At 67.6% G+C, this 56,927-nt stretch carries 53 protein-coding genes, 1 tRNA gene and 1 pseudogene (1 of these 55 cut by a window edge); 33 read left to right on the forward strand and 22 right to left on the reverse strand.

The genetic code is table 11. The annotated features are described in order from the left end of the window. Positions 1–77 precede the first annotated feature (77 nt). From HBK84_RS03695 to HBK84_RS12625, 5 genes are all read left to right on the forward strand, one after another. Complete coding sequence (locus tag HBK84_RS03695; protein ID WP_167318208.1) at positions 78–1,055, forward strand: SURF1 family protein; 978 nt, start codon at positions 78–80, stop codon at positions 1,053–1,055. Beyond that, positions 1,048–1,641: a DUF3817 domain-containing protein gene (locus HBK84_RS03700; RefSeq protein WP_035965872.1), complete on the forward strand. Its 594-nt coding sequence runs from the start codon at positions 1,048–1,050 to the stop codon at positions 1,639–1,641. Before HBK84_RS03695 ends, HBK84_RS03700 begins: the two co-directional genes overlap by 8 nt. A 42-nt stretch (positions 1,642–1,683) precedes the next feature. Next, on the forward strand, positions 1,684–3,282 hold the full coding sequence (guaA, locus tag HBK84_RS03705; protein WP_085106437.1) for a glutamine-hydrolyzing GMP synthase: 1,599 nt from the start codon (positions 1,684–1,686) through the stop codon (positions 3,280–3,282). Positions 3,283–3,377: 95 nt separating this feature from the next. Then, the gene (locus HBK84_RS03710; protein ID WP_167318209.1) at positions 3,378–7,199 is read left to right on the forward strand and encodes a hypothetical protein; all 3,822 of its coding nucleotides are present in this window, start codon (positions 3,378–3,380) and stop codon (positions 7,197–7,199) included. Next, complete coding sequence (locus tag HBK84_RS12625) at positions 7,189–7,590, forward strand: hypothetical protein (protein ID WP_206069189.1); 402 nt, start codon at positions 7,189–7,191, stop codon at positions 7,588–7,590. The genes HBK84_RS03710 and HBK84_RS12625 overlap by 11 nt, the downstream gene beginning before the upstream one ends. Positions 7,591–7,678: 88 nt before the next feature. Here the strand turns inward: HBK84_RS12625 and cpaB are convergent, their stop codons facing one another. The 3 genes from cpaB to HBK84_RS03730 all read right to left on the reverse strand — a co-directional run bounded on the left by cpaB (position 7,679) and on the right by HBK84_RS03730 (position 9,636). Then, a complete protein-coding gene (gene cpaB, locus HBK84_RS03720; RefSeq protein WP_167318210.1) occupies positions 7,679–8,353 on the reverse strand; it encodes a Flp pilus assembly protein CpaB in 675 nt (224 codons plus the stop codon). Positions 8,354–8,575: 222 nt separating this feature from the next. Beyond that, entirely contained in the window at positions 8,576–8,929 is a 354-nt protein-coding gene (locus HBK84_RS03725; RefSeq protein ID WP_167318211.1) for an FmdB family zinc ribbon protein, read from the reverse strand. Positions 8,930–8,997: 68 nt separating this feature from the next. Then, positions 8,998–9,636, reverse strand: coding sequence for a 5-formyltetrahydrofolate cyclo-ligase (locus tag HBK84_RS03730; protein WP_167318212.1), 639 nt, complete (start codon positions 9,634–9,636; stop codon positions 8,998–9,000). 122 nt (positions 9,637–9,758) lie between these two features. Here HBK84_RS03730 and galU point away from each other — a divergent pair, with 122 nt between their 5' ends. From galU to HBK84_RS03750, 4 genes are all read left to right on the forward strand, one after another. Then, positions 9,759–10,667 carry a UTP--glucose-1-phosphate uridylyltransferase GalU gene (gene galU / locus HBK84_RS03735; protein ID WP_167318213.1) on the forward strand — a complete coding sequence of 303 codons (909 nt, stop codon included), beginning with the start codon at positions 9,759–9,761 and terminating at the stop codon, positions 10,665–10,667. 13 nt (positions 10,668–10,680) lie between these two features. Beyond that, entirely contained in the window at positions 10,681–11,325 is a 645-nt protein-coding gene (locus tag HBK84_RS03740; protein WP_144931422.1) for a GNAT family N-acetyltransferase, read from the forward strand. Positions 11,326–11,671: 346 nt separating this feature from the next. Continuing rightward, complete coding sequence (locus HBK84_RS03745; RefSeq protein WP_167318214.1) at positions 11,672–12,370, forward strand: hypothetical protein; 699 nt, start codon at positions 11,672–11,674, stop codon at positions 12,368–12,370. An 80-nt stretch (positions 12,371–12,450) separates the two neighbouring features. Continuing rightward, positions 12,451–14,391, forward strand: a complete 1,941-nt coding sequence (locus HBK84_RS03750) for a CYTH and CHAD domain-containing protein (protein WP_167318215.1) — start codon at positions 12,451–12,453, stop codon at positions 14,389–14,391. Positions 14,392–14,577: 186 nt separating this feature from the next. Here HBK84_RS03750 and HBK84_RS03755 read toward each other — a convergent pair whose 3' ends face one another. Next, entirely contained in the window at positions 14,578–16,356 is a 1,779-nt protein-coding gene (locus HBK84_RS03755; RefSeq protein ID WP_167318216.1) for an MDR family MFS transporter, read from the reverse strand. Beyond that, positions 16,353–16,973: a TetR/AcrR family transcriptional regulator gene (locus HBK84_RS03760; protein WP_240919089.1), complete on the reverse strand. Its 621-nt coding sequence runs from the start codon at positions 16,971–16,973 to the stop codon at positions 16,353–16,355. The genes HBK84_RS03755 and HBK84_RS03760 overlap by 4 nt, the downstream gene beginning before the upstream one ends. Before the next feature lie 309 nt (positions 16,974–17,282). Here HBK84_RS03760 and HBK84_RS03765 point away from each other — a divergent pair, with 309 nt between their 5' ends. The 5 genes and pseudogenes from HBK84_RS03765 to HBK84_RS12810 form a co-directional block, all read left to right on the forward strand. Then, on the forward strand, positions 17,283–18,308 hold the full coding sequence (locus HBK84_RS03765) for a hypothetical protein (protein WP_240919090.1): 1,026 nt from the start codon (positions 17,283–17,285) through the stop codon (positions 18,306–18,308). An 11-nt stretch (positions 18,309–18,319) separates the two neighbouring features. Beyond that, positions 18,320–19,528, forward strand: coding sequence for a glycosyltransferase (locus HBK84_RS03770; RefSeq protein ID WP_240919091.1), 1,209 nt, complete (start codon positions 18,320–18,322; stop codon positions 19,526–19,528). After that, entirely contained in the window at positions 19,518–20,483 is a 966-nt protein-coding gene (locus tag HBK84_RS03775; protein WP_167318219.1) for a WcbI family polysaccharide biosynthesis putative acetyltransferase, read from the forward strand. The genes HBK84_RS03770 and HBK84_RS03775 overlap by 11 nt, the downstream gene beginning before the upstream one ends. Further along, a complete protein-coding gene (locus tag HBK84_RS03780; RefSeq protein WP_167318220.1) occupies positions 20,480–21,022 on the forward strand; it encodes a DUF3253 domain-containing protein in 543 nt (180 codons plus the stop codon). The genes HBK84_RS03775 and HBK84_RS03780 overlap by 4 nt, the downstream gene beginning before the upstream one ends. Positions 21,023–21,070: 48 nt before the next feature. Then, positions 21,071–21,229, forward strand: a pseudogene (locus HBK84_RS12810) (M20/M25/M40 family metallo-hydrolase); the annotation flags it as partial. An 84-nt stretch (positions 21,230–21,313) separates the two neighbouring features. Here the strand turns inward: HBK84_RS12810 and HBK84_RS03790 are convergent. The 6 genes from HBK84_RS03790 to HBK84_RS03815 all read right to left on the reverse strand — a co-directional run bounded on the left by HBK84_RS03790 (position 21,314) and on the right by HBK84_RS03815 (position 25,478). Next, complete coding sequence (locus HBK84_RS03790) at positions 21,314–22,543, reverse strand: amidohydrolase family protein (RefSeq protein WP_167318222.1); 1,230 nt, start codon at positions 22,541–22,543, stop codon at positions 21,314–21,316. 34 nt (positions 22,544–22,577) lie between these two features. Then, positions 22,578–23,510, reverse strand: coding sequence for a cation diffusion facilitator family transporter (locus HBK84_RS03795; RefSeq protein WP_167318223.1), 933 nt, complete (start codon positions 23,508–23,510; stop codon positions 22,578–22,580). Beyond that, positions 23,510–23,935 (reverse strand): helix-turn-helix transcriptional regulator, encoded by a 426-nt coding sequence (locus HBK84_RS03800; RefSeq protein ID WP_167318224.1) that lies wholly within the window; start codon positions 23,933–23,935, stop codon positions 23,510–23,512. Before HBK84_RS03800 ends, HBK84_RS03795 begins: the two co-directional genes overlap by 1 nt. Positions 23,936–24,324: 389 nt before the next feature. Continuing rightward, the gene (locus HBK84_RS03805) at positions 24,325–24,966 is read right to left on the reverse strand and encodes a pyroglutamyl-peptidase I (RefSeq protein ID WP_167318225.1); all 642 of its coding nucleotides are present in this window, start codon (positions 24,964–24,966) and stop codon (positions 24,325–24,327) included. A 27-nt stretch (positions 24,967–24,993) separates the two neighbouring features. Then, complete coding sequence (locus tag HBK84_RS03810) at positions 24,994–25,215, reverse strand: DUF2200 family protein (RefSeq protein WP_167318226.1); 222 nt, start codon at positions 25,213–25,215, stop codon at positions 24,994–24,996. A 190-nt stretch (positions 25,216–25,405) separates the two neighbouring features. Beyond that, positions 25,406–25,478, reverse strand: a tRNA-Ala gene (locus tag HBK84_RS03815). Between the two features lie 146 nt (positions 25,479–25,624). Here HBK84_RS03815 and HBK84_RS03820 point away from each other — a divergent pair. Further along, complete coding sequence (locus HBK84_RS03820) at positions 25,625–26,392, forward strand: LysR substrate-binding domain-containing protein (RefSeq protein WP_240919092.1); 768 nt, start codon at positions 25,625–25,627, stop codon at positions 26,390–26,392. A 10-nt stretch (positions 26,393–26,402) separates the two neighbouring features. Here HBK84_RS03820 and HBK84_RS03825 read toward each other — a convergent pair whose 3' ends face one another. Then, positions 26,403–27,479 (reverse strand): mechanosensitive ion channel family protein, encoded by a 1,077-nt coding sequence (locus HBK84_RS03825; RefSeq protein WP_085106457.1) that lies wholly within the window; start codon positions 27,477–27,479, stop codon positions 26,403–26,405. A gap of 170 nt (positions 27,480–27,649) precedes the next feature. Next, the gene (gene corA, locus HBK84_RS03830; RefSeq protein ID WP_167318227.1) at positions 27,650–28,687 is read right to left on the reverse strand and encodes a magnesium/cobalt transporter CorA; all 1,038 of its coding nucleotides are present in this window, start codon (positions 28,685–28,687) and stop codon (positions 27,650–27,652) included. A gap of 120 nt (positions 28,688–28,807) precedes the next feature. On the opposite strand from corA, the gene HBK84_RS03835 reads away from it, so the two are divergent. The 3 genes from HBK84_RS03835 (at position 28,808) to HBK84_RS03845 (ending at position 31,720) form a co-directional block, all read left to right on the forward strand. Then, positions 28,808–29,326, forward strand: coding sequence for an NUDIX hydrolase (locus HBK84_RS03835; RefSeq protein ID WP_167318228.1), 519 nt, complete (start codon positions 28,808–28,810; stop codon positions 29,324–29,326). Continuing rightward, positions 29,323–30,381: a glycine betaine ABC transporter substrate-binding protein gene (locus tag HBK84_RS03840; RefSeq protein ID WP_167318229.1), complete on the forward strand. Its 1,059-nt coding sequence runs from the start codon at positions 29,323–29,325 to the stop codon at positions 30,379–30,381. Before HBK84_RS03835 ends, HBK84_RS03840 begins: the two co-directional genes overlap by 4 nt. A 121-nt stretch (positions 30,382–30,502) precedes the next feature. Then, positions 30,503–31,720 (forward strand): pyridoxal phosphate-dependent aminotransferase, encoded by a 1,218-nt coding sequence (locus HBK84_RS03845; RefSeq protein WP_167318230.1) that lies wholly within the window; start codon positions 30,503–30,505, stop codon positions 31,718–31,720. A 117-nt stretch (positions 31,721–31,837) separates the two neighbouring features. Here HBK84_RS03845 and HBK84_RS12815 read toward each other — a convergent pair whose 3' ends face one another. Together HBK84_RS12815 and xseA are read right to left on the reverse strand one after the other, a co-directional pair. Continuing rightward, positions 31,838–32,152 carry an exodeoxyribonuclease VII small subunit gene (locus tag HBK84_RS12815; RefSeq protein ID WP_064847298.1) on the reverse strand — a complete coding sequence of 105 codons (315 nt, stop codon included), beginning with the start codon at positions 32,150–32,152 and terminating at the stop codon, positions 31,838–31,840. 43 nt (positions 32,153–32,195) lie between these two features. Beyond that, positions 32,196–33,488 (reverse strand): exodeoxyribonuclease VII large subunit, encoded by a 1,293-nt coding sequence (gene xseA / locus HBK84_RS03855; RefSeq protein ID WP_167318231.1) that lies wholly within the window; start codon positions 33,486–33,488, stop codon positions 32,196–32,198. A gap of 58 nt (positions 33,489–33,546) precedes the next feature. Between xseA and HBK84_RS03860 the strand changes: the two genes are divergently transcribed. Then, positions 33,547–34,452 (forward strand): hypothetical protein, encoded by a 906-nt coding sequence (locus HBK84_RS03860; protein WP_167318232.1) that lies wholly within the window; start codon positions 33,547–33,549, stop codon positions 34,450–34,452. Between the two features lie 4 nt (positions 34,453–34,456). Continuing rightward, positions 34,457–35,539 carry a 4-hydroxy-3-methylbut-2-enyl diphosphate reductase gene (locus HBK84_RS03865; protein WP_064847295.1) on the forward strand — a complete coding sequence of 361 codons (1,083 nt, stop codon included), beginning with the start codon at positions 34,457–34,459 and terminating at the stop codon, positions 35,537–35,539. A gap of 149 nt (positions 35,540–35,688) precedes the next feature. On the opposite strand, the gene rmuC is transcribed toward HBK84_RS03865, so the two are convergent. From rmuC to HBK84_RS03890, 5 genes are all read right to left on the reverse strand, one after another. Beyond that, positions 35,689–36,891 carry a DNA recombination protein RmuC gene (gene rmuC, locus HBK84_RS03870; RefSeq protein WP_240919093.1) on the reverse strand — a complete coding sequence of 401 codons (1,203 nt, stop codon included), beginning with the start codon at positions 36,889–36,891 and terminating at the stop codon, positions 35,689–35,691. 70 nt (positions 36,892–36,961) lie between these two features. After that, entirely contained in the window at positions 36,962–37,573 is a 612-nt protein-coding gene (locus HBK84_RS03875) for a response regulator transcription factor (protein ID WP_167318233.1), read from the reverse strand. Continuing rightward, positions 37,570–38,808, reverse strand: a complete 1,239-nt coding sequence (locus HBK84_RS03880) for a sensor histidine kinase (protein WP_167318234.1) — start codon at positions 38,806–38,808, stop codon at positions 37,570–37,572. Before HBK84_RS03880 ends, HBK84_RS03875 begins: the two co-directional genes overlap by 4 nt. After that, positions 38,805–39,566 (reverse strand): ABC transporter permease, encoded by a 762-nt coding sequence (locus tag HBK84_RS03885; RefSeq protein WP_167318235.1) that lies wholly within the window; start codon positions 39,564–39,566, stop codon positions 38,805–38,807. The genes HBK84_RS03880 and HBK84_RS03885 overlap by 4 nt, the downstream gene beginning before the upstream one ends. A 104-nt stretch (positions 39,567–39,670) precedes the next feature. Further along, positions 39,671–40,597, reverse strand: a complete 927-nt coding sequence (locus tag HBK84_RS03890) for an ABC transporter ATP-binding protein (protein WP_167318236.1) — start codon at positions 40,595–40,597, stop codon at positions 39,671–39,673. Positions 40,598–40,733: 136 nt separating this feature from the next. On the opposite strand from HBK84_RS03890, the gene ychF reads away from it, so the two are divergent. From ychF to HBK84_RS03915, 5 genes are all read left to right on the forward strand, one after another. Further along, a complete protein-coding gene (ychF, locus tag HBK84_RS03895) occupies positions 40,734–41,819 on the forward strand; it encodes a redox-regulated ATPase YchF (protein WP_167318237.1) in 1,086 nt (361 codons plus the stop codon). Positions 41,820–42,286: 467 nt separating this feature from the next. Next, positions 42,287–44,734, forward strand: coding sequence for a type I restriction-modification system subunit M (locus HBK84_RS03900; RefSeq protein ID WP_167318238.1), 2,448 nt, complete (start codon positions 42,287–42,289; stop codon positions 44,732–44,734). 413 nt (positions 44,735–45,147) lie between these two features. Beyond that, positions 45,148–45,954: a restriction endonuclease subunit S gene (locus HBK84_RS03905; RefSeq protein WP_370520593.1), complete on the forward strand. Its 807-nt coding sequence runs from the start codon at positions 45,148–45,150 to the stop codon at positions 45,952–45,954. Further along, complete coding sequence (locus HBK84_RS03910) at positions 45,951–46,676, forward strand: TIGR02391 family protein (RefSeq protein WP_167318240.1); 726 nt, start codon at positions 45,951–45,953, stop codon at positions 46,674–46,676. Before HBK84_RS03905 ends, HBK84_RS03910 begins: the two co-directional genes overlap by 4 nt. After that, positions 46,673–48,859 (forward strand): type I restriction endonuclease subunit R, encoded by a 2,187-nt coding sequence (locus HBK84_RS03915; RefSeq protein WP_206069190.1) that lies wholly within the window; start codon positions 46,673–46,675, stop codon positions 48,857–48,859. Before HBK84_RS03910 ends, HBK84_RS03915 begins: the two co-directional genes overlap by 4 nt. 26 nt (positions 48,860–48,885) lie before the next feature. Here the strand turns inward: HBK84_RS03915 and HBK84_RS03920 are convergent. Further along, positions 48,886–50,051 (reverse strand): IS3 family transposase gene (locus HBK84_RS03920; protein WP_240918877.1). Its coding sequence is split into 2 segments (ribosomal slippage): positions 48,886–49,764 and positions 49,767–50,051, totalling 1,164 coding nucleotides; the frame shifts between segments, so codons are not numbered across the junction. A 56-nt stretch (positions 50,052–50,107) separates the two neighbouring features. Between HBK84_RS03920 and HBK84_RS03925 the strand changes: the two genes are divergently transcribed. Both HBK84_RS03925 and HBK84_RS03930 read left to right on the forward strand, forming a co-directional pair. After that, on the forward strand, positions 50,108–51,028 hold the full coding sequence (locus tag HBK84_RS03925) for a type I restriction enzyme endonuclease domain-containing protein (RefSeq protein WP_167318241.1): 921 nt from the start codon (positions 50,108–50,110) through the stop codon (positions 51,026–51,028). Further along, entirely contained in the window at positions 51,015–51,764 is a 750-nt protein-coding gene (locus HBK84_RS03930) for a M48 family metallopeptidase (RefSeq protein ID WP_167318242.1), read from the forward strand. Before HBK84_RS03925 ends, HBK84_RS03930 begins: the two co-directional genes overlap by 14 nt. Before the next feature lie 309 nt (positions 51,765–52,073). Here HBK84_RS03930 and HBK84_RS03935 read toward each other — a convergent pair whose 3' ends face one another. Continuing rightward, positions 52,074–52,709: a hypothetical protein gene (locus HBK84_RS03935; protein WP_167318243.1), complete on the reverse strand. Its 636-nt coding sequence runs from the start codon at positions 52,707–52,709 to the stop codon at positions 52,074–52,076. A 243-nt stretch (positions 52,710–52,952) separates the two neighbouring features. On the opposite strand from HBK84_RS03935, the gene HBK84_RS13115 reads away from it, so the two are divergent. The 6 genes from HBK84_RS13115 to HBK84_RS03960 all read left to right on the forward strand — a co-directional run. Next, complete coding sequence (locus tag HBK84_RS13115; protein WP_370520594.1) at positions 52,953–53,099, forward strand: hypothetical protein; 147 nt, start codon at positions 52,953–52,955, stop codon at positions 53,097–53,099. A gap of 180 nt (positions 53,100–53,279) precedes the next feature. Continuing rightward, positions 53,280–54,221 carry an ATP-binding protein gene (locus HBK84_RS03940; RefSeq protein WP_370520595.1) on the forward strand — a complete coding sequence of 314 codons (942 nt, stop codon included), beginning with the start codon at positions 53,280–53,282 and terminating at the stop codon, positions 54,219–54,221. 148 nt (positions 54,222–54,369) lie between these two features. Then, entirely contained in the window at positions 54,370–54,648 is a 279-nt protein-coding gene (locus HBK84_RS03945; protein WP_167318244.1) for a type II toxin-antitoxin system Phd/YefM family antitoxin, read from the forward strand. Next, the gene (locus tag HBK84_RS03950; protein WP_035965439.1) at positions 54,649–54,903 is read left to right on the forward strand and encodes a Txe/YoeB family addiction module toxin; all 255 of its coding nucleotides are present in this window, start codon (positions 54,649–54,651) and stop codon (positions 54,901–54,903) included. Between the two features lie 122 nt (positions 54,904–55,025). Beyond that, complete coding sequence (locus HBK84_RS03955; protein WP_167318245.1) at positions 55,026–55,562, forward strand: GNAT family N-acetyltransferase; 537 nt, start codon at positions 55,026–55,028, stop codon at positions 55,560–55,562. A gap of 164 nt (positions 55,563–55,726) precedes the next feature. Continuing rightward, a protein-coding gene (locus HBK84_RS03960; protein WP_167318246.1) for an anion permease crosses the window boundary here: on the forward strand, positions 55,727–56,927 show its 5' portion. Its footprint extends 230 nt past the window's final position; 1,201 of the gene's 1,431 nt are visible here — the first part of the coding sequence; its start codon is at positions 55,727–55,729; the stop codon falls past the right edge of the window.

Consider the following 56,927-nt stretch of genomic DNA (forward strand, 5'->3'; position numbering starts at 1 on the left):
TGGCCGTCCCGTGATCGGGGCTGCCCGTACCCCCGCTGATTTGGGAAACGTCCAGCCCGGAGCACTAGGGTTGAGGGGTGCTCAAGACCGCCCTGCGCCCCCGCTCCCTGGCTTTCCTGGCGGTCGCGCTGCTCGTGGCGGCACTGTTCGTGGTGTTGAGCATGTGGCAGTTGAACGCTTCCCTGCAGTCTTCCACGGTGGTGGATCCCGCCAAGGACCGGGTCTCGACCCTTGAAGACGTGGTCTCCCCGGGGGAGGCCACGACCGCTCAGCAAGCCGATCACATGGTATCCGCGGTCGGGCGCTACGTCCCCGATTCCACGGTGCTGGTCCCGGGGCGGTTGCAGGACGGCAACCCTGGGTACTGGGTGGTCACCCAGCTCGCGATCCCCGATTCGCAACAGCGCTGGGACGCCGCCGATAACGACGTCTCGATCGCGGTGGCCCGGGGCTGGGTCGCTTCCGCCGACCGGGTGCCGCGAGCGCCGTCGGACGAGATCCGGGTGATCGGCAGACTCCTGCCCACGGACTCCCCGCTACCGAGCGAGAACGTGCCGGCCGGGCAGGTCGCGTCCGTGGCGTCCGCGCAGCTGAGCAATCTGTGGGACGCGCCCCTGTACTCGGGGTACGTGGCCGCGTTCGCGGAGAACCCCGCGGCGGAACCGGCGCCCGTGACCCGGGAGGGTACGCTCGCGGTGTCGGCCGGGCTCATGGGGGAGGGGCTGGAACCCCTGCAGATCCAGCAGCAACCCGCGGACACCTCCGTGCACGCCCTGAACCTGTTCTACGCGATCGAGTGGGTCGTGTTCGCGGGCTTCGCGTTCTTCATGTGGTGGCGTTTCGTGCGGGACGACTACCTGCGCCGGCAGGACCCCGAGAAGTACTTCTACTTCGACGGCGACTACTTCTGGGACGAGGCCGAGCAGTCCTACTACTACTGGGACGCCCAGGACCAGTGCTACTACTACTTCGACGACCAACCCGCGGTGCGCACGGAATCGCGCACCCCGCCCACGAGTTCCACCCCGCGATCCCACGGAGCCAGTCATGAGTGATCACACGCCGCAGCCCGATTCCCAGCCCCGCCCGGTGCGCCGCACCGACGGCGTGCGGGTCACCGCGCCCGAGGACGCGAGCCCCGAGCGGGCGACCGTCCCGGACAGTGTGCGCGCCAAGGCCGCCGCGCTGAAACCACGACGGCGCTTCGGCGGGACCGAGGCGCAGATCCGCGGCGCGCTGACCTTCTACAAGGTGTGCGCGTGGATCTCGGGTACCTTCCTGCTGCTGCTCGTCGCGGAGATGATCACCCGCTACGGCTTCGGCTACGACCTGATCGCGGGCGGCACGGACAAGGCCACGGGGCAGAGCGTGGCCCTGGGCTGGCAGGACCTCGAGCTCGAGAACCTGGCCGGGGGCGTGAACATCTCCACGTGGATCCTGATCATCCACGGCTGGTTCTACGTGATCTACCTGCTCTCATGCCTGCGCGTGTGGTCGCTCATGCGCTGGCCGTTCGCGCAGCTGGTCGTGATGGCCCTGGGCGGTGTGGTGCCGTTCCTCTCGTTCATCGTGGAACGCAAGATCCACCGCTCCACGGAGGCCGAACTCGTGGCCAATCCGCGCGCCGCCCGGCGCTACTGAGACCGGGCGAGGGTGTCCGAGCGGTGTTCTAGACTTGTCCGCGTGAGTGAATCCCCTGACAACCTGAGCGAACTGGAGCAACGTCCGGTACTCGTGGTCGACTACGGCGCGCAGTACGCGCAGCTGATCGCCCGCCGGGTACGCGAGGCGAACGTCTACTCCGAGATCGTCCCGCACACCTGGTCCACCGAGAAGATCCTGCAGCGCAACCCCGCCGCACTGATCCTCTCCGGCGGCCCGGCGTCCGTGTACGCGCCCGGTGCGCCGCAACGGGACGCCGAACTGTTCGAAGCCGGCGTGCCCGTGCTGGGGATCTGCTACGGCTTTCAGATCATGGCCAACGCCCTGGGCGGGACCGTTGAGCGCACGGGTGTGCGCGAGTACGGGGCCACCGCCGCCTCGACCTCCGGGGACGGCGTGGGCACCATCCTGGACGGCACCCCGGACGTGCAGACCGTGTGGATGAGTCACGGTGACTCGGTCACCGCCGCACCCGAGGGTTTCACGACCCTGGCTACTACGGAGGGCGTCCCGGTGGCGGCCTTCGAGAACCGCGAGCGCAGGCTCTACGGCGTGCAGTGGCACCCCGAGGTCAAGCACTCCGCGTACGGGCAGAAGATCCTGGAGAACTTCCTCTTCGAGGGGGCCCAGCTCACGCCCACGTGGTCCACGGGCAACATCATCGAGGAGCAGGTAGCCGCGATCCGCGCCCAGGTGGGTGACGGCAAGGCCCTGTGCGGGCTCTCCGGCGGTGTGGACTCCGCGGTGGCTGCAGCCCTCGTGCAGCGCGCGATCGGGGACCGTCTCACGTGCGTGCTGGTGGATCACGGTCTGATGCGCCAGGACGAGGTCGCGCAGGTCGAGAAGGACTACGTGGCCGCCACGGGCATCAAGCTCCACGTGGCCCGCGAGCAGGACCGCTTCCTCGCCGCGCTCAAGGGTGTCACCGACCCCGAGACCAAGCGCAAGAACATCGGGCGGGAATTCATCCGCGCGTTCGAGGCCGCCGAGCAGAAGGTGCTCAGCGACGAGGCCCAGGACGGCCAGCCCGTCCGCTTCCTCGTACAGGGCACGCTGTACCCGGACGTCGTGGAATCCGGCGGCGGTGAGGGTGCGGCCAACATCAAGAGTCATCACAACGTGGGCGGGCTGCCCGAGGACCTGCAGTTCGAACTCGTGGAACCGCTGCGCGCCCTGTTCAAGGACGAGGTCCGCGCCGTGGGCCGCGAACTGGGACTGCCCGAGAACATCGTGGGCCGCCAGCCGTTCCCTGGTCCGGGTCTGGGGATCCGGATCATCGGTGAGGTCACCGAGGAGCGCCTGGACATCCTGCGCCGCGCGGACGCGATCGCCCGCGAGGAGCTCACGCGTGCCGGTCTCGACGACGACGTGTGGCAGATGCCCGTGGTGCTGCTCGCGGATGTGCACTCGGTGGGCGTCCAGGGGGACGGTCGCACGTACGGCCACCCCGTGGTGCTGCGCCCGGTCAGCTCCGAGGACGCCATGACCGCTGACTGGTCCCGCTTGCCCTCCGAGCTGCTCGCCCGGATGTCCAACCGCATCACCAACGAGGTCGAGGAGATCAACCGGGTGGTCCTGGACGTCACGTCCAAGCCGCCGGGAACCATCGAGTGGGAGTGAACTCCACCGCGTAGAGAGCCATCGTCAGTTGCGGTGCGCCGGTCCGCCCCATCCCCCGTGGTGAGCAGACCGGCGCACTCGTGAGTAGGAGCACCATGTCGACACCCGCCCCGGACCGTTCCCGAACAACCCCCCAGGACACGGGCGCCACGGGCGAGCGCGAACACCCCCGCGTGTCCCTGCGTTCTTGGACCCAACAGATGGACGCCTACACGGGCCCGGACACCCTGCTGGACTTCAACCAGGTGGACAACGTCTGCATCGATCTCACCGAGGCCAACTCCTCGGGGCAGGCACAGTTGCTCATGGGCCGTCCCACCCGGCTGTCCACGATGATCCACCAGGACAGCCCCGCGTACGAGCGCGCCGTGCGCTCGGCCCGGGCGCTGCGCACCAAGGTCCACGAGCTGTCGGTGATGCACGGTCTGGACGCCTCCTACCTGGCCGCGGGCACGGCGTCGTGGCTCGCCGATCCCGTGGCGGACGGGTTGCGCCGGTTCATCGCCCCGGTCCTGCTCGCCCCGGTCACGGTCAAGTTGCGCCCGGACCACAAGGACTTCGAATTGCACATCGTGGGTCCCGCCCACCTCAACCCGGCACTCGTGCGTCGGCTGCGCGAGGACCACGGCGTGGAACTGACCACGGCGGAGATGTCCCGGCTCGCGTACGGCACCCGCAAGTTGGACCCCGCGCCCGTGCTGGAGACCCTGCGCCAGCTCGCGGCCCACGTCCCGGGCATGCACGTGGAACACCAGTTGCTGGTCTCCACGTTCGCGGATCTGCACGAACGTCCCGCGGACGAGCACGTGGTCGCGCACACCCAGTTGATCGAGGACCTCGCCCGGCTCAAGAACCCCGAGGTGGGCAAACTACCAGTCGTGCGCCCCCTGACCGATCAGGCACCCGGTCTCGACGAGCGCGACCCCGCCCAGGAGCTGCTGCTCACGGACCTGGACGCCAATCAGCAGGAGATCGTGGACCTCGCCGAACAGGGTAAGAGCTTCGTGGTCGCTACACCCGTGGGCACCGCCGCGGTGGACACCGTGGTCTCCACGGTCGGCGCGCTCGTGCACCGCGGCCGCAGCGTCCTGGTGCTCGGCGAGTCCCGCACCACGCTCGCCGCGTTCAACCGCGCGTGGAACCGCACCGGCCTGGACTCCCTCGTCCTGCCGCTGGGCTCCCACCTGAGCCCGGACGACGTCGCCGAGCGGCTCGTGCGCGCCGTCGCCCGCAACGAACGCGCCGAGCAGCCGCAGCTGGAACAGCACCTGGACGCCCTGCAGCGCAGCCGCGAACAGCTGCGGGTGCACGAGGAATCCCTGCACGCACTGCGTCCCCGCTGGCAGGCCTCGCCCTACGAGGCCATGCAGGCGCTCGCGGAACTGACCGCGCGCACCCCCGGACCGCAGACCGCCGTGCGGTTCCGCCGTTCCGTGCTGGACGCCGTGTCCCATCGCAGCGAGGTGCAGCGTCAGCTCCAGCGCGCCGCGACCCTCGGCGCGTTCGACGCCGCGGCGCTCGCGAGCCCGTGGCACGGTGCGCGGCTCGTCAACGACGACGAGGCCCGTGAGGCCCACGACCTCGCCAAGTCCCTGCTGCTCGAACTGACCACCCTCAAGACGGCCATGCGCCACGTCCTGGGGGTCTCGGGGCTGCGCGTGGGCTCGACCATCGGCGAATGGGAGCAACAGCTCGAACTCGTGATCGAGGTCGGGGAGTCGCTCGAGTACCTCACACCGGACATCTACGACCGGCCCGTGACGGACCTGATCGCCGCGACGGCCTCCGCGTCCTGGCGGCGGGACCACGAGATCGAGCTGAGCGGGCTGCAGCGCTCCCGCCTGCGCAAGGCCGCCAAGGAATACCTCCGACCCGGCGTGCACCTCTCGGACCTGCACTCGGCGCTCGTGAAAGTGCAGTCCGAACGGGACAGGTGGCGCGAATGGGCCACCACGCTCGAACAGCCCGCCGTCTCGGACCGCGCCGGGGAGACCCTGCAGATCCATCGCCGGTTCCGCGAGGACCTCGAGGGGCTCGCGATCGCACTCGAGGGCTCGCGCACTGCCGCGCGCCTGGAGACGGCCGGGGTGGACGAACTCCAGGAAATCCTGGACGAACTGATCAACGACGAGGCCCACCTCGCGACCCTGCCCGAACGCACCGTGTTGCTCGACGACCTGCGGGCGCGCGGGCTGGGGGAGTTCCTGCAGGATCTCGAGACCCGCGCGGTACCCGCCGAGCGCGTGGGCGAGGAACTCGACCTCGCGTGGTGGCAGTCCGTGCTCGAGGCCATGATCAGCGGTGATGACTTCGTGGCCATGCCGGACGGTTCCGAGCTGCGCCGCACGGAATCCGTGTTCCGCCGCGCCGATTCCGCCCACATCGCGGCCGCACCGGCGCGACTCGAGTACGCGCTGGCCGAGCGTTGGGCGCGGGACACCAAGCGCAACCCCCGGGAGGCTCGCGCGCTGCGGGACATGCTGCGCAGCGGTCACGTGCGCACCGAGGAGCTGGACCGGGTCCAGCACCTCACGTCGTCGCTCGTGCCCGTGTGGACCGCGAGTCCGCTCGTGCTCACCGCCACGCTGGGGGAGGAGCAGTCCGTGGACACCGTGGTGGTCCTGGACGCCGAGTCCACCCCGCTCGCGGCCACGCTGCCCGCGCTCGTGCGGGCGGATCAGGTCATCGCGTTCGGTGACCGCAACGCCGCGGGTCCTCAGCCCTTCACGGTGGCCCCGCACGTCGCGGCCCGGGACACTCCGCAACCCGTCGCGGACATCGACTCGGCGTACGACGCACTGACCCGCGTGGTGGACTCCCGGTCCCTGACCTCGGTGCGCCGGCCCATGGACCCCCGCTTGTTCGACTACCTCAACGACGCGTTCTACGACGGCACCCTGACCCGCGTGCCGCAGGCCTCGGAACTGACGAGCGTGAGCACGGGGATGTCCGCCGAGTACGTCGTGAACGGCGTGGGCGTGCTCACCGCGGGCAGCGAAGGGGTGCAGGCACCCACCGCAGAGGTCCACCGCACCGTGGACCTGGTCTTCGCCCACGCCGAGCGGCACCCCGAGCGGTCCTTGGCCGTGGTCACCGCGAGTGCGATGCATGCCGCCCGCGTGGCCCAGGCCGTGCAGCGTCGACTGCGGGAGACCGGTGAGTCCGCCGAGTTCTTCGCTCCGGGGCGGGAGTCCTTCCGCGTGGTCGAGTTGCACCGGGCCGCGGGGATCGAGCGGGACACCGTGATCTTCTCGCTCGGCTTCGGGCGCACCACGTCCGGGCGCAGCACCCCGCAGTTGGGTGCACTGTCCGAGCGGGACGGGCGCCAGGCGTTCGTGCGCGGGATGACCCGCTCGCGTCGCCATACGCACATCGTCACGTCCATCCACCCCAAGGACACCGAGCCGCGGCGGCTGCAGAACGGCGCCAGGGACATGTACCACATGCTCGAGATCCTCTTTGGGGAGGACACCACGTCGGAGCGCGCGGTGGCTCCCGCCGAGGACACCGACGCCGCCCCGGATGCTTTGGTCGCTGATCTCGCGCGACGGCTGCGGGGCGCCGGAGCCACGGTCCACACCGGCTACGCCCACATGATCGACATGGCCGCGTACGCGGAGACCGAGTCCTTGTCCGCGGGGGCTGTCACCCAGCGTGCGGCCACGGGCGAGCCTGTACGCATCCCGGTGGCGCTGCGCTCCGACGGGTCCGAGCGCAGCCGCGCGCTGAGCGTGCGCGAACGCTCGCGGCTCATCCCGCAACAGCTCGAACGCGCGGGGTGGAACTACGTGAGCCTGTGGTCCGTGGAGGTCTTCACGGACCCGCAGACCGTGGCCGGTCTCGTCCAGCGCTACCTCGGCCTGGGGTCCGATTCGGAGACCGACGCCCGGAGAGTGAGCGGTTCGCGTGACGACTGATCGCCCGGCGGGCCGTTCTGAGTCCTCGCGGGACGGCTCGGACGTCGGGGACGAGCGCTCGCGGGACGAGGCGGCGCCGAAGGAGGTGGCTCCGGATTCTGCGCGGGGCCCAGGGCCCACGGATGGCGCGAATGCCCCGGGCACAGCGGTCACCTCGCCCGAGGGCGCCCCGGATGGCGCCACTTCCGCCCAGCCCGGGGGACGACGCCGCCGCGGCCACCGCCGCGCGACGGGCGGAACCGCGCCGGACGCGGAGTGCGCGCTGCGCACCACTGAGTGGGGTGCGGGCTCCGATGAGCTGGGCGGCGACGCCCCGGACCCCCGGGAGGCTGCCGCGGAGAGCGGCCACGCGCAGTGGTTGAAACAGCAGCGCCCGCCCCACTGGGGGTGAACCGGCTGCCGGATGGATCCGGTGGTGATTCCACCCGAGTCCGTATGACCTCGACCCGGGGCAGGGTTTTGCATGATCCCGCGTTCCCTCACGACGACACCAGGACGAGGGACACCCGACCCGTCCCGTCGAGCGTGGCCAGTTCCGCGGCGGTCTCACGGGACGCCGCCAGGACCACGAGCCCGGCATCCCCGTCGATGCCCGACGCGGAGAGCAAGGACGAGGTGTCGGGGGAGCGTGCGGTCGCGGCCCACAGCACGGTGACCGATTGGGCCACGGTGCGACCGCGCCCGTTCGAGGCATCGTCGGTGTGGTGCACCACGTCCACCACGTCACCCGGTCGGACATGTCGTAGCACCGCGGGATCGCTCACCCGCACCGTCGCAGCGGTGGTCCCCTGGGGCTGACCCGTGAGCACCCCGGGGCCCAGCACGGTGGACGGTGTCACGGGTTGCCCCGCGGTCAGGGCGATCGTGGTGGTCTGCCCCGCGGCGTCGTCGGGACTGCTGAAGGCTGACGCGGGGGTGAGGGCGGACGGGAACTCTGCGACCGTGAGGTCACCAGGCGCAAGGGACTGGCCCGCGGGGATCTCCCGGGCCGCCGTGACCACGGGTGTGGTCTGCACGCTCGGCGGGGCGAGTCGCAGGATCACGAGCGTCAGGGCCAGGGCACACAGCGCGGCGGCCACGAGGCGGTGGCGGCGCCGCACCGCGGTGCGGACGCGCAAAGCCAGCGGATAGTGCGGACGGGATCGGGAGCGCATACCCGGACACTAGGCGGGCGGCGTCGTCGTCCCGGAGCGGCGTGGTGGATCGGTGGAGACCGGGGGTGGGCCCAGCGCCGAACACTCACCCGTGCAGTGCGCTCGCCGCGGCGAGAATCAGGCATGCGCCGGTCTGTCGACCCGGGTCCCGTCGTGCAGGGACGCCGCGCTGGTCCGGTCAGCAGCGGGCCCGGCGGAAGTGACCGTGGGAGCGACGTCGACTCAGGACGCGGAGGTCGACCCGCTCGCGGTCGAGGCGGAGGATGAGCTCGTGCCGCCGCCGGAGATGGCGGACGCAGCGGTGCCGGAGTCCTGGCCTGCGCCCTTGTCCGCGGCCGGGGTCGCGGTGGCATCCGCCGATCCCGAGGTGCCGGAGGAACTCCCGCTCGAGGAGGAGTCCGAGCGCGAGTCGTTGCGGTAGAAACCGGAACCCTTGAACACCACGCCCACCGAGTTGAACTTCTTCCGCAACCGGCCGCCGCATTCCGGGCACACCGTCAGGGCGTCGTCGGAGAAGGACTGGCGGATGTCGAAAGCATGGCCGCAATCTTTGCAGGCATAGGCGTAAACGGGCACGGGTGTTCCTTCGAGGGGTGAGGGTGGTTTACCGACCTCACATCCTACTCGCCCGTCCACGGCTGCGATCACTGCCCGGAGGGCCCCAGGGGCACGACGCCGCGTTCCGTGAGGACGCTGCCGAGCACGGCATCGTGCGCTTCGCGGGGGACGGTCCCCGCCGGCAGCACCTCGTCCGCGTAGCAGCAGGCCATGGCCTTCAGCCGGTGCTGGGTCCCCGTAATGCGCGGCAGGAACCGGTCGTAGTACCCGCCCCCGAAGCCCAGCCGCACACCGGCCTCGTCCACCGCGACCACCGGCACGAGCAACACCCGCACCGCCGTGAACACCTCCGCCCCGTGCCGTTCCCCGGCGGGTTCGAGCAGCCCGGGCAACGCCCCCTGGACCAGAGGGGCATCCGGGTGCCACTGCACCCAGCTCAACTGCCGCAGGGGTTCCACCACGGGCAACCAGACCCGGTGGCCGCGGTGATGCGCCTGCGTGAGCGCGGACAGCAGGGGCGGCTCGTCCGGCAGCGGCAGGAACGCAGCCAGGTCACCCGTCCCGGTCCCGGCGAGGACGCGCGCCAGGTGCTCCGCGAACCCCGTCTCCGCCCGGTGCCGTGCGGCCGCCCCACGACGACGCCGCCGCGCCAGGATCCGTGCGCGCAATCGCGCCTTGTCCTCGGGGACCGGGGATGCGTCCGCGGGGGATGCCGTGGGGTCCATGCGTCGTCGACCATCCTTCCCTGTTCACCGTTGGGAGTACATTTCCCGAGAATTCTCGCATTCCCGGTATCACACGGGCGTTGGAACGCGGGCGCCCGTGTGCGGTCGTTTACCCTGATCCCATGAGTCGTGAAGAGACCAAGCGCGTACACAAGGCCGTCATCCCCGCCGCGGGGTTGGGCACCCGATTCCTGCCCGCCACCAAGGCCATGCCCAAGGAAATGCTGCCCGTGGTGGACCGCCCGGCCATCCAGTACGTGGTGCAGGAAGCCGTGGACGCCGGCCTGGACGACGTCCTCATGATCACCGGCCGCTCCAAGCGCGCCCTCGAGGACCACTTCGACCGCGTCCCCGCGCTCGAGGCGCAACTGGATGCGTCCGGTAAGAAGGCCCTGTTGGCCGAGGTCGAGCACGCATCGGACCTGGGCGAGATCCACTACCTGCGGCAACAGGACCCCAAGGGGCTGGGACACGCGGTGTTGCGTGCCAAGACCCACGTGGGCGACGACCCGTTCGCGGTGCTGCTGGGCGACGACCTGATCGACGAGAAGGAAGACCTGCTCGCCCGGATGATCCGCGTGCAGGAGCGCACCGGCGGTTCCGTGGTGGCCCTCATGGAGGTCCCCCGCGAGAACATCAGCGCGTACGGCTGCGCGGACGTCACCGCCGTCGAGGGGGAGGACTACGTCCAGGTCAACGGCCTCGTGGAGAAGCCCGCGCCGGAGGACGCCCCGTCCAACCTCGCGATCATCGGCCGCTACGTGCTGCACCCGGAGATCTTCGAGATCCTCGAGAACACGGCCCCCGGTCGCGGTGACGAGATCCAGCTCACGGATGCCATGCAGACCATCGCGGACCGCGGGGATGCTGCCCAGGGCATGTACGGGGTGGTCTTCAAGGGCCGCCGCTTCGACACCGGGGACAAGCTGTCCTACCTCAAGGCGAACATCGAGCTCGCGTGCGAACGCGAGGACCTCGGTCCGGGCCTGCGCGCCTGGATCAAGGACTACGCCCGCGACCTCGAAGGCTGAGGTCCCCACCTTCGTGAACACGGCTGCAGAATGGCCGGTCACCCTTCAGTGGGCGCAGCTCGTGCTGCGCCCACTGGCCATGAGTGACCGCGGTGAATGGGACCGGGTGCGCTACCGCAATAAGCAGTGGCTCGAACCATGGGAAGCGAGCAACCCCGAGGCGGACGGCGCGGCGCCGTCGTTTCGTGGTTTCGTGCGCTCCATGACCAAGCAGGCGCGGGAAGGGCAGACCCTGCCGTGGCTGATCACCGAGCAGGACCCCGGGACCCGGGGCCACGAACTCGTGGGGCAACTGACCGTCTCGGGCATCACCCTGGGGTCTTTCCGCTCCGCGACGTTGGGCTACTGGGTGGACGGCGCGCAAGCCGGGCGCGGGATCGCCCCCATGGCGGTGGCCATGGCCACCGACTACTGCTTCGAGCACCTGCGGTTGCACCGGATGGAGATCAACATCCGCCCGGAGAATGCCAAATCACTGCGGGTCGTGGAGAAGCTGGGTTTCCGGGACGAGGGGCTGCGCCCGCGGTTCCTGCACATCGCGGGTGACTGGGCGGACCACCGAAGCTTTGCGCTCACCGCGGAGGAGGTCCCGGAGGGGCTCGTTCGTCGGTTCACGGGCGAGGACCGGGGGATCACCGTCCGGCGCGCGTCTCGCTGACAGCCATGGGAAAAGGCTCCGGACGGCGTCATAACTGCATCGAATTACATTGATGTGAGCAACACGCGTTTGCGTTCCGGGGGATCACGGCGCGGTGTCCTACGCTGAGACGGTGGAATTGTCGTGGGTGAGCAGTTCGGCCGTATTGGTCATTATCATCGTGCTGTGCGTCGTGCGGTTCGCACCGCGCGTGGCTCGGCGCACGAACGCTCCTGTTCGTGCCCAGGTGGAGGCCCCAGAGCTGCAGACCGGTGCCGTGATCCACAGGCAGGAGCGCGTGGGCGCGGAGTCCACTACAGTGCACACAGTAGCCTCATCACACGTCCACGAACGGGAGACGAAAGCCATGGAGACAACGGCACCCGCGCCGGGCGCGACCACAGTCCAGCGCGGTTCCCTGGCGGGGCTGCGGATCAAGTGGGACCGCACCATCATCTTCCTCACCGGGGTGTTGCTGCTCCTGGCCGCCGTGGTGAGCGCTCTCGCCGCACCGCTGACCGCCGTGTCCTGGGCCGTACCCGTGGTCCTGTTCCTGCTGGGCGCCGGGTGCGTGGCCGGTCTGCGCTACCTCGCCGTCACCGACCGTGAACAGCGCGCCGCCGCCCGTCCCATTACCGCGGACGTCGCCCCCGTGCAGTACGCGATCTTCGACAACGAGGACGAGGACCGCCAGGAAGCCGCTCAGCACGACCGCGAGCTGCACGCGTCCCTGGATCTGCCCGTGGACGGTGAACAGCCCGCCACCGGAACCGCCGAACGTCCCGCGGAACCCGTCTACACCGTCGCCGAGTTGCGCGCCGAGGCCCTCAAGGTCGCCCGCAGTGCGGCACCGGCCGCGTCGAGCGCCACCACGTGGCAGCCGGTCCCGGTGCCCAAGCCGCTCTACACGCAAGCGCCCGTGGTCGAGCGCAGCGAGCCGGAACCCCTCCGCGTGCCCGAGCGCCCGGCAGCCCGTTCAACGTCCCTCAAGGAAGCCGTGCGCGCCGGTGAGCAGGAGCCTGCGGCGCTGAACCTCGACGACGTGTTGAAGCGACGTCGGGCCTGAGAGCTCTGCAGAACATTCGTTGACAGCAACGCGCCGCGGCACCCGACCAGGGCCGCGGCGCGTTCCACACAGGGAGCACCATGGTCACCCAACAGGTCGAGATCGAACGCAAGTACGATGTCGCGGGGCAGCGCACCCCCAGGCTCAAGCTGCACAAGCTCAAGAACTTCACCGTGGGTGATCCCGTGGAGCACGAGATGAGCGCCACGTACTACGACACCGCCGATCTCGCGCTCGCGCACGCGAAGGTGGCCGTGCGGCGTCGTACGGGCGGCAGCGACGACGGCTGGCACGTCAAGTACCAGGCTGGGCAGGTGCGCGGGGAACTGCACTACGAGCCGCTGAAGACCTCGGCGCAGCGGATTCCCGCCGCGCTGCGCAAGGTCCTCACGGGCCTGACCCTGGGCGAGGAGCTCACCCCGGTCGCGACCATCAACACCCACCGCACGGTGTACCCGGTGCTCGGGGAGGACGGTCAGTACGCGGAGCTGTGCCTGGACGCGGTCAGCGCGCGCGACGAGCGCGGCCGGGTCACGCGGGAATGGTCCGAGTGCGAGGTCGAGCTCACGCGCGACGACCTCACCCAGAAGCAGGCGCGCACGGTGTTCGAGGCCGTGGAGTCCGTGCTGTACGCGGCGGGGGCGGCGCCGTCGTCCTCGGTCGCGAAGATCGCCCGCGCCCTGGGCCAGGACGGTGGCGACTCGGTGCGGGTCGTCGCCCCGGAGCACGCCGCAGAGGCCGGTGCCTCCGACGACGCCGCCCTCCCGGACCACGCCAGTTCCGGCACCGATGACGCCACGTCCTCGGACGGTGGTGTGAGCGAAACAGATGCCGCGAAGGCGTCGGCGGAATCGGAGCGGGGTTCGGCCATGAAGTCCGAGATGACGGGCGATGCGGAGACGGACAAGGGCTCCGGCAAGAAGCCGGGCAAGAAGGCCAAGGCCGAGAAGACCGGGAAGAAGTCGAAGAAGAAATCAGGGAAGTCCTCGGACAAGGACTCGCAGGCCCCCGCTGCTGCGGAGCCGGAGCCCGAAACGAAGTCCGAGCCGACCGGAGCGGACGTTCTCGCGGCGATGCTCGCCCGCCTGACCGGGGAGCTGCAGCGGTGGGACTTCGCCGTGCGGATCGACGCCCCGGACTCGGTGCACCAGTTGCGGGTGCGCTCGCGGGCGTTGCGGGCCGTACTGCAGGCCGCGCGTGGGTTCGTGACCGAGGACATCGTCGCGGATCTTGAACAGCGCCTCAAGGGTGTTGCCAGGGTCCTGGGTGATGCCCGCGATCAAGAGGTCGCCCGTCAGCGACTCGACGTGTTGCTCGAGGCCCAGCCCTCCGGCGTGGTGACGGAACAGGCCAAGCAGGAACTGCGTGCCGCGGCCGACCAGCTCGGCGTGGTGGCGGGCCGCACCGTGCGCCGGGAACTCGACGGTGCCGCCTACCTGCAACTCGTGCGGGACCTGCGAGCGCTCGCGGCGGGCCAGGACATCACCGAGGACGCGGCGCAACTTTCGGCCAAGGACTTCGCCAAGACTGTGCTGGGTGCCGCGTTGAACCGTGTGCTCGTCTCCGCCAACGCCAAGGTCCCGGACGCCGATGTCGCGACCGACGTCAGCGACATGGCTGCCGAAGTGGGTCGACGCATCACCCTCCCGGGTCTGGACGCAATGCAGACCGCCGCGGCGTTCGACGTGGTCCACGAGACCCGCAAGGCCGCCAAGTCCGCGCGGTACGTGTCCGAGGCACTGGGGCACGCCCACGCGAAGGCGGGCAAGAAGCGGGTCCGTGCGGCCGTGGTGGCCAAGGACTACCAGGACGATCTGGGCGTGATTACGGACGCCGCCGTCATGGAGGAGTGGTTGGCCCGGGCCAGCCGGTCCTTCCAGCGCACGGGCAAGGACCGCTACGCGGTGGGCCTGCTGCACGGGATGGAGTTGTCCGACCTGCGGGACGGGATGCTCGAGGCGCCGGAGATCCTCGCGGATCTGGTGGAGGACCTGTGCGAGGTACTGCCGTCGGAGGACTGACGAGCACCGCCCGCCCCTGGGGTGGATCCCAGGGGCGGGGCGGTGCTGTCGCGCGGTTGCGGGCCCGTGAGGTCGGGCACTGCATTCGTGGCGGGGCCGTCTCGCCTCAGCGCCCGCCCGGTCAACGCGGAGCGGCTGGTCCCGGGGTGCGAACGGCGTGCATCACTCGGATCCCGGAGCGCTCTTTCAGGCCCGGTGGCGCGGCGCCGGGCGGCCACCGCGTCGGCCTCTGCGCGGCGGGCGGGCCGCGGTCTGCGTGGCTGCCGACGCCTGCGAGGTCTCCCGGGTTCGCGGGAACTCAGAGGCGGCACTGTCCGTCACGGTCCCCGGCTGACGAGGGGATTCTGCGGGGCGGTCCGAGGCGCCCACTGCCGCCTGCGCCTCGGTGGCGGTGGCCTCGACCGTGGAGATCTCGCCCGTGCTCAGGTCCACGCGGGTGGCCAGGGGCTTCTCCTCCACGAACAGCAGCAGCACGAACGCGAGCACCGCGAGCGGGATCATGAACAGGAAGATGGGCAGCAGGGCGTCGTTGTAGGACTGGATCACCGGGTCGCGGAACATGGCCGGCAGCCCGTGCACGCTCTGCGGGGTGAAGGAGTTGGCGTCCATCGCCCCGGCGGACGTGCCCGGGATCTTGGGCAGGTTCTCCGCCAGCAGGTCCTTCAGCCGGGAGATGAACAGCGAGCCCACCACGGCGGAGCCCACGGTGGCTCCCACCTGGCGGAAGAAGTTGCTGGAGGCGGTGGCGGTGCCCACGATCCGGTTGGGCACCGAGTTCTGCACGATGAGCACCAGGATCTGCATGCTCAGCCCGATGCCCGCGCCGAACACGGCGAGGAACACGCACATCCGCACGGTGGAGTCCGAGACCTCCAGGGTGGACAGCAGCCACAGGCCGATGCCCATGATCACCATGCCCACCAGGGGGAACAGCTTGTACCGGCCCGTGCGGGAGACGATCTGGCCCGAGACGATCGAGGTGATCAGCAGGGACGCCATCATGGGGGTCATGAGCAGACCGGCCTGGGTGGCGTCCACGCCCTTGACCATCTGGATGTAGGTGGGCATGTAGCCGATCGCGCCGAACATGGCCACGCCCACCGCGAGCCCGGACACGGTGGTCAGGGTGAAGTTGCGGTCCTTGAACAGGGACAGGGGGATCACGGGGCTGCTCGCGCGGGTCTCGGCGACCACGAAGGCGATGGCCCCGGCCAGGGTGGTGGCGCACAGCAGCAGGATCTGCGGGGAGTTCCAGTCGTACTGGGTCCCGCCCCACGTGCACACCAGGATCAGGCACGTGGTGGCACCGGCCAGCAGGATCATGCCCAAATAGTCGATGCGTTCGCGCTCCTCGCGGGGCCGCCGGGGCAGCTTGAGGAACACGGCCACCGCGATGATGGCCAGGATGCCGAGCGGGATGTTGAAGGAGAACGCCCAGCGCCAGCCGGGACCCTCCGTGATCCAGCCGCCCAGCAGCGGCCCGGCCACCGAGGACACGGCGAACACGGCGCCCATCACGCCCATGTACTTGCCGCGCTCACGAGCGGGGACCACGTCCGCGATGGAGGTCTGGGCGAGGATCATCAGACCACCGCCGCCCAGGCCCTGCACCACGCGGGCGGTGATGAGCCAGCTCATGGTCCCGGCCGCCGCACCCAGGGCGGAGCCCGCGATGAACAGCACGATGGCCGCGATCAGCACGGGCTTGCGGCCGAGGAGATCGGAGATGCGGCCGTAGACCGGCATCATCACGGTGGAAGCCAGGATGAAGCCGGTGATGACCCAGCTCATGTGATCCACACCGCCCAGGTCCCCCACGATGGTGGGCAGAGCGGTGGAGAGGATGGTCTGGCTGAGGGACGCGAGCAGCATGACGACCATGAGGCTCGCGAACAGCAGTCCGAGGTGGGGTGGTTTCTCGTCCACAGGAGGGCTGGATACAGCCCGGGTGGCGGTGGCGGTCATGAGATCTCCTTGAGAGCGGTGCGGAAGACGCCGATGGCGTGGTCGAGCGCGCGCTGGATGGCGGCGTCGTCGGGTGTGGTGGCCAGATGCGTGTTGGTACGGAACACGAACTTGATGACCGAGCCGGCCAGCAGGACGAACGCGTGGGTTGTCTCCTCCGAGCGGGGAGGGGTGTCGCGCGCGGAGTGTTCGGTGACGGTGGAGACCACGAGGTTCTCCACCGCGGTGATGTGCATCCCGATGCGCCGTTTGAGTTCGGGGTGGGCGCACACCAGTTCACGACGGCGCGTGGCCAGTTCCGGGGGTCCTGTGGCGTCCCGGAGGACGTCTACGAACAGGCGCACGGTGCGAGCGAACTCGTCCCCGGCGTCAGGATCCGTGTAGCGCTCGCGAGCGGCCTCGGACAGTCGCGGCGGGGTGAGCCCCAGCATCGCGTCCTCCTTGGACGAGTAGTAGTTGAAGAACGTCCTGCGGGAGACCCCGGCACGTTCGGCAATGGCTTCCACAGCGGTGTCGGCGTAATTCCCCGACGTCGCGAGCTCCAGCGCGGCGCGATGGATCTCCGCGAGGGTGCGAACACGGTGGCGTTCACGCAGGGAGGGATGGGATTCAGGCACGACGAAAATCCTATGCACGAGTGCAAAGTTGCACAAGTGCAACGTGTGCACGGGTGAAGTGAGTTCCGTCACGACGTGCGGGGTGTGACCGGCAGCCAACCCGGGTCCTTTAAGACGCATGCGATGCCCACCCGGGCCCTCTCGGACGCACCCAGTACCCACCCACCCACCCAGCCGCTCCTGACCGCCGCGGCAGCCGAACTGCACAACACCTGGGGCCCGAAAATGCACGGATTCTCGAATCCACGTGTTGTTCCGGGACACAGATGTTGGGGGCCGGATGGATGGCCGGGTCGATACAGTGGGGCGGTGACAGTTCCCCTCCTCGCCTGTGTGGGCCCGGCCCAGCACGGTGTCCGCATGCATGCCGAGGCACTCGCGCGGCACACCCCGGAAGCCCGATCGGTGTCCGGCACGGTCGACGAACTCCTGCCCGACCTGCTCCGCGACGACGCCCCCGTGCACCTGCACTTCACCGACCGCGTGTTCGGCGATTCCGCCGCGGCCGCCGCGGACACGATCGCCCGGTTGGCTCGGGTCCGGCCCGTCTCGGTGACCCTGCACGACATTCCCCAGCCGTCGGACGGCCACGCCTTCGAGGCGCGACGTGCCGCCTATGCGCGCGTCGCGGACCTCGCGCGCACCGTGATCGTGAGCAGCGCGTCGGAACGTCGCCAGCTCGAGCGGTTCGTCGCAGCCGATGTCACCGCCGTTTTCGTGGACCCGCTGCCCATCGATCCGCCGGAGCCGTGGGAGTGGGCGGCCGCGCGACGTCATCCGGCGAACGGCACTCCGAGCGTGGCGATGCTCGGCTTCCTGTATCCGGGCAAGGGCCACGACCGTGTGGTCGCGGCCCTCGAAGGTGTGCGTACCCCGGTTGACGTCGTGGCACTGGGCCGCCCCTCGGACGGTCACGACGACCTCGTCCCGGCCCTGGACGCCGCGGCCCGCGCACTCGGGCACTCGTTCAGCGCCACGGGATTCCTGCCCGACGCCGCCCTGACCCGCGCCGCGCAAGAGGTCACGGTCCCGGTGGTCGCACCGTCCCACGTGTCGGCCTCCGGATCGGTGGGCCGGTGGATCGCGAGCGGACGCAAACCCCTCGTGACGCCCCACCCGTTCTTCGAGGAACTCGCGGCGCGGGCCCCATGGGCGCTTACGCTCACCGATGACCTCCCGACGGCGCTTGCTCGCGCACTGGAGGATCCCGCCGCCACGTGGATCGATCCCGCCGCGTGGGATGTGGCTCAGGTCCCCGGCACGGCTGCTGCCGCCGCAATGCAATGGGAGCGGATCACGGGGGATCGACTCACACCTCGGCGAGGTGCGCTGTGAGCGCGCCGTCGATGAGCGTCATCGTTCCGTACTTCGAGAACCAGCGTGGCCTGGACCGTCTGCTCGCCGCAGTGGCGCAGCAGGACCACCCGGTAGAAGAGTTGGAGGTTGTGGTCGCCGACGACGGCTCCGCAGAGGCCCCCACGATCCCGCCCGTCCCGTTCACGTGCACCGTGGTGCGCCAGGAGGACCGGGGCTTCCGCGCGGGGGCGGCGCGCAATCTCGGGGCGCGCACTGCGCGGGGTGATGTGCTCGTGTTCCTGGACGGGGACATGATCCCCGAGCCGGGGTTCGTCTCCGCGATGCTCACCGGGCTCACCCGTGCGGATGACGGCCACGGCGCGCTCGCGGTGGGCGCTCGCCATCACGCGGCGCTCGACGGCCTCAACGTGCCCGCCGTGCTGCGCTGGGTCGCGGGCGAGGACGTCCCCGGCGCACGTCGGCTGCAGGATCCCGTGTGGCTGGCGGACGGCTACGCCCGCACGGCGGATCTGGCGGACGCGGGGACCGAGGACTTCCGGCTCGTGATCAGCGCGCTGCTCGCGATGGACCGCGCACTTTTCGAGCGCTGCGGTGGCTTCGACGAGACCCTCGTGGGCTACGGCGGCGAGGACTGGGACCTGGCGTACCGCTGCTGGCAAGCGGGGGCGCGCTTCACCCACGTACCGGGGGCCGGGGCGTGGCACGACGGTCCCGACCTCGCCGGCCGCAGTGCCACGCGCGCGGTCAAGGACGCCGAAACCCTCGCCCTCGCCCGGCGGATCCCACTGCGCAGCACGCGCGGGTCGGGTGTCGCGTTCGCCCAACCGTGGGCGGTCGTGCAAGTGCACGGGCACGACGACGCCGCCGAGGCCTACCTCACCGCCGCCCACGTCCTGCGCGACACGGATGCCGGGGTGTGGTTCGTGGACCGCGCGGAGGTCCCGGACGCGCTCGCCGAGGACCCCCGGATCCGGATCGGTGCACCACCGCAGAACGTGCTCGACCGGGCCGTGGTCCTCGCCGATGTCCACGCGCCCCTCACTCTGGACGTGCCCCTGCGTCGGTGGTGCGAGCGCGGGGAGACTCATGTGCCGGGGTTGCTCACAGTGCGTTCCGTGCGTGCCGTGAACCGGGCAGAATCGGATCCGGTGGACGTGGACCCGGACGATCCGCAGGTCCCGGTCCACGCCGCGGACACCGCACGACGACTCGAGGACAGGGTGGGACATGACCACTGAACCGACGAACGACGCACACATCGCGGGCCGCCGGGTGCACTATGGGGACTTCTACGGGCTCAACGAGCTCCCCGACGTCCCGCTGTTCGCGGTGTACGGCAACTGTCAGGCCGAGTCCCTGCGCGTCCTGCTCCACGGCGCCCTGGCCGGTGAGTGGCACGGGGTGCGCCTGCCGCCCGTGCACGAGTTGACCGAGCAGGACCTGCCCCACTTGCATACCCTGCTGCCGCGGCTCTCGTTGTTCGTGACCCAGCCCGTGGTGGCCGGATACCGCGGCCTGCCCCTGGGTAACAACGACGTCCTCCCGCGCTTGGCCGACGACGCCCGGATCGTGCGCATCCCGGTGATGCGCTGGACCGCGCTCATGCCCACGCTTGCGATCGTGCGGGCCCCGGGCGTGGGGGACCCTCCCGTGGCCCCGTACCACGACCTACGGGTGCTGACCGCCGCGGCCCGGGGTGAGTCCACGGTGGAGCTGACCAGCCCGACCCCGGAGGCAGTGTGGACGGCACGGGAAGAGTCGCTGCGACAGCTGCGGGTGCGGCAGGACGCGCACCATGCCCTCGATGCCGCCTCGATCCTGGATGCCGCCGGCCCCAATGCCGTGCACGTGATCAATCACCCGGGTAACGGGGTGCTCACGGAGGTCGCTGCGGCGATCCTGGCGGAGGCCGGCCTCAGCGCGACCGTCCCCGATCCCGGGCGGGTGCTGCTGGGCGGGATCCGCGCACCGATCTACGCGAGCACGCTCGAAGCCCTCGGTCACGATCCCGACGACTTGATCGGGGGTCCGCACGACGACTGGATCATCCACGGGGAACACATCCCGGAACAGGACATCGCGGCCGAACACCTGCGCTGGTACGCCCAGAACCCTTCCGTGGTCACGGCCGGTCTGGCGCGCCACGAAGAACTCATCTCCCGCCTGGGACTGGACGGGGGGCTGCGCCGATGAGCCCGGAAAAGAAAGACGCGGCGACCGCGGCGTCGTCGGGCCCCGAACGCACTGCGGACGGGCACCACATCGTGGTCAACGGGCGCACATGGCGCGCCACGGACCCGTGCATCCCCGAGACGTTCCGGGAGGAACTCGTCCGCGAACTCATGAGCGCCCGGCGAGCCGTGAAGTCCAAGGACGAACACGCGCGCGAGCGGGTCCAGGACGCGAAGGTCGCGCTGGGGGAGCGAGGTGACCCGTGGTGGGAGAGCCCCTCGGAGTCCGGGCTGCGGGAACGGCGTGCGGCCACGATCCGTGCGTTGCTGCGGCACCGAGCGGGCACGACGATCTGCCCGTCCGACGTCGCCCGGACCCTGGGCGGGGAAGAATGGCGGGACGACATGCCCGGGGTGCGGGCGGTGGCCCGGGAACTGGCGGACGTGGGGGAGATCACGGTGCAGCAAAAAGGTGAGACAGTGGACATCACCACAGCCCGTGGCCCGGTCCGGCTCGCGCCGGGACCAGAACTCACGGGGATGCCCGCGGACGGGGACTGAAACCGCTCGCCCGGACCGAGGAGGTCGCGTGACGTTCCTGGACGACGCGACATCACTAACGGGAACATGCACGCGTGCGGCCACGACCTGCACACCGCTGGTCTCGTGGGCGCGGCCACACCGCTGAGCGCTCGCCGGGACGACCTGGCGGGCCACGTCGTGTTCATGGTCCGGCCCGGCGAGGAGGGAACCGGCGGAGCGGCGCCCAGGCCGCGGCCCTCGCCGAACTCGCGTGGGAGCGTCTGGCGCGCGCCTGATGTTCCGGCCGGGGGCCGGGGCGGTGCGCCCCGCTCAGCGCACCCGTTCCCCGGCCTGCCACACCCCGCGGACCCGGCCGCGCAGTTGCGTGACGCCCTCGCGGTGGAGATCACCCCGGAGTAGGACCAGATCCGCCGTGGCGCCACGCTCGAGGTTGCCCAGGCACGGTTCCTCGATGAGCTGCGCGGCCGTGGATGTCGCGGCACGCAACGCGTGCACCGTGGACATCCCGTTGGCCGCCATGAGCTCGATCTCCTCGAGGTTCTCGCCGTGGGTGCCCACGCCCGCATCCGTGCCCATGGCGATCTTCACGCCAGCGTCGTGGGCCTTGGCCACGGACGCGCTGTGGGCTTGCGCCACGCGGCGGGCCTTCTCGACCACGCCCGGGGGCATGGGCACGCCCGCCTCGTGGGCCGTGATCACCGCGAGCGGGGCCTGCAGCGTGGGGACCAGGAAGGCGTCGTTCTCCAGGAGCAGCTCGATGGCCTCGTCGTCCAGGAAGATCCCGTGTTCCATGGATCGTGCTCCGGCGCGCAGGGCGTTCTTGATCCCGGGGGCACCCTGCGCGTGGGACATCACGTAGGCACCCTGTGCGCGGGCCTCGGCCACGATGACCTCGATCTCGTCCGGGCCGAACTGCGAGTGCTGCGGATCGTCGTCGGGGGACAACACGCCGCCCGTGGAGCAGATCTTGATCTGGTCTGCACCGGCCCGCAGGATCTCGCGGGCCTTGCGCCGCACGCCGTCGGGACCGTCGGCCACGCCGTCGGGGCGGCCGGTGTGCGGCGCGAGCATGGGTGAGCACGCACCCGAGAGCAACCAGCTGTCCCCGTGGCCCCCGGTCTGGGACATGATGCTCACCGAGAGTTTCACGCGTGGTCCGCGGACCAGCCCGGTGGCCAGGGAATGCTTGAGGCCGGCGTCCGCGCCGCCGGCATCGCGCACGGTGGTCACACCGGCGTCGAGCGTGCGGCGCATGTTGTCCACCGAGCGGTAGAACTGCGTGGAGAACGGTTCCGCGAAACCTGCGAGGGACCCCGCGTTGCTCACGGTCAGGTGTACGTGGCAGTCGATGAACCCCGGGGTGAGCGTGTGTCCCGAGCCGTTCACCGTGCGCGTGTCCTGCGAGGCCTGGATCTCACCCTGCGAGGCCACCCGCTCGATGCGTCCCTCGCGCACCAGGACGTCCCTGGTCCCGGAGTGGAAGTCCGTGCCGTCGAAGACGACGACGCCCGTGAACAGCGTGCTGGTGGGTTCCCTCATGGTGTCCTCCCGGGGTGTGGGCATTGCGGCGGAGTCAGGCGTGCAAAACCTCGTGGGATTCCGAATCGCGAATGTCCGCCGTTTCGATCTGGAACGTGGAGTGGTGTACCGACACGTCGAAGTGTTCCGCGACACACGTCTTCACGTCCCGGAGCAAGTCTGCCGCATGCCCGTCCCGGAAGCACTCGTCCTCCACGACCACGTGCGCGCTGATGGTGGGAAGGCCCGTGGCGACCGTGGAGGCGTGAACGTCGTGCACGTCCACCACGTGGTGCAGGGCCATGATGTGCTCGCGGAACAGGTCCAGATCCAGGCCGCGCGGCGTGAACTCCATGAGCACCGCTGCGGTCTCGCGCATGATCCGCACGGCGCGGGGGAGGATGAGCGCGGCGATGAACAGTGCCGCCACGGTGTCCGCGCGCTGGAACCCGGTGGTCGCGATCACCACGGCGGCCACGATCACGCCCAGCGAGCCCAGGGCGTCGTTGACGACCTCCAGGAACGCGGCACGCATGTTGAAGTTGCTCTCCCGACTCGAGGACAGCACCAGGATGGCCACCACGTTGCACGCCAACCCCACGGCACCGAAGACCAATAGCTCCGTGGGCGGTACCTCGCGCGGTTCCATGAGCCGCCGGACACCCTCCACAGCGGCGAAGATCCCCACGCCCAGCAGGAGGGTGGCCTGGCCGAGGGCCGCGATCACCTCCACGCGCCGGAAGCCCCACGTGTGCTTGGAACTGGCCGGGCGCGTCATCAGGTGCGCCGCGACGAGCGCTACGAGCAGCCCGATCGCATCCGTCAAGGCGTGGACGGTGTCGGTCAGCAGGGCCAAGCTCCCCGTGATCACCGCCCCCGCCGCCTGGGCCACGACCATCCCCGCGGTCAACCCGAAGGCCACCCGCAGTCGCCCCGGGTGTCCCGTGGCCCCCGCGTGGGTGTGCCCGTGTACGTGTCCGGCGCCCATTACTCGGCCTCCCGTCCCGACGCCGCCGCCCCGCCCCGCACTGCAGCGGTCCCGGTGGCGGGTCCCTGCGGGGGGTGGCGCAGGTGGGCGCACAGCACCGCGTCGGTGCCGGTGGCGTGCAGGATGCGTTCCGCGGCTGCGATCAGGGCCGCGAGTTCATGGGGGCGGGTGAGCGAGTACCACGTGGCGCGCCCCTCCGGCCGTGCCTGGATCAGGTGGCACTCCACGAGGAAGCTCAGGTGCTTGCTCACCGTGGACTGGGCCAGGCCCATGTGCTCCACGAGGTCCCGGACCCGGTGTTCCCCCGAGGCCAGGTGCTGCACCACGGCCAGCCGGGTCGGTTCACTCAGCGCCTGGAACAGGTGCGCGTACGCCGCGGTGGCTCGTGCATCCAACGTGGGGAGCTCACTTACTTCAATCGCCATAGAGCGATGATATCGCTGCACGCCGCATGCGGGAAAGTGTGGGACGATGTGTCGCCCTGGCCGCCGCGAACGACGCCCACCCCGCGAGCCTGCCCGGCGCCGTCGAGCTCCAGAATCCTGGCTGAGTCGCGCTCGCTGACCAGGGGAGTGCCCCCGTGGAAGACAACGGACCACGGCGCGTCCAAGTTTTCGGTCACGGTCCGGGGCTCACCCAACGACGACGCCGCCGCGGCCGTTTCGCTCGGGTCGGCTCGGACGTCCGGTCGCCGTTGCACGAGGTCAGAAGGAAAAGGCCGGACACAAGGAACGCGGTGGCTGCGGAACGTGATGTGGAAACCATGCTGAGCTCCTTTCGGGGCCGTGGCGTGGATCCGGCCTACCGGGGCTGTTCAGGCCGGCTGCGATCCTGACTCGAGTGCGACGGCGTGGACAGCGGCCGCCAGCGCGTGTGTAAGGCCGTCGAAACTCAGCGCTGAATCCGCGGGGGTGTGATCCGGGTCGGTCTCGGCACCGATCCCCGCTGATCCTCTCGACCTGACCGCGGGTACGTGGATGAACGCGGCGGGCAGATCCGTGCGGTGCAGCGCGGTCCAGAAGACGGCGTTGCATAGGAAAGCGCCTGCGTCGTCGGAGACCTCGGCCGGGATGCCCGCGTCCTGGACGGCATGGGCGAGCGCGGTAGGGTCAATGCGGGACTCGAGGCGTTCGGGACCCTCGGTCAGAGGAGCGGCGTCGCGGACCCCGCCGTCGTTGTCCGGGATGCGCCCGTGCCCCAGGTTCCTGGCCCACCGCTCAGGGGTGACGGCCGTTCGGCCGCCCGCTTCACCCACGGCCACGACGGCGTCGGGCCGGTGTTCCTCGACGGCCCGCAGCAGCGCGGGACCCGCGCCGGACCACCTGACGGGGAGGATCGCCGTGGCGATGCGTACGCCGTCGCTCGGCGCGAACTCGCGGAGCATGTCGACGGCGACGCCGCTCGCGTTCTCCGTCTCTCCACCGAAGGGCTCGAAGCCGGTCACGAGGATCTTCATGGGCTCACAGTATCCGCGCGCGGCGGGTCAGTCTCGGAGGATCTTCTCCATGGCAGGGGCGTCGGTGAAGAAGGTCTGGAAATCGACGTCGTTTTCGAGCTGGCTCCGCAGCTGCTCGGGGGAGTATCCGGTGAGCCAGCAGATGATCTGGTCCACCTCGTCCTTGGTGCGGCTCTTCTTCCCCGCCCTGGTCACGTAGTGCGGGTACACGCTGGCGACGCTCGTCGTGTAGCTGCGGTGCTGGGGCATGGGGCCTTTCTGCCGGGGGCAATGGGTGGCGATGCACATGTGTCCCGAAAAAACATGTCCTTGGCGAATCGCATGTCTTCACGGGGCACAGATGTTCGCGACGATCCGGCGGCCGCGCTCCCGACTCCATCGATCGGGAGGCGGACAGCAAAGATCCCGTGCCCTTCCGGACACGGGATCTGAGAAAATGTGGAGCTTAGGGGAATCGAACCCCTGACCTTTTCATTGCGAACGAAACGCTCTACCAACTGAGCTAAAGCCCCGAACAACAGGGAACACTCTAGCCCTCCGCGCCGGTTTTCGCACATCCACGCGTCACGGACACGTACGCCCCGCCGCGATGGGCCTGGGAGCCCAACTCGGACAGGCCCGGACATGGCGCGCACACGGGTGCACTTAGGGTGGGAGCATGACCGCAGCGGACACCCCGACACCCCCCTCTGAGCCCGCTGAGCCGGGCGCGTTCACCGTGGGGTACGTCCCCGGTGTCATGCCCGGCAAGTGGTTCGGCCGGTGGCGCGAGCGCAGGATGCACCCCGAGCTGCGGGACGTCCTGGTCCCGGCCGCGGAATGGCGCTCGGCGCTCGATGACGCCGCCGTCACCGCGTGCTTCGTCCGGCTCGGCTGGGCGCCGGGGGATCCCTCGCTCGAGGACCTGCGGGTCACCCACAATGCGGTGCACCTGTACGACGAGCTGCAGGTGGCGGTGCTGAGCACCGACGACCTCCTGACCGTCCTCGACTCCCTCACCCTGGCGCAGCTCACCGAGGAGTCCACCCCGCAAGCGCACGCCGACATCGACGACGCCGCCATGGCCGTCGAACTCGCCGCCGCCGGCGTGGGCCCCGTGGTGCTGCCGATGTCCGTGGCGCGCCTGCATGCCCGCAAGGACGTGACGTTCCGGGAACTCACGGACGCCCCCACCGTTCCCGTGGTCCTCGTGTGGCCCCGCGGCCTGGATGACGAGGGCGAGGACACGGTGCAGCGGTTCGTGGGGATCGTGCGTGGCCGTAAGGAGTCCAGTGGCAGGGAAGCGCCGCGAGACGGCGACCGCACCAAGGATGGGGCCCGTGACAGGGACAGGCGAGCGGCGTCATCGGCGAGGAAGCGTAGCGCAGCGAAGCCGGGACGCGGGCGGCCCTCCCGGGGTGGGGGAGTTCGCCGGAAGCGGAGCTGACGGCCCGCGCTCAGCCGTCCCCGCGGCGTTCGGCGGACGTGGTTCCCTCGCCGGACTCGTCACGGCTGGGGGTGCGGCCGTCCGGGGTGTGGCTGTCCACGTCCACGGGTTCGGGGCGCACCGGGGTGGTGCGCAGCTTGCCGGTCGTAGGCACACGCGGCACGGGGAAGGACGTGGTGGGTGCTTCTCCCTGTGTCTCGGGCTCGGCCCCCGTGCGCACCGTGACCTGGTTGGTCAGCGGGATGCGCAGCCCGTCCCGGTCGAGCATTTTTTTGATCCGCACCCGCATCACGCGGGCCACGTCCCACTGCTCGAGGGGAGCGGTCTTGACGGCCAACCGGATCGTGATGCTCTCACCCGAGATGTTCTCCACACCCCACACCTCGGGGTCCGCGACGATGCTGGGACCCACGTCCGGATCGTCACGCACGAGCCGGGCTTCGTGTTCGATCATGTCCGCGATCAGGTCGATGTTGGTGTCGTAGGGCACGGGGATGTCCAGGACACAGCGGGCCCAGCCCTGGGACTGATTGCCCACGCGCAGGATCTCGCCATTGCGCACGTGCCACAGGGTGCCCTTCACGTCCCGGACCTGGGTCACGCGCAACCCCACGTTCTCCACGGTGCCCACGGCCTCACCGAGATCCACGGAGTCACCGATGCCCAATTGGTCCTCCGCGACCATGAAGATCCCGGAGAGGTAGTCCTTGACCAAAGACTGCGCACCGAAGGACAGCGCCACGCCCGCGATGCCCGCGGAGGCGAGCACCGGCCCGATGTTGTACCCGAGTTCCGAGATGATCATGAGGATCGCGATCGCCCACACCGCCACGGTGGACACGGACGAGAGCACCGCTCCGATGGTCCTGGCCCGCAGGCTTTGGCGTTCGGATGCCAGCCCCGCGTCCTGCACCCAGCGGGCCTGGCCGTGGTCGAAGCGCTTGATGATCCGCGATTGGGTGCCGCGTGCAATCCCCCGGGTGATCTTGCGGATCAGCAGGCGCACGAGCGCGGAGACCACCACGGCGCCCAGCAACACGAGCACCACGCGGAACGGTTTGTCGAGCCAGAATTCCCAGTTGTCCATCCCCGCCAGGGTAATGGCCCGGGGTGCGTGCCCGCTCAACGCGGAGCGGGAGCGGCCTCCGAGAGGGCCGCCGGACGACGTCGCCCGCGGACGTCACCCGCCGACGTCGCCCCCGGACCGTCCCACCGTGCGGCCCGTCCGCGCCCCAGCGAACCGACGTGCTGCGCGCCTCACAACCAGTTCTTGACCTTGAACACCGCGTAGAGCACCACGGCCACGAGCAGCATGAGGCCCAGGGACATGGGGTAACCCAGGCGCCAGTCGAGCTCGGGCATGTGGGTGAAGTTCATGCCGTAGATCGAGCCCACGATGGACGGCGCGAAGAGGATCGCCGCCCACGAGGAGATCTTCTTCATCTGTTCGTTCTGCTGCATGGCGGCCTCGTTCTGCCGCGCCGTGGTGAGGGTGGAATCCACGCTCATGGCGTCGGTGAGCGAGGCCCGCATGGATTCGAGCTTCCCGCTGACCTGGATCACGTGATCCAGCACGTCCCGCAACCGGTGCTGCAGTTCCTCGTGCGTACCGTACTTGGTGAAGCCCGTGAAGTAACGCTGCATCACGTGGCTGAGCGGGGCCACCCCGCGGTGGAAGTCGTTGATCTCCCGGGCGAGCTCGTAGATCCGTTGCGAGACGTTCGGCTGCCCGGCGAACAGGGCGTCCTCGATCTCGTCGATGTCGTTCTCGAGACCGTCGAGCACGGGGAAGTAGTCGTCCACGATCTGGTCCAGCAACGCGTACAGCACGCCGTCCGGACCGAAGCACAACAGCTCCCGGTCCTCCTCGACCCGCTTACGAACCCGCCCCACGCCGCTGGACTCGGAGTGACGGATGGTGATCACGAAATGGGGTCCGGTGAAGATGTGGATCTCACCGATCTCCACGGTCTCGGTCGCGTCCTGGTAGACCGCCGGGCGGATCACGGTGAACAGCGTCTCGCCGTAGCGTTCCATCTTGGGGCGCTGGTGCGCCTGGACGGTGTCCTCGACCGCGAGCTCGTGCAGGTGGAAGTGCTCGGCGAGCGAGCGGGTCTCGTCCGGTTCGGGCCGGTACAGCCCGATCCACGCCACGACCGCGTCCCCGCTCTCGGACGTGGAGGGCTCCCCGGGATGCTCCAGCATCCGTTGCAGCAGGTCGTACGTCTCCTCGAGGGACCGGGGCGACTCGACCCTGCGCCCGTTGCGGTAAATGGCGTTCTCCACGATGCTCACCCGGACATTATGGGCCCTGCCCGCGCGCCGCACCGACCGCACCCTGTCGCGCCCGCACCGCCCCGGGGAAACCGGTCCGCTGTCAGGGGTCACCCGGAACGCGTCAGTAGACTGGCGCTCATGAGCAAGCCGTTCGATTCCCGCGTGGGCGCCTATGCCCTGATCACCCGCGACGAGCACGTGCTGTTGACGCACTGGAACCCCCGTCACCCGGGGTTCGACGGCGCGTGGACCCTTCCCGGCGGCGGCATGGAACCGGGGGAGCAGCCGGAGCAGACCATGATCCGGGAGGTCTTCGAGGAGACCGGTTTCCACGTGGAATCGGATGGCCTGGTGGGCGTGCACAGCTACTGGATGACCCCCGAGCAGCGCCTGGACGGTCAGCCCCGGGGCAATCACGCGTGCCGCGTCCTGTACACCGCCCACGTCACGGGCGGTGAGCTGGCGGTCGAGCAGAATGGTTCGTCCGACGACGCCGCGTGGTTCCCGATCGCACGCATCGACTCCCTCAAACGCCTGGACCTCGTGGACCAGGGCCTGCGACTCGCCGGGCTCACGAGCGCCGTCACGGACCCGGACACCCCACCCGAGGACATCCCCGAGCAGGACGTGGCCACCGAGCCCGGCCGGGACCGGTGAGTCACGGGGTGCGGCTGCGCGCCGTCGCCGCGCTCGCGAGCGGTGCCCTCCTGCTGAGCGCGTGCGGCGCGGGCGGAGGGACCGGCGGGCCGGACACGGAGACGGCGAGCCAGGCGGCGTCGTCGAACGCCACGGGGGAACCCACCGTGAAGATCGCGACCGGTGTGGACCTGCAGACCCGCGTGCTGGCGCACCTGTACCAACAGCGGCTGGCCGCGGACGGGATCACCGCGAGCGTGGTGGACGTGGGGACCACGCGCGAACAGATCGTGGACGCACTGCAGGCCGGCCGCGCGACCATGGTCCCCGACTTCACCGGTGATTTGTACGTGTACACGCGGCAGAACGAGCGGCCGGCCTCGCCGCAACCGATTGTGAGCCCCTCGTCCACGCGTTCCCCCGCCCCGGACACGGACACCCCGCGCGGGCTGCTGGACTCGCTCGGGCAGTTGCTCGGCATCACGGGGGAGACCGGGCCGTCCGACGACGACGTGTACCGTGCCCTGCCCGGGGCACTGCCGCGCGGGCTGACCGTGCTCGATTCGTCGTCCGCGCAACGTACGGACCGCGTGGTGGTCACGGCCGCGACGAACGCGCAGTTCAACCTGGGGGGCCTGAACACGATCGGGGAGCACTGCCCCGAGATGGCCGTGGGGATGGCCCGGGGCTACGCGGACAGCGCCCAGGGAGAGCGCGGGCTGAAGGCCTATTACGACTGCGCGCCTAAGGCCGTGCCGGAGTTCGCTACCACCGGTGAGCTCGTGAATGCTCTGCTGAGCGACGAGGTGCAGGCCGCGGTGCTGCGTTCCTCCGAACCCGCGATCGATGACGACAGGCTCGTGGAATTGGACGACCCGAACCGATTGTTCCGCCCGGAGCGCGCGGTGGTGCTCAGCTCCGTGGGCATGGACGACCGGGCGGTGGCCTCGGTGAACGCGGTCTCGGCAGATCTCACGTCGCAGGACCTGACGACCATCACCCGGCTCGCGGGCGGGTCCGATCCCGCGATGAACCCCGAACAGACGGCCACATTCCTGCGCGAGCAGCCGCGCTGACGTGATCCGAGAAGTGCTGACGTGCGACGGGAGGCAGCGAGCGACGTCGTGGGCCCTTGAGCCGCGGAGCACCGCCGCGTGCCGACCGAATCGGGATGGGGGCGCCGAGTATGGTGACCCCATGGCTAAGGTGAAACAGTCCGACAAACTGAAGAACGTCCTCTACGACATCCGCGGGCCCGTGCTCGAGCAGGCGGAGAAGATGGAGGCCGCGGGTCAGCGCATCCTGCGCCTGAACATCGGCAACCCCGCACCCTTCGGCTTCGAGGCACCGGACGCCATCCTGGTGGACATGATCAAGAACCTGCCGAACGCGCAGGGCTACTCGGACTCCCGGGGCATCTACTCCGCGCGCACCGCGGTGGTGCAGTACTACCAGACGCGCGGGATCATGAACCTGGACACAGACGACGTCTACCTGGGCAACGGTGTCTCCGAGCTGATCACCATGACCCTGCAGGCACTGTGCAATCCGGGCGACGAGATCCTCATCCCCTCACCGGACTACCCCCTGTGGACGGCTTCGGTGGCGCTGTCCGGCGGCACGCCCGTGCATTACACGTGCGACGAGGAGAACGGGTGGAACCCGGACCTCGAGGACATGGAATCCAAGATCACCTCGCGCACCAAGGGCATCGTGATCATCAACCCCAACAACCCCACGGGTGCGGTCTACTCACGCGAGACCCTGCAGAAGATCGTGGACCTGGCCAAGGAACACGAGCTCATCCTGTTCTCGGACGAGATCTACGAGAAGATCACCTACGATGACGCCGAGATGATCAACACCGCGAGCCTCACGGGCGAGGACGTGCTGTGCCTGACGTTCTCGGGCCTGTCCAAGGCGTACCGGGTGGCCGGCTACCGCTCCGGCTGGCTCGCGATCACCGGACCCAACTGGCGCGCGGAGTCCTACCTGGAGGGCATCAAGCTGCTCGCCAACATGCGCATGTGCGCGAACGTGCCCGCACAGCATGCGATCCAGACGGCGCTGGGTGGATACCAGTCGATCAACGACCTCATCCTCCCCGGCGGGCGGCTCAAGGCCCAGCGGGACATCGCCCACCGCAAGCTCAACGAGATCGACGGCGTCACGTGCGAGCAGGCCCACGGCGCGCTCTACCTCTTCCCCAAGCTGGACGTGGAGAAGTTCGGGATCGTGGACGACGAGCGGTTCGCCCTGGACCTGCTCAAGGAACAGAAGATCCTGCTCAGCCATGGCACCGCGTTCAACTGGGGCAAGCCGGACCACTTCCGCCTGGTCACGCTGCCCGCGGTGGACATGCTGGACACCGCACTGGATCGACTCGGCGAGTTCCTCTCCGGGTACCACCAGTAGCCGGTTCCTGACCCCGACCACGGTCCGGGCAACGTCCCACCACGGGGTGACGTGGCCGGGCCGCTCCGGGGGTTTACCGGTGACCGGACTCCACTGCGTCCACCCGACGACGGCGCGTCAGTCCTCCGACGCCGCCTGCTCCCGGTTCTCCTCGCGCCGGGCGCGGGCGGCGTCGAGGCGTTCGCGGGCGCCGTCGAGCCACTGCTCGCAGCGGGTGGCGAGTGCCTCGCCCCGTTCCCACAGGTGGAGAGACTCCTCCAGCGTGGTGCCGCCCGCTTCGAGCCGGGCCACGGTCTCCACGAGCTGCTCGCGGGCCTGCTCGTAGCTCAGACCGTCCACGTCCGAGAGATCGGGGCGGGTTCCGGCCGAGCCGCCGAGGCGGGAATCGTCCTGTCCGGTGCTGTGCTGTTCGCTGCTGTTCTGCTGTGCCACGGTGTGTCCTTCCGGTGGGGTCGAGGAGATCGAAGGGCGGGGTTCAGTGGTCCCCGGGCTGGCGGTTGGTGCGGGAGGTGACATTCACCCCGAGTTCCCCGGCGGCCAGGCGCACGGTGAGGTCCTGCCCCTCGGAGACGTCGCGTGCATCGGTGAGGACCGAACCGTCCGGGGTCTGCACGACCGCGTAACCGCGCTCCAATGTCTGCTGCGGGGACAGAGCACGCACGCGGGCGCGCATCTGGGCCACCGTGTCCTGCGCTCGCACGGTCTGGGCGTTCACCGCGGACCACGCGCGCGAACGCCAGCGATCCAGGTCCTCCTCACGGACCAGGATCATGGAGTCCGGCTGGGCCAGGGAGGGCCGGGACCGCATGGTCTCGAGCCCCTGGTGTTCGCGCTCGATCATGGTGGCCACGGCACGGTCCAGGGCTCCGCGCGCCTGGGCAATGCGAAGACGTTCCTCGTGCACGTCCGGGACGATGCGTTTGCCCGCGTCCGTGGGGGTGGAGGCGCGCAGGTCCGCGACGTAATCCAGCAGCGGTTGGTCGTTCTCGTGACCGATCGCGCTGACGACCGGCGTGTGGGCGGCGAACACCGCGCGCAGCACGGATTCGTCGCTGAACGACAACAGGTCCTCGAACGCACCCCCGCCGCGGGCGATCACGATCACGTCCACGGCGTCCATGGCGTCGAGTTCCGCGAGGGCTTGGACCACGGCGCGCGCCGAACCGGCTCCCTGGACCGGAACCTCGCGGATCTCGAATTGCACACCCGGCCACCGGTTGGTGGCGTTGCGCACCACGTCCTTCTCGGCATCGGAATTGCGCCCGGTGATCAACCCGACCCGGTGGGGCAGCACCGGGAGGGGTTTCTTGTGAGCGGGATCGAACAGACCCTCTTCCGCGAGCGCTCGCCGCAATCGTTCGAGGCGTTCCAGGAGGTCCCCCAGACCCACGGGGCGGATGTCCCGCCCGATCATGGACAGCCGCCCGGTCTTGACGTACAGATCCGCCTTGAGGTTGACGATCACCCGGGAGCCCCGTTCGAGGGGGCGCTCCAACCGGGACATCTCCGCCTTGAACATGGTGACGCTGACCGAGACCTCGTCATGGAGGTCGCGCAGCGTCACGTAGGAGACGCGGGCGCGGTGGTTGACCTCGATCACCTGACCCTCGACCCAGGCCGCAGGTGCGCGTTCGATCCACCCATGCAGCCCGTACGACAGCTTGCTGAGCGGCCACGGATTCTCCGGTGTGGTGTCCCGCGCCAACCGGGGCGTCTCGGCGGGGCGTTCCGGTGCGCCGGTGTCTTCGCTCGGGGGCCACGTACTCATGGGACATAAGTATCACCCGACGGGGACACGCACAGCCGGTTCTCCGTACATTGGAGTCGTGAGCTCATCTCCGTCATCCCGTCCCGCGGCGCTGCTGCGCAGCCTGTGTGCCGCCCTGTGCGCGATCCTGGCCGGTGCGGGGTTTGCCGCGTGGCTGGGGCTGACCTGGGTCCAGGACCATCTGCTCTCGCCCTCGGGGTTCCATGACACCGCGGCGGCCGTGGTCACCGAGACGACCTTCCAGGACGAACTCGTGCGCACCGTCCTGGACCGCGCGACGTTCAGCGCCCTGAGCGACGTCGAGGTCGGGATCGAACCCGTGGACCAGGCCATCGAGCGGGTCCGGGAAACGGCGGTCACCGCCGCACAGTCCTGGCTCACCGCCCCCGAGCAACAGGGGACGTGGATCCAGGTCCTGCAGGACACCCACGACGCGAACGTACCCCTGAGCGCCGATTCCGCGGACGCGCCCGAACACCTCGTGGTGGACGCCACCGCGTTGGGCGCCGCCGTGGATCACCAGGTCGAGGACGTCATCGGGATCTCCCCGGGGATCGCCCGCAACGATCTGACCATGACGGTCCCCGGTGCCGAGACCGGTCGCGTGCTGGACGCCCTGGTGGGGCTCGCCCCATGGCGGTATGCCCTGCCGTGGCTCGTGGCGCTGCTCGCGGTGCTCGCCGTGGTGGTCAGCCCGCGGCGGTGGCTCACGATCGCCGGGGTGGGCCTGGCCGGTGTGCTGTTCACCGGTGTCCTGCTCGCCGTGGTGCTGTGGGCCGCGAGCTCCGTGGTGGACGCGTCCGGTGTGGAACCCGTGGCGCACCTGGTCACGGAACAGATCATCACTCTGTTGCGAGAATCCTTCGTGGGACGCAGCGTCACGGGCATGATCGGTGCCGCGTGCGTGGCCCTGGTGGGTGTGATCGGCGCCGTGGTGCGCTCCCGTATGGTCACTTACCATTAAGGACATGTCCACCGTGGTTGACCTGTCCATGCCCACCGTTCCCCGGGTTCGTCGCACCCCCCAGGAAATTGCCGACGCCGCTCCGGTCACCGGAGAGCGCAAGGTCCTGTTGGCCGCGCCGCGCGGATACTGCGCGGGCGTGGATCGCGCGGTGATCGCCGTGGAGAAGGCGCTCGAGCACTACGGTGCTCCGGTGTACGTGCGCAAGGAGATCGTGCACAACAAGCACGTGGTCCAGACCCTCGAGGAGCGCGGTGCGATCTTCGTGGAGGAGACGGACGAGGTGCCTGAGGGCTCCCTGCTGGTGTTCTCCGCCCACGGGGTGTCTCCGGCCGTGGTGCAGTCCGCCCACGACCGCAACCTCCACACCATCGACGCCACGTGCCCGCTCGTGACCAAGGTGCACCGCGAGGCCGTGCGCTTCGCCAAGAGCGACTACGAGATCCTGCTCATCGGCCACGTGGGCCACGAAGAGGTCGAAGGCACGTTCGGGGAGGCCCCCGAACACATCCAGATCGTGAACTCCCCGGAGGACGTGGACAGCATCGAGGTCCAGGACCCGGACAAACTCGTGTGGCTGTCCCAGACCACGTTGAGCGTGGACGAGACCATGGAGACCGTGAACCGGCTACGCGCCCGGTTCCCCAACATGATCGATCCCCCCAGCGACGACATCTGCTACGCAACCTCAAACCGCCAGGCGGCGATCAAGGAGATCGCCCCGCAAGCGGACCTGGTGATCGTGGTGGGCTCGGCCAACTCGTCGAACTCCGTGCGCCTCAAGGAGGTGGCCCTCGAGTACGGGGCCCGGCGCGCCGAACGCGTGGACTTCGCCCACCAGGTGGACGAGTCCTGGTTCGAGGGTGTCGCAACCGTCGGCGTGACCTCCGGTGCCTCGGTTCCCGAGGTCCTCGTGCGCCAGGTCCTGGATCTGCTCGCGGAGTACGGCTACGGGTCCGTGGAAGAAGTGGAGACCGCCCAGGAGGACATCCTGTTCTCCCTGCCCAAGGAACTGCGCGCCAAGCTGGCCCAGGACGGGGACACGTCCCGTCGGTTGGGCGGCCGCGGGGCCAAGCCCACCCGCTGATCCCCCCCACCGCTCCGTTCGGAGCCGCTCGCGATTGCGGAGGGCCGGCGTGCGGGCTCTGCTCCCGGCGCGATCGCTGCAGAGTGCCCCACCGTTCCGGCCGGACCGCTTACTGCCGCGCTCGCGCCCGAAAGGAACGCCCGCCCGCCTCAGTCCCGCACGAACTCCGTGGCCGTGACCGAGCGGGGGACCGAGTCCACGGGTTTGGTGTCCAGGGCATTGGTTCCCGTGCTCGTGGGATCCAGTTCGGCGATCTTCCGGGCCGAGGGCAGCACCCGGGACTCCAACGACCCCACGAGTTTGTTGTACCCGTCCACGGAGCGCCGCAGTGACCCGCCCATGTCGGACAGGTGCTTGCCGACCGAGCCCATGCGGTCGTAGAGCTCCCGGGACAGTCGGTACAGCTCTCGCGCGTTGTCCGTGAGGGTGGCCTGGCGCCAGCTAAATGCCACGGCTTTCAGAGACGCGAGCAGGGACACCGGTGACACCAGGGCCACGTTCTGCTGCGCGGCGTAGTCCAGCAGGGAGGCGTCCGCGTCCAGCGCGGCGGCGAGGGCGGACTCGACGGGCACGAAGCACATCACGAGTTCGGGGGAGCTCTCCTCCGCGGACCAGTACTTCTTGGAACCCAGCGTGCTCACGTGCGAGCGGAGAGCTTTGGCATGGGCCGCGAGTAGCTGGGCCCGACGAGTCTCGTTCTCGGGGGAGCCGTCCGCGGGGACGGCCTGGGCATCCAGGTAGGAGTTCATGGGGGCTTTTGCGTCTACCACCACGGACTGTGCACCCGGGAGGTTGATGACCATGTCCGGGCGCTGCACCCCCGCGTCAGTGGTGCGCACGGTCTGCTCGGTGAAGTCCACGTGGCGAGTCATTCCCGCGGCCTCCACCACGCGGCGCAGCTGCATCTCGCCCCACGCCCCGCGTGCCGTGGTGGAGCGCAGGGAGGACTCCAGCGACCCGGTGGCCTGCAGCAGCTGCTGGTCCGTGGTGCGAGCGGCCTCCAGCGCCTGGGCCACGGCGCCGAACTGCGCGGCGCGGTCCCGCTCCAGCTGGTTCACGTGGCGTCCCACGGAGGAGAGCTGCTCGTTGAGCGGCGCCAGGGCACGCATGACGTCCTGGTCCTGCACGGCTCGAGCCTCCAGGGACTCCACCCGCTGCTCGAGCTGCTCCGCGGCCGCCCGGGCGGAGGCGGCGTCCTGCAGCGCGGCAATCCGCTGCTCCTGGGCCTGTTCCAGCTCAGTCTCCAGGGCCGTGGACTTCTGGTGGGCCAGCACGTACCCCAGCACCACGCCCACCACGAGGGCGAACAGCGCCCACAACCACCACACCTGAGCCATCGCCGAAGCATCCATGCGCTCACCATGACAATGCTGTCCGACACGCATAAGCGCCCCGGCTGAGCTCATCACCGGATCCGGAGGGCTACAGCCACCCGTTGCGCGCGGCGACGGCCGCAGCCTCGGTCCGGTTGGTGGTTCCGGTCTTGCCGATCGCGGCCGACAGGTGGTTGCGCACCGTCCCCGCGGAGAGGTGCAGGGCCCGGGCGATCTGCCCCGCCGAGGCACCGTGGGACGCTTCGCGCAGCACGTCCCGCTCCCGCGGGGTCAGGGGGTTCGGCCCGGCCAGCAGGGACTTCTCGGCCAGCGCCGGATCGACCACCCGCAGCCCCGCGTGCACCTTCCGGATGGCCTCCGCGAGCTCCGCAGCGGGGGTGTCCTTGACCACGAAGCCGGACGCCCCGGCGTCGAACGCGCGGCGCAGGTAGCCGGGGCGATCGAACGTGGTGACCATCAGGCACCGTGTCCCGCACCCGGCGGCCACGATCTGCTCGGTGGCCTCCAGGCCGGTGAGCCCGGGCATCTCGATGTCCAGCAGGGCCACGTCTACGGGGAGCTCCCCGGCAAGAGCGACCGCTTCGGCGCCGTCAGCGGCCTGGGCCACCACGGTGATGTCCGGTTCCAGGTCCAGCAGGGCGGCCAGCCCGGCGCGCACGAGGGCCTGGTCGTCCGCGATCAGCACTCGGATCTCGGTCATGCGCGCCTCACCTCCACGATCGTGGCGCCCCGGGGATCCCGCGCGACGGTCACCTCGCATCCCGCCGCCCGTGCCCGCTCCTTCATGCCGCGGATGCCGTTGCCCTCTCGCAGTTCCGGTTCGGCGCTCCCCTCGTCTCCGGAGAACGACGCCGCCGCGTCGTCTGTGCGCGGACGGCTCGTCGAGGGCGCCGTACCCTCTGAGCGAGCGACGGTCCCGGTCCGCACGTGATCGCCAGGGGAGGCACCCGCGGCCCGTGCGCCGTCGTCCGCGATGCGCAGCGACGAACCGGTGAGCGTCACGCGGCAGTGCGCCGCGCCCGAGTGGCGGACCACATTGGTCACGGCCTCCCGCAGGATCCACGCGAACGCGGAACGGGTGGCGGCATCCAGGGGCGGGACCGAGGATGGCAGGTGCGGGGTGATCCCGGCGGCGCGCAGGGCCGCGCGTGCCTGGACGAGCTCGACGCCCAGGTCCAGGTCCCGCAGCTTGCCGACCGTGGAGCGCACATCGGTGAGGGCTTCGCGGGACAGGGCCAGGACGTCGTCGAGCTCGGCGACGGCGCGCTGCGGGTCCGTCTCCACGAGACGCTGGGCGAGCTGGGTCTTGAAGGTGATGACCGTGAGGGAGTGGCCCAGGATGTCGTGGACGTCCCGGCCCACGGCCTCGCGCTGCCGGGAGACCGCGAGCTCGCGGGCCAGGCGCTCATGGGTCTCGGAGCGCTCCACGGCGAAGCGGGAGAGCAGGATGATCGGCCCGGGCAGGACCAGGCCGAACAGCGGCCAGAACCACTGCTCCCGGGGGAGCAGCATGAGCAGCGGCACCAGGGCCGCCACCTCGATCAGGAGCGAGGCCAGGATGCCCTGGCGCAGGGGCAGCCGGAACGCGCACACGGCCACGAAGAACGGGGCCGTGTAGGTCATGCCCCACGGCGAGGCAGGCAGCAGCAGGGTCAGCGGCACCAGCAGGACCACGCACCACAGCACGGCGTTGCCCAGCACGCTCAGGCGCGGGACCAGGATCTGCCGGATCCAGGAGAGCGTGTAGAGCCCGGCGAAGAGCACCAGTCCGAGCAGTCCCAGGGCAGTGGCCCAGACCGACTCGTCACTCTGCAGCAGTGCCGCGGCGGGGATCACGAGGAACACGAGCCAGACGGTGGCGAACAGCAGGTCAGACCAGTCGTGCTCGGGCTCCTCGGTGCGTGGGCGCGGGGCGGTCCCCGTGGGGGCGCTCATCGGCGGGCCGTGGACGTCCGGGCGGCCAGCAGCGCGATGATCCCGAACACGGCGGCCCAGGCCACCGCGTTGACCACGAGCCACAGCAGGCTGTCGGTCTGCGGGGCACCGCCCATGGTGGCCACCTCACCTTCGGTCACGGGATAGCGGGCAATGCCCACGATTCCATACATGGGGGTGAACCGTGCGATGTCCAGCATCCCGCCGGAGAGCGGCATGAACACGTTGCCGAAGAACGCGAAGACCACCAGCGCGCCGGAGGCGGCCCCCACGGCGGTGTCCGAGCGGAAGATCAGGCCTGCGGCGAGCCCGTAGAGGGCGAACACCACGGAGACCACCACGCACAGCACGGCGGCCAGCAGCCAGCGCCAGAGGTCGTCCATCGAGGCGTTGGTGAACGCTCCCACCAGGAACACGATGACCACGGGCAGCACGGCGATCAGCAGAGCCACCGCCACCTTGGTGGCCGCGTAGCCGCCCGTGCCCATGGGGGTCAGGGCGAGCTGCCGGCCCCAGCCCTGCAACCGTTCCACGGCCGCGCCGGCGGAGATCGCGGTGGTGGCGGTGACGGCCCCGTAGACGGCCATCGACACCATCACGTACGCGGAGACGTTGCCCCCGGGCAGGCGGGCGTCGGACCAGCCCTGCACCGCGCCGAACAGGATGAACAGCACGGCGGGCAGCAGGGCCACGAACACCAGGTTGGGGATCGAGCGGAGGTTCCGCCGCACGTCGTGGGCGGTGTAGGTCAGGGACATGACGGGCTCCTTGGGGTCTGGGTGCGGTTATGGGCGCACGAGCTGCGGGGCGAGGGGAGGGGCGGGAGAACGGTGCGGTCACCCGCGGTGCGCTGCGCGCGGGTTCACGCGGCCGCGTCGTCTCGATGGATCAACGCCGCGAACGCCTCGTCCAGGCCGCCGCGGGAGATCTCCAGGGCGCTCGCGGGGGTGCGGGTCAGCAGTTCGCGCGCGAGGGCGTCCGCGTCCTCGGTGCGTAGGTGCACGCGGGACTCCGAGCGGCGTGAGACGGTGGCGCCCGTGAACTCGGGCAGCGGCTCGCCAGCCGGCCACACGAAGGACACGGTGTGGTGGCGGGACGTGGAGCGCAGCTCGTCCACGGAGCCGTCGAACGTGATGCGCCCGGCGTCCATCAGGACGATCCGCTCGGCGACGTCCTCCGCCTCCTGGAGGTAGTGCGTGGCGAACACGACCGTGAGTCCGCGCTCGGTCTTGGCGCGCATCGCGTCCCAGAACTCGGTGCGGGACTGCACGTCCATGCCCGCAGTCGGCTCGTCCAGCACGAGCAGCTCGGGGCGCGGGAGCAGGGCCAGGGCGAAGCGGACCCGCTGCTGCTGCCCGCCCGAGCACTTGGCCACCTTCCTGCGCGCGAACGACGCCGCCCCCGCCCGTTCCAGCGCCTCGTCCACGGGCAGGGGGTCCGGGTAGAGGGACGCGATCATGGTCACTGTTTCGTGCACGCTCAGGTCCGCGAGCAGCCCGCCCACCTGCTGCACCGCGCCCACCTTGCCGTGGGCCACGGCCGTGCGGGGGCGCTCGCCGCACACGCTCACCGCGCCGGAGGTGGGCTCGCTCATGCCGAGCACCATGTCGAGCAGGGTCGTCTTTCCCGCGCCGTTGGGCCCCAGCAGGGCGACGACGCCGCCGCGCGGGATCTCCAGCGAGACTCCCTGCACGGCGCGGACCGTCTCGGAGCGTGTGCGGAAGGTCTTGACGGCGTCCTGCACCTGGATGGCGGGGGAGTGGGGCTGCGGTGGGTGTGTGGCGTTCATGGGTCCAGATTCCCGTGCGGCGGGTCGGCGCTGAACTGCTGATTGTCACGAGTGGGGCGTGACATGTGTCAGGGGTGGGGTGGGCCGCGGAGTCGCGTGGCCGCGTCGTCGGGCGGCCCCGGTAAGATGGCGGACCGTGGCTCTTACTATTGGAATCGTCGGTCTGCCGAACGTCGGAAAATCAACCCTGTTCAACGCCCTCACGCGCAACACGGTGCTCGCCGCGAACTATCCGTTCGCGACCATCGAGCCGAACGTGGGCGTGGTGAACCTGCCGGACGAGCGGCTGGAGAAGCTCGCGGAGCTGCACGACTCGCAGAAGATCGTGCCGGCCACGGTGTCCTTCGTGGACATCGCGGGCATCGTGAAGGGCGCGTCTGAGGGGGAGGGGCTGGGCAACCAGTTCCTGGCCAACATTCGTGAGGCGCACGCGATCGCCCAGGTGATCCGCGTGTTCGACGATCCGGACGTGATCCACGTGGACGGCAAGATCGACCCGGCCTCGGACCGCGAGACCATCAACACCGAGCTGATCCTCGCGGACCTGCAGACGCTGGAGAACGCGATCCCCAAGCTGGAGAAGCAGGTCAAGATCAAGAAGGGCTCGCCCGAGCAGTTGGCCGCCTACCAAGCCGCGGAGAAGGTGCTGGCGGAGGGCCGCACGATCTTCGAAGCCGCCGGGCCCGAGAAGCTCGACACCGACAACCTGCACGAGCTGAACCTGCTCACCGCCAAGCCGTTCATCTACGTATTCAACGCGGACGAGGGCGTGCTGTCCTCGCCCGAGCGCCAAGCCGAGCTGGAGGCGCTGGTGGCGCCCGCGCAGTGCGTGTTCCTGGACGCGAAGCTCGAGGCTGACCTCGTGGAGCTCTCCGAGGAGGAGGCCCGCGAGATGCTGGAGATGGAGGGTCAGGACGAGTCCGGCCTGGACAAGCTGGCCCGCGTGGGCTTCTCCACCCTGGGTCTGCAGACCTACCTCACCGCTGGCCCCAAGGAGGCCCGCGCGTGGACCATCAACCAGGGCGACACCGCCCCCAAGGCCGCCGGGGTGATCCACTCGGACTTCGAGCGGGGCTTCATCAAGGCGGAGATCGTCTCCTACGACGACCTCATGGCCGCCGGAACCATGGCCGACGCGAAGGCCGCGGGCAAGGTGCGCATGGAGGGCAAGGAGTATGTGATGCAGGATGGGGATGTGGTGGAGTTTAGGTTTAACGTCTGATGTGCCCCGGTTGTTGAATGAGCTGCAGGTAACGTAAACGTGCATATGCTGGTTTTGTGATCAACGAGTGGCTATGGGTGCACAAAGAATCAACAATGGTGGGCTGGGACTCCCCCGCTCTCTCTGGTCGATTCGCTGCCGACGTACCATGGTGAGACTTCGAACAGGACTGCCGCTACGCCACAAGTCGTGCCGGGAGAGGAATTGCGGACCTAGGGGTAGGGCGGTGCTGAGAGGCTGCTGAACATCCTCGGGCCGGAGCACACCAGTGATGAGGGCATTATTGCTACGGAGGGCTGGGAACCGAACGTCCCGGTAGTGCGACATGCTCTCGACCCGTGGGGCATCGAAGTCGCCAGGTGCAATTATGAGCAAGACACGCGAAAACCGTTTGCTGACAGCAGATTCGTTTTGGCGAGTCTCAGTTATATTGAGTTTGAATGATAAGCAACGGAGGATAACGAACCGTGGCGCTAAAGAAATCTGACCTCTACAGCTCTCTGTGGAAATCTTGTGATGAGCTTCGTGGCGGCATGGACGCCAGCCAGTACAAGGATTACATCCTGACGCTACTGTTCGTGAAGTACGTCTCCGACAAGGCCAAGGTGGACAGGAACAGTCTCATCGAGGTGCCCGCTGGCGGCTCGTTCGACGACATGCTCGCGGCCAAGAGTGACCCTGAGATCGGCGACAAGTTCAACAAGATCATCGGCAAGCTCGCCGAGGCGAACAACCTGCGCAACGTCATCGACCAGGCCGACTTCAACGCGCCCGAAAAGCTCGGCAACGGGAAGGAGATGGTCGACCGGCTGTCCAAGCTGGTGGCGATCTTCGCCGACCTCGACTTCCGTGGCTCACGCGCCGAGGGCGACGACCTACTCGGTGACGCCTACGAGTACCTGATGCGCCACTTCGCCACTGAGGCGGGCAAGAGCAAGGGCCAGTTCTACACGCCCGCCGAGGTGTCGCGCATCCTGGCCAAGGTCGTCGGCATCGGCAAGGAAACGCGGCAGGACGAGACGGTCTACGACCCTGCCTGCGGCTCTGGGTCGTTGCTCCTGAAGGCGGCAGCTGAGGCGCCGCGTGGCATGACGATCTATGGCCAGGAAAAGGACAACGCCACGTGGGCACTGTCCAAGATGAACATGATCCTGCACGGCAACGAGATCGCTGACATCCAGAAGGGTGACACGCTCACCAGTCCGCAGTTCACGCATGGCAACCAGCTCGACACCTTTGACTACATCGTCATGAACCCGCCATTCTCGGTGAAGTCCTGGCGCAACGGGCTCGACGTTGAGTACGGACGCTTTGAGTACGGCACTCCCCCAGAAAAGAACGGTGACTACGCCTTCCTCCTGCATGCCCTGACATCGCTGAAGTCGCGTGGCAAGGCAGCGATCATCCTGCCGCACGGCGTCTTGTTCCGCGGTAACGCCGAGGCCACCATCCGCACCAAGCTGCTCAAACAGGGTTTCATCAAAGGCATCATCGGACTGCCAGCCAACCTGTTTTACGGCACCGGTATCCCCGCCTGCATCGTCGTGCTCGACAAGGAAAACGCCCAGGCACGAACCGGCGTTTTCATGATCGACGCGTCCAAGGGCTTTATCAAGGACGGCAACAAGAACCGCCTGCGCGACCAGGACATCCACAAGACTGTCGACACCTTCAATCGCCAGGTCGAAATCGACCGCTTCTCCCGCATGGTGCCGATGGCCGAGATCGCCGATCCCAAGAACGACTACAACCTCAACATCCCGCGCTACATCGACTCATCCGAACCCGAAGACCTGCAGGACCTCAACGCCCACATCCACGGCGGCATCCCGAACCGCGACCTTGACCTGCTCAGCGCCTACTGGGACGCCTTCCCATCGCTGCGCGACCAGCTGTTTGTCGCCAACCGCGCCGGCTACTCCGACCTCGCGCTTGATGTCGCTCAAGTGCAGCAGGCTATCCTCGACTCGGCGGAGTTCAAGAACTTCAAAGACAAGGCACGCGGCCACGTCGTCCAATGGTTCGAGACACACCGTGACCAGCTCGAAACCATCGACGCCGCCACGGTGCCGAACGACCTGATTACCGCCCTCGGCGATGACCTTCTCAAACGGTTCAAGCCCGTCGCGCTGCTCGCCGAGTACGCCGTGTACCAGCAACTCATGAGCTACTGGCATGACACCATGCATGACGACGTGGCACTTATCATGGGCGAAGACTGGATGGATGCCGCCAAGCCTCGGGCCTCGCGCCTTCTGGGCTACGACAAGAACAAGAAGCCGAAGTACGAAGACGCGCATCTGCAGTTTGGAACAGGCGCCAAGGCCGAGCGCTATGTCATGGACCTGATCCCTCCGGAGCTCGTGGTTGCGCGCTACCTGGCGGGTGAGCAAGCGCAGCTTGACGACCTCGCGGCGGCGGCCGACGAGGAGGCTCGCAAGCTTGAGGTACTGATCGAGGAACAGGCCACTGAAGATGGTCTGTTGTGGGATGCACTTGATGACAAGGGCAAGCTCACGCAGAAGTCGCTCAACGCCGCACTTCGGGTCGCCAAGAACGATGATGACGACGAGGCAATCGAAGCACTCGCGGACGCTCTGGCGCTAGTTAAGAGAGAGGCGTCCGCCAAGAAGAAGGCCAAGGCCGCGCAGTCCGCGCTCGACCTCAAGGTCCTGAATAGATACAGCGACCTGAGCATCCCGGAGCTCAAGGCACTCGTGCTCGATGACAAGTGGCAGAAGACGCTTATTAGCCGCGTGACGGGCGAGGCTGATGCACTGACGCTCGATCTTGTTGCCCGGATCCAGCAGCTTGGTGAACGGTATGCGTCAACTACCAAGGATCTTGACGATGAACTCGCCAAACTTGAGTCCAGGGTGGCGCGCCACCTGTCTGACATGGGGGTCCAGCCGTGAACGGATGGCGAACACGACCTGTTTCATCGCTCATCGACGGCTTGACGGCCGGGGTAAGCGTCCGGTCAACGACAAGCCAAACCGGCGGCCCCTCGGTCCTTAAGACGTCGGCAATCGACCGAGGACGATTCCACCCTCGTGAATCGAAGACCATCCTCCCCGATGATATATCGAGAGCGAAATGCCCAGTGCTATCAGATAGCATGCTCATCAGTAGGATGAATACTCCTGCACTGGTTGGTGACGTTGGCTATGTCGACCGGGACCACGACTCGCTGTATCTGCCAGATCGGCTCTGGCTAGCAAAGTCGAGACGGGGCGCCAACACCGATATGCGATGGTTGACGTACTATTTTTCTTCGGAACGCGGATCACATACCCTCCAGGGACTAGCAACTGGGACTAGCGGCAGCATGAAGAACATCCCAAAAAGTAGAGTTCTTGATCTTGAGATTCCGACCCCCAGCGCGCCAGAGCAGCGTTCCATCGCGAATGCGATCACTACAGCCGATGATCTGATCGCCACACTCGAGCGCCTCACCGCCAAGAAGCAGGCAATCAAGCAGGGCATGATGCAGCAACTCCTAACCGGCCGCACCCGTCTGCCAGGGTTCAGTGGCCGCTGGTTGAATTCCACCCTTGGAGCCATCGCTCGTGTCAGTGGCGGCGGAACGCCATCCACCCGCATCAGTTCGTTCTGGGGTGGAGGAATCCCATGGTTCACTCCTGCGGAGATTAATGCCGAGGGCTCAGGGCTCGTATCGTCTTCCGAGCGGACTATCACCCGCGAGGGACTCGCGAGCTCTGCAGCTACTCTACTGCCTGCAGGTACGGTGCTGGTGACGTCGCGTGCAAGTATCGGCAACTGCGCTGTCGCCGCAGTGCCGGTGTCTACAAATCAGGGGTTCACATCGCTGGTACCCAGGGATTCACGCTCGACCTGGTTCCTCTACTACTGGATTCAGCAATACCGGTCGGAACTTGAGTTTCGCGCAGCCGGAAGTACTTTCCTTGAGATCAGCGCAAGTAAGGTAGCGGCTATTTCATTGCGTCAGCCTAATCTCGAAGAACAGGTAGCGATCGGTATCGCGATTCGGGACGCAGACGCAGAAATCGACACGCTCGATAACTGTTTGACCAAGGCTCGCGCCATCAAGAAGGGAATGATGCAGCAGCTGCTGACTGGCCGCACGCGTTTGCCCGTGGCGGCTACGTCATGAATATCGAATGGGTGGTCGCGCAGCTTGACGATTTCATCAAAGCCACCACGGTGACCTATGTCCCTTCTCCGCCAAGCTCTTTTGGATTCCATAGTTACAAGACAGCGATCCCCGAGGATGAGATCGTCAAGCGTGCTCAAGTCGTAGAGCAGATCCTTGATCGAATCGTCCCGACTTGGCGAACGGACGTGCAAAAGAAGGATCGACAGAAGTGGTCAGTCCACTACGAAGCATCGATCCGAGCGCGCGAGGAGATTGTTCGCGCCGAGGAAGTTCGGGAGAACCTCGGCGAAAATGCACCAGAACTCTCTGCGACCGAACTTCACCCATGGATATGGGAGGGCGCCAAGTCGCTCTGGCGGTCCGGCCATTATCGAGAAGCAGTCGGCGGTGCGATTCGAAAGCTCAATGCCGAGACACAGAACAAAGTGGGTCGTCGCGATGTGAGCGAGACGAACTTGTTCAAGCAGGCGTTCTCGACGGACCAGCCGAAGGCTGATGCGGCCCGGCTCCGACGCATGAAAGACGACGGCAGCGACACCTACAAGTCGGTGCAGCGTGGCGCGATGTCTCTCGCGGAAGGGGTCTTTGCGGGTATCCGCAATCCACTGAGCCACGAAGTCGACCAGGAACTGAGTGAGCAGGAGGCGCTGGAGTATCTGGCTGCGCTGAGTGTTCTCGCACGGTGGGTCGACCAGTCCCAGACGGAGGCATCAGTATGAGTGACGTCGGCCAGATCGAACGCAAGACGCAGAACCGTGTCCTCAAGCTGTTCACCGAGCAGCTTGGCTACGAGTACGGCGGCAACTGGGAGTACCGCCAGGGCAATTCGAACATCGAGGAGGCGCTGCTCGCCCAGAACCTCAAGGCTCGGGGCTACTCCGAGCTCCTGGTCTCTCGGGCCATCGACCAACTCAAGAAGGCCGCGGCGGTCAGCGTCGGCCACGACCTCTACGAGGCGAACCGCGAGGTCTACGAACTGCTGCGCTACGGCGTCAAAGTGAAGCCGAGCGTCAGCGACCCAACGGTCACAGTCTGGCTGCTCGACTGGAATGATCCGAACGCCAATCACTTCGTCCTCGCAGAGGAAGTCACGGTGATCGGGCCGCACACCAAGCGGCCCGACGTCGTGCTCTACGTCAATGGCATCGCCTTCGCCACCATTGAGCTCAAACGCTCATATGTCGGTATCTCCGAAGGCATCCGGCAAACGCTCGGCAACCAGGACAAGCAGTTCATCCGGCCGTTCTTTTCTACAGTGCAGCTGGTCTTCGCTGGCAACGACGTCGAGGGGCTGCGGTACGGGGTCATCGACACGCCCGAGAAGTACTGGCTGGCGTGGAAGGAATCGTCCGACGTCGCTGGTCCGCTTGACCGCGCGTTGCTGCAACTGTGCAGCAAGGACCGCTTTCTAGAACTGATCCATGACTTCACCGTCTTCGATGCCGGTGTGCGTAAGACGGCTCGGCACAATCAGTTCTTCGGCGTGACGGCCGCTCAGGAACGGATCGCCAAGCGCGAGGGCGGCATCATCTGGCACACCCAGGGGTCGGGCAAGAGCCTCACCATGGTCTGGCTGGCCAAGTGGATCCGCGAACATCAGGACGATGCGAGGGTCCTGCTGATCACCGACCGCACGGAACTCGACGAGCAGATCGAGGGCGTCTTCAAGGGTGTCAACGAGCAGATCTATCGCACTAAGAGCGGCGCCGATCTCATCGCCACGCTCAACAAGAGCCAGGAGTGGCTCATTTGCTCACTCGTCCACAAATTCCGCGCAGCTGGCAAAGACAAGAACCAGGACGAGGCGGCGGCTGACTTCATCAAGGAGCTGAGCGCCTTCATCCCGAAGGACTTCTCGGCCAAGGGCAACCTGTTCGTCTTCGTCGACGAAGCCCACCGCACCCAGACCGGCAAGATGCACACCGCCATGAAAAAGCTGCTACCGGGCGCCATGTTCATCGGCTTCACCGGTACGCCGTTACTCAGGGCCGACAAGGCCACCAGCATCGAGACGTTCGGCTCGTTCATCCACACCTACAAGTTCGACGAAGCGGTCGAGGACGGCGTGGTGCTCGATCTGCGCTACGAAGCCCGCAACATCGACCAGCACCTGACCAGCCCGAAGAGGATCGACCAGTGGTTTGACATCAAGACCAAGGGCATGACCGACCTCAGCAAGGCCGAACTCAAGAAGCGCTGGGGCACGATGCAGAAGGTCGTCTCCAGCGAGCCCCGAGCCAAGCAGATCGTCGACGACATCCTGCTTGACATGGAAATCAAGCCCCGCCTGATGAACGGGCGCGGCAACGCCATGCTGGTCGGCGCCAGCATCTACCAAGCATGCAAGTTCTACGACCTGTTCGTAGCCAGTGGATTCCAGGGCAAGTGCGCCATCGTCACCAGCTACGCACCCAACGCTGGCGATATCTCCAAGGAAGACTCCGGCGAGGGCAAGACCGAGAAGATCCGCCAGTACGACACCTACCGCAAGATGCTGGCCGACTACTTCGACCAACCCGAAGACGTCGCCGTCACCCGAGTCGAAGAGTTCGAGAAGGCGGTCAAGAAGCAGTTCGTCGAGAACCCAGGCCAGATGCGCCTGCTGATCGTTGTCGACAAGCTGCTGACCGGCTTCGATGCACCGAGCGCCACATACCTCTACATCGACAAGAAGATGCGCGACCACGGGCTGTTCCAAGCCATATGCCGCGTCAACCGACTCGACGGCGACGACAAGGACTACGGCTACATCGTCGACTATCAAGACTTGTTCAACTCGCTCGAGGACGCGATTACCGACTACACCTCGGGCGCACTGGATGGCTACGAAAAAAACGACATCGAGGGACTGCTGTCCGACCGCATCGAGAAAGCCCGCGGGGACCTCGACGAAGGGGACTGATGCACGTTTAGGTGACAGTCGGGGTGTTAGGCCGCAAGGCTCACGGCTGGGTTCATGATGGTCTCGTATTCGATGGGGGTCAATCGGCCCAGGCGAGCCTGTCGGCGGCGTCGATGATAGGTCCGTTCGATCCAGGTGACGATCGCGATTCGGAGTTCTTCTCGGGTCCTCCAGCGGCCTCGGTCCAGGACGTTCTTCTGGAGCAGGGCGAAGAAGGATTCCATAGCGGCGTTGTCGCCGGCGGCACCGACCTGGCCCATCGATCCGATGAGGTGGTGACCGTTCAATGCGTGGACGTATTTTCGTGATCTGAACTGGGATCCGCGGTCCGAATGCACTATGCAGCCGGCCGCGTCTCCACGCCGAGATACTGCGCTGTCCAGGGCGTTCACCGCGAGACGAGCCTTCATCCGGGAGTCTATGGAGTAGCCGACGATGCGACCGGAGAACGCGTCCTTGATGGCGCAGAGGTAGAGCTTGCCCTCGTCGGTCCAGTGCTCAGTGATGTCGGTGAGCCAGAGCTCGTTGACGTCATCCGCAGTAAAGTCGCGCCGGACCAGGTCGTCGTGGACCGGCGGTCCGGGGCGCTTACCGTTCTTGCCGCGCTTCTTGCCGAAGGCTGACCACCACTGGTTGTCACGACAGATCTTCCACGCTGTTCGTTGGCTCATCACCTCGCCAGCGATGGCGGCTTCATCTGCGAGGAATCGGTAGCCGAACGCAGGGTCGTCGCGGTGGGCGTCGAGCAGGGCGTTGGCGCGGTAGGCCTCGGTGAGCTCGGCCTCGGTGACCTGCTGTTTGCGCCAGCGGTAGTAGGGCTGGCGCGAGAGCTTCAGGACCCGCAAGGACACCGCGACGGGGATTCCATCGTCGGCGAGCTCGCTCACGAGCGGGTAGAGCCTTTTCCCGGCAGATTCGCCTGGGAGAGATAGGCGGCTGCGCGGCGGAGGACCTCGTTCTCCTGCTCGAGCAGGCGGATCCGCTTCCTCGCATCGCGCAGTTCCGTCGACTCCTCACGGCTCCGGCCGGGGCGGCTGCCGTCGTCGATGTCAGCTTGGCGGATCCACTTGTGGAGCGTCATCTCGTGGACGCCGAAGTCCTTCGCGATCTGCGCGATGGTGACGCCGTTCTCACGAGTCCGGGCCACCCGCACGACATCGTCGCGGAACTCCTGGGGATAGGGAGCGGGCATGGTGCACATCCTTCCAGGCCGCCCGGTGGGCAAGCCAGATCAGATGTCACCTATCCATGCGGCAGTCCCAAGCGCTGGAGCTTGTTCGTGCACTTGTTGAACCGGTATCGAACCCGAAGAACACCATCGACTACTTGCGCTACTTCGCCACCATTGATGGTGACGCCGAGTTGCTGAAGAACAACGAGCAGAGACGCGTCTCGTTCTACAAGGCGGTAACGGCCGTCGCACGTTGCTACGCCAACCTTGCTAACGACATGAACGATGCCGGCTACTCCGACGCCGCGGCTGAGGCGATCAAGCAGGAGGTTGCGCACTACGCTGACGTTCGGGCCGAAGTGAAGCTCGGCGCTGGCGAAGACGTCGACTTCAAGCAGTACGAAGCGGGCATGCGCCACCTACTCGACACCTACATCCAAGCCGACGACTCCGAGGTGGTGTCGGAGTTCGACAACGTCGGGCTCGTCGACCTCATCGTCAAGCTTGGCGCTGGGGCGATCGACAAGCTGCCGCCCGGCATGAGGAAAGATCCCGAGGCCGTCGCCGAAACGATCACGAACAACATGCGCAAGGTGATCGTCGATGAGTATGCCACCAACCCGGCCTATTACGACAAGATGAGTGCCCTGCTCGACTCGATCCTCGAGGCTCGCCGCAAGGCTGCAATCGACTACAAGCAGTACCTGGCGTCTCTCCTTGATGCAGCGGAACAACTCGGCAGCAAAAGATCTGACCAGGCGTACCCGGAGTGGGTGCACAATGGAGCGCAACGCGCCCTGGTGGACTTCCACTTCACTGACCCAGCCCATCCGATCCAGGTCGATTTCGCGATCCGGACGTCGAAGCCGCACAACTGGGTTGGTAATGCCATGAAGGAAAAGGTCGTACGCCGCGCCGTGGCTCAGGCACTTCCTGACGGCTTTGACCGCCTGGATGAGCTGTTCGATCTCGTGAAGGCACGTGATGAGTACCGCTAACGCCTGCCTGACCATCCGCGGCATTGACGTCGATGTTATCTACAAGGACATCAAGAACCTGCATATCGGCGTCTATCCTCCACTCGGCCGCGTGCGGGTGGCCGCCCCCACTCGGCTCGACGACGACGCCGTACGGCTTGCCGTCATCAAGCGGCTGCCGTGGATCAAGCAGCAGCGTCAGCAGTTCAGGGACGCCGAGCGGCAATCCGAGCGCGAGATGGTTACTGGGGAGTCTCACTACGTCTGGGGGAACCGGTACCGCCTCAAGATAGTTGTCCGTCCCGGACACACTCATTTCGAGATCGACGGTGATCGGCTCGTGCTCTACACCCCAGAGAGCGGCGATAGCGCTCGGCACCGCGTCGCCCTCGATCAGTGGTACCGCCAGCAGCTACGCCATGCCCTACCCGAAGTGATAGCCGCGTGGGAGGTCAAGCTGGGTCTGTCAGTTCCGAAGTGGACAATTCGACGCATGAAGACGAAGTGGGGCTCATGCAACCGGGAGACGCGGCACATCTGGTTCAACGCCGAGCTCGCCAAGAAGCACCCCGACTGCCTGGAGTACGTCGTCGTCCACGAGATGATCCATTATCTTGAACGGGGCCACGGAGAGCGGTTCACGAAATTGATGGATCGGGAACTCCCCGATTGGCGACGTCGCCGCGAGCAACTAAACCGCGAACCCTTGGCCGAGGAGGCGTGGGGGACTGCTGCACGAGAAAGTGGCAGGGGTTAGGCAACCAATTTGAGTGCTTTGGTCATGACGGTATCGAACTTGATCGGCGGCAATCGATCGAGGCGGTCCTGCCTGCGGCGCCGGGGATAGGCCGGCTCGATCCACGTGACGATCGCGATACGCAGCGGTTTCCGGGTGCCCCAGGTTTGGCGGTCGAGGACGTTCTCTCGTAGCAACAGGAAGAATGAAGCGCCCTGGGTTTCGTTCCGATCCTCCTTGAAGAAGTAGGCCGGAACGAAACCCAGGGCGCGTAAGCTTGCCCTACTTTTGGATATACGCGATCGACCAGATAATGCTGATCGTTACGAGTTAACCGAGGTCGAGGTCGCCGTTGAGCCACTCGTATGTGCGCTGCTTGTCCACCGTGGGGTCATCATTGACGACTAACGAGAGATACCGGTCAAAAGCATCCTCCGACGGTGAATGAGCGTCCGCAGGGACGTCAGTGTCGTCGTCCATAGCGACAGTCGCCGTCCCGGTGACGAAGAGGGATGTGAAGAGACGCGCGGAACCCAGAAGCTCTACGAGGCGGGCACTGATCTGTTCAGTCCGCGTCCTGATGGCTTCTCGTAGAAGCCCGCCGCCCGTCTCGGGCCACGCGGTGTCGAAGACACCTTCGGCCTCGGAGTAGCGAGCGAGCTCGATGGTTGTGATACCGGGGCGGACCTCGTCAACCAGATCAGGGTTCGTCTCGAGATCGGCGCTCAGACCTGAAAGGACCTGCTGGAAAAGATCGTAGAGTCGGCCGAGTGCCGCGAGCGTCATGAGGCTACGGGGGTAATCGGGGTCGTCTTCATCAACTTGCGCGGGGACGTCGCCAGCGCGGGCAAGGACTCCCCAGGCCCAGGGGATCCATCCCTGGTCGTCGCGGAAGTCCATGCCATCGGTGATTGTCTCGAGCAGGTGCTCAGGGATCGAGGCTGGGATATCGGGTGCGGTGCTCATGGAGTCTCCGTCCGTCTCTGGCTGGCCAATGTTGAGCATCGCACACGGGGCTGACACGCAGAAGGCTGAGGGACCTGGAGCAGTCCCGATCTACTGGTAGGAAGGGGGCGTGGGTCGTGACCTTTGCCAGTCGAAACGCGACGTCGTTCAAGGTGGCCAGGCTGCGGCAATGCAGCGGCGCTCTGCTTAGTTTGAAGCATGCGCTTCGTCTAGTTAGACATCTGCTAACGGCATGGTTGAGCCATGCAGTACACCCGTCGCATCGTGGACCTCGAGCTGGAGGACCTCTTTGGTGAGGTAGCAACCCTCGCACTGGACGGTCCCAAAGCCGTAGGCAAGACCACGACGGCGGAACAACGGGCGGCTGGGCTGGTGAAGCTGGACTCCTAAGCCGTTCGCGAGCCCCTCGCAGCGGATCCGCAGATCATCCTCCGCCGCCCGCGTCCGCTCCTCGTCGATGAGTGGCAGAAGGTGCCGGAGGTGTGGGACGTCGTTCGCCGTGCCGTGGATGAGGATGCCGTGGGCGGGTAGGTCCTTCTTACCGGCAGCGCGAGTCCGCAGGACGGAACCGTGCCGCACTCGGGAGCCGGCCGGATCGGTCGCCTGCGCATGCGCCCGACGACGCTCGCCGAGCGTGGTCTGGTCACACCGACCGTGAGCCTTGTTGCTGTTCTGACTAGACGTGACGTCATCCAGGGCGAGTCAACAATGGGGCTGCCCGAATACGTAGAGGAAATCGTTGCCCCGGGTTTTCCGGGGATGCGCGGCCTGAGCGCCCGCGCCCGGGGTTTCCAGCTCGACTCCTACCTGCGCAATGCTGTGGAGCGCGACGTGCCAGAGCAGGGCCTGGCGGTCCGTCGCCCGGAGGCCATGATGGCCTGGCTGCGAGCGTATGCTTCCGTCACTTCGACGACGGCGAGCTACTCCCAGATTCTCGATGCGGCGACCCCTGGTCACAGCGACAAGCCAGCACGGGCGACCGCCGAGTCCTACCGCCAGGTGCTCGCCTCGTTGTGGCTTCTCGATCCTGTGCCGGCCTGGACCCCGACCGGCAGTCCGATGACTCGCCTCGGGCAGGCTCCGAACCACAACCTGGCGGATCCTGCTCTTGCAGCTCGCCTCCTCGGCCTGGGCGCTGATGCGCTGCTGGGCGGCAAAGGGGAGCCGCTTCGTCCCAAGGCGGGTTCCATGCTGGGGATGCTCTTCGAATCATTGGTGACATTGTGCGTCCGTGTCGCTGCCCAGGCCGCGGAGGTCGACATCGCACACCTGCGGACGCGCAACGGCGACCACGAGGTGGACCTCGTGGTCGTGCGGCCCGACGGTGGCGTCGTCGGTGTGAAGGTGAAACTGACGGCGGCTGTCAGCGACTCCGACGGCAAGCACCTGCGCTGGCTGCGCGACCAGCTGGGATCACGTTTTGTGGATGGTCTGATCATCACGACGGGTCCGACCGCCTATCGGCGGCGGGACGGTATCGCCGTGGTGCCCCTGGCCCTGATTGGCCCCTAAGGAACGAAGCAGCCTGAGCCGAGCTGTCTGAGGGCGTCGGCAACGTCCCCAGTGAAGGAAGCCCATGCCTGATCGTCGTCATGCGGACCACGCCAGGATGTTGACTGGTACCATAAACTGGTACCAGTCAACGTAGGGAAGGTACTCCATGTCCATCAGTGCAAGCGAGGCCCGCAAGACTCTCTTCCCGCTCATCGAGCGCGTGAACGAAGACCAGGAAGCCGTCGAGATTGTCTCTCGGAAGGGCAACGCGGTGCTCATGCCCGCCGACGAGTACGCGGCGTGGCAGGAGACCGCCTACCTGTTCCGGTCGCCGTCGAACGCCCGCAGGCTGCTCGACGCCTACGATCGTGCCCGCGACGGGAAAACCCAGGCCCACGAGCTCGACCGCTCCGACGAGTCGGCCAGCCAGACTCGGGACGTCTGAATGCGGCTGGTCTGGGACGAGGCCGCCTGGGAGGACTACACGTACTGGCAGACCGCCGACCGGAGAATTCTCAAGCGGATCAACCTGCTCATCGATGCCTGCCTGCGCGAGCCGTTCGAGGGCATCGGCAAGCCGGAGCAGTTGAAGTACGGGGCGCGGGGCTCGTGGTCGCGGCGCATCAACGAGGAGCACCGGCTCGTCTACCTCGTGACTGGTGAGGATCTCGTGATCTTGCAGGCTCGATACCACTACTGAGCCGGGCTGAACTGTCGTTGTTCGGATCGGTTGTGCCAGGTGACTTTGTGGCCGACGCTTATGGCGAATTTCAGGGATGCCCGAGAAGATTGTCCGACCCTTCATTGGTGAGGAATGTTGCCGTGCCCGATGAAGCCCTGTTCCTTCGCAGATTGCGACAGGCGGACGCCCCTGCTGTTCACCAGGCTTTCGCCTCCAACCCCGACATGGCCCGTCAAGGCGTGGTCACCACGTCCGAGGAGGCCTCGGCGTACGTCGCCCGCCTCGTGAGCCCGGACTCGCCCCACGAGCCCTGGGCCGTCGTCGAGTCCGACGCACTGATCGGCCTCGTCTGCGTCACGGTGGACGAGGACAACAGGAACGGCTGGTTCTGGTACTGGATGACCGACCGGGCGCGCGGCAGGGGAGTCATGAGCCGAGCGGCGGCAACGGTCGCCGAGTGGGCTCTCGCGGAGCGCGGACTGGAGCGCCTCGAACTTGGCCACCGCGTCAACAACCCGGCGTCTGGCGTCGTCGCGAAAAGAGCTGGTTTCGTCAAGGAAGGAACCCAGCGTCAGAAATTCCTGGTGGACGGAGAACGCCTCGACGTCGACACCTACGGACGGTTGAAAACCGACCCGCATCCGGCCTTTGACCCCCTGCCCATGGTCACCCGATGAATGGTGACGGGAAACACCTATCAGGTTGCCCCCACATGCCCGGGGAACCGTATTTCCGCTGGCCACGGGCCTAAAATTGAGGGGAGAAGAGTCTCACACCGGAGCGACACTCGGAGGCAGAAATGTCCGGCCATCAGGTTGATTCCACCCACGAATCCAGAACCATGAGTCGGGACACCGTCTCCATGTTCTGGAAGTTCGGACTGATGGCGCTGGTGGGCGCGGTGATCTTCTTCATCCCGGCACCTGAGGGCGTGGACCCCCGCGGCATGCACATGCTCGGCATCTTCGTCGCGACCATCCTGGGGCTCATCCTGCAGCCTCTGCCCACCCCGTCGGTGGCGCTGATCGGTCTGGCCACGGCCATGATCACCGGTGCCATGGATGTCAAGAGTGGGGAGGCGCTGAGCGGATTCTCCAACTCCGCCGTGCTGCTCATCGTCGCGGCGTTCTTCATCGCGGACGGCTTCTTGCTCACCGGGCTGGGGCGCCGCGTGGCCCTGATGTTTCTCAGGGTCCTCGGCAAATCGCCCCTGGGTATCGCCTACGGCATGGCCGTCACGGACCTCCTGCTCGCACCGGCCACCCCGTCCAACACGGCCCGCGCGGGTGGTGTGATCTACCCGATCGTCCGCTCCGTCGCGGAGGTGCAGGGCTCCACCCCGGACACCGACGAGTCCCGCAGGAAGCTCGGTTCCTACCTCACATTCACCGCGGCCCACGTCAACGTGATCACCAGCGCCATGTTCATCACCGCGATGGCCGGCAACCCGCTGGCCGTGGCCTCCGCCGAGAAGCTCGGCGTGCACATCTCCTGGGGCCAGTGGGCCCTGGCCGCGCTGATCCCCGGCCTCGTGAGCCTTGCGGTGGTCCCGTGGCTGCTCATGAAGGTCTACCCGCCCACGCTGAAGAGTACTCCGGAAGCACCCACCATGGCGCGCAGCGAGCTGCAGAAGATGGGGTCCATGACTCGCGGTGAGATCATCATGGCGGCCACGTTCGTGCTGCTCCTGCTGCTGTGGGTCTTCGGCACGGCCATTGGCGTCAACGCCACCACGGCGGCCTTCGTCGGCATCGCGGTCCTGCTGGTGACCAAGGTGCTCACCTGGAACGACATGGCCAAGAACGGCTCCGCCTGGAACACCCTGATCTTCTTCGCGGTCCTGGTGGGCATGGCGGAGAACCTGAACAACCTGGGAGTCATCACCTGGATCGGCTCGGTGGTTTCCGGTGCCGTCGGTGGCATGCCCTGGGCTGTTGCCTTTGCCATCCTGGCGCTCGTCTACTTCTACGCGCACTACATGTTCGCCTCGAACACCGCGCAGATCGTCGCGATGTACGGCGTGTTCCTGGGCGCGGCCATCA

The organism is Kocuria sp. KD4 (genome assembly GCF_011769905.1).
In the GTDB taxonomy this organism is placed as follows: domain Bacteria; phylum Actinomycetota; class Actinomycetes; order Actinomycetales; family Micrococcaceae; genus Kocuria; species Kocuria marina.

Bases quoted from the DNA above. Each gene is read 5' to 3' on its own strand.
- HBK84_RS03700 (WP_035965872.1), top strand. From the start codon at position 1,048: ATGAGTGATCACACGCCGCAGCCCGATTCCCAGCCCCGCCCGGTGCGC.
- HBK84_RS03710 (WP_167318209.1), top strand. From the start codon at position 3,378: ATGTCGACACCCGCCCCGGACCGTTCCCGAACAACCCCCCAGGACACG.
- cpaB (WP_167318210.1), bottom strand. From the start codon at position 8,353: ATGCGCTCCCGATCCCGTCCGCACTATCCGCTGGCTTTGCGCGTCCGC.
- HBK84_RS03730 (WP_167318212.1), bottom strand. From the start codon at position 9,636: ATGGACCCCACGGCATCCCCCGCGGACGCATCCCCGGTCCCCGAGGAC.
- galU (WP_167318213.1), top strand. From the start codon at position 9,759: ATGAGTCGTGAAGAGACCAAGCGCGTACACAAGGCCGTCATCCCCGCC.
- HBK84_RS03745 (WP_167318214.1), top strand. From the start codon at position 11,672: ATGGAGACAACGGCACCCGCGCCGGGCGCGACCACAGTCCAGCGCGGT.
- HBK84_RS03750 (WP_167318215.1), top strand. From the start codon at position 12,451: ATGGTCACCCAACAGGTCGAGATCGAACGCAAGTACGATGTCGCGGGG.
- HBK84_RS03755 (WP_167318216.1), bottom strand. From the start codon at position 16,356: ATGACCGCCACCGCCACCCGGGCTGTATCCAGCCCTCCTGTGGACGAG.
- HBK84_RS03770 (WP_240919091.1), top strand. From the start codon at position 18,320: ATGAGCGTCATCGTTCCGTACTTCGAGAACCAGCGTGGCCTGGACCGT.
- HBK84_RS03775 (WP_167318219.1), top strand. From the start codon at position 19,518: ATGACCACTGAACCGACGAACGACGCACACATCGCGGGCCGCCGGGTG.
- HBK84_RS03780 (WP_167318220.1), top strand. From the start codon at position 20,480: ATGAGCCCGGAAAAGAAAGACGCGGCGACCGCGGCGTCGTCGGGCCCC.
- HBK84_RS03790 (WP_167318222.1), bottom strand. From the start codon at position 22,543: ATGAGGGAACCCACCAGCACGCTGTTCACGGGCGTCGTCGTCTTCGAC.
- HBK84_RS03795 (WP_167318223.1), bottom strand. From the start codon at position 23,510: ATGGGCGCCGGACACGTACACGGGCACACCCACGCGGGGGCCACGGGA.
- HBK84_RS03800 (WP_167318224.1), bottom strand. From the start codon at position 23,935: ATGGCGATTGAAGTAAGTGAGCTCCCCACGTTGGATGCACGAGCCACC.
- HBK84_RS03805 (WP_167318225.1), bottom strand. From the start codon at position 24,966: ATGAAGATCCTCGTGACCGGCTTCGAGCCCTTCGGTGGAGAGACGGAG.
- HBK84_RS03810 (WP_167318226.1), bottom strand. From the start codon at position 25,215: ATGCCCCAGCACCGCAGCTACACGACGAGCGTCGCCAGCGTGTACCCG.
- HBK84_RS03820 (WP_240919092.1), top strand. From the start codon at position 25,625: ATGACCGCAGCGGACACCCCGACACCCCCCTCTGAGCCCGCTGAGCCG.
- HBK84_RS03825 (WP_085106457.1), bottom strand. From the start codon at position 27,479: ATGGACAACTGGGAATTCTGGCTCGACAAACCGTTCCGCGTGGTGCTC.
- HBK84_RS03835 (WP_167318228.1), top strand. From the start codon at position 28,808: ATGAGCAAGCCGTTCGATTCCCGCGTGGGCGCCTATGCCCTGATCACC.
- HBK84_RS03845 (WP_167318230.1), top strand. From the start codon at position 30,503: ATGGCTAAGGTGAAACAGTCCGACAAACTGAAGAACGTCCTCTACGAC.
- xseA (WP_167318231.1), bottom strand. From the start codon at position 33,488: ATGAGTACGTGGCCCCCGAGCGAAGACACCGGCGCACCGGAACGCCCC.
- HBK84_RS03865 (WP_064847295.1), top strand. From the start codon at position 34,457: ATGTCCACCGTGGTTGACCTGTCCATGCCCACCGTTCCCCGGGTTCGT.
- rmuC (WP_240919093.1), bottom strand. From the start codon at position 36,891: ATGGATGCTTCGGCGATGGCTCAGGTGTGGTGGTTGTGGGCGCTGTTC.
- HBK84_RS03875 (WP_167318233.1), bottom strand. From the start codon at position 37,573: ATGACCGAGATCCGAGTGCTGATCGCGGACGACCAGGCCCTCGTGCGC.
- HBK84_RS03880 (WP_167318234.1), bottom strand. From the start codon at position 38,808: ATGAGCGCCCCCACGGGGACCGCCCCGCGCCCACGCACCGAGGAGCCC.
- HBK84_RS03885 (WP_167318235.1), bottom strand. From the start codon at position 39,566: ATGTCCCTGACCTACACCGCCCACGACGTGCGGCGGAACCTCCGCTCG.
- HBK84_RS03890 (WP_167318236.1), bottom strand. From the start codon at position 40,597: ATGAACGCCACACACCCACCGCAGCCCCACTCCCCCGCCATCCAGGTG.
- HBK84_RS03905 (WP_370520593.1), top strand. From the start codon at position 45,148: ATGAAGAACATCCCAAAAAGTAGAGTTCTTGATCTTGAGATTCCGACC.
- HBK84_RS03910 (WP_167318240.1), top strand. From the start codon at position 45,951: ATGAATATCGAATGGGTGGTCGCGCAGCTTGACGATTTCATCAAAGCC.
- HBK84_RS03915 (WP_206069190.1), top strand. From the start codon at position 46,673: ATGAGTGACGTCGGCCAGATCGAACGCAAGACGCAGAACCGTGTCCTC.
- HBK84_RS03925 (WP_167318241.1), top strand. From the start codon at position 50,108: ATGCGGCAGTCCCAAGCGCTGGAGCTTGTTCGTGCACTTGTTGAACCG.
- HBK84_RS03930 (WP_167318242.1), top strand. From the start codon at position 51,015: ATGAGTACCGCTAACGCCTGCCTGACCATCCGCGGCATTGACGTCGAT.
- HBK84_RS03935 (WP_167318243.1), bottom strand. From the start codon at position 52,709: ATGAGCACCGCACCCGATATCCCAGCCTCGATCCCTGAGCACCTGCTC.
- HBK84_RS13115 (WP_370520594.1), top strand. From the start codon at position 52,953: ATGCAGTACACCCGTCGCATCGTGGACCTCGAGCTGGAGGACCTCTTT.
- HBK84_RS03945 (WP_167318244.1), top strand. From the start codon at position 54,370: ATGTCCATCAGTGCAAGCGAGGCCCGCAAGACTCTCTTCCCGCTCATC.
- HBK84_RS03950 (WP_035965439.1), top strand. From the start codon at position 54,649: ATGCGGCTGGTCTGGGACGAGGCCGCCTGGGAGGACTACACGTACTGG.